The organism is Flaviflagellibacter deserti, from assembly GCF_042652085.1.
In the GTDB taxonomy this organism is placed as follows: domain Bacteria; phylum Pseudomonadota; class Alphaproteobacteria; order Rhizobiales; family Methylopilaceae; genus Flaviflagellibacter; species Flaviflagellibacter deserti.
The window spans coordinates 787885-844273 of sequence record NZ_JBHSJF010000006.1 but is presented as its reverse complement, the minus strand read 5'-3'; the positions used below and the strand labels follow the sequence as shown (position 1 = coordinate 844273).

At 64.7% G+C, this 56389-nt stretch carries 53 protein-coding genes and 1 tRNA gene (1 of these 54 cut by a window edge); 34 read left to right on the top strand and 20 right to left on the bottom strand.

The window, feature by feature from the left end; translation table 11 throughout:
- Window positions 1–230, top strand: partial view of an RNA polymerase factor sigma-32 gene (locus tag ACFPFW_RS11090; protein ID WP_114957956.1) — the final stretch only. 634 nt of this gene lie to the left of the window's left edge; only the last 230 of its 864 coding nucleotides appear in the window; its start codon lies off the left edge, out of view; its stop codon occupies window positions 228–230.
- A gap of 163 nt (window positions 231–393) precedes the next feature.
- On the opposite strand, the gene ACFPFW_RS11085 is transcribed toward ACFPFW_RS11090, so the two are convergent.
- Window positions 394–1854, bottom strand: a complete 1461-nt coding sequence (locus ACFPFW_RS11085; protein ID WP_114957957.1) for a M48 family metalloprotease — start codon at window positions 1852–1854, stop codon at window positions 394–396.
- A complete protein-coding gene (locus ACFPFW_RS11080; protein WP_114957958.1) occupies window positions 1854–2600 on the bottom strand; it encodes a thermonuclease family protein in 747 nt (248 codons plus the stop codon). Before ACFPFW_RS11080 ends, ACFPFW_RS11085 begins: the two co-directional genes overlap by 1 nt.
- Window positions 2601–2678: 78 nt before the next feature.
- On the opposite strand from ACFPFW_RS11080, the gene ACFPFW_RS11075 reads away from it, so the two are divergent.
- Window positions 2679–2755 (top strand) — tRNA-Arg (locus ACFPFW_RS11075).
- Window positions 2756–3014: 259 nt separating this feature from the next.
- Here ACFPFW_RS11075 and ACFPFW_RS11070 read toward each other — a convergent pair.
- A complete protein-coding gene (locus ACFPFW_RS11070; protein WP_114957959.1) occupies window positions 3015–3875 on the bottom strand; it encodes a LysR family transcriptional regulator in 861 nt (286 codons plus the stop codon).
- 145 nt (window positions 3876–4020) lie between these two features.
- Here ACFPFW_RS11070 and ACFPFW_RS11065 point away from each other — a divergent pair, with 145 nt between their 5' ends.
- Window positions 4021–4320, top strand: coding sequence for an EthD family reductase (locus ACFPFW_RS11065; RefSeq protein ID WP_114957960.1), 300 nt, complete (start codon window positions 4021–4023; stop codon window positions 4318–4320).
- A 72-nt stretch (window positions 4321–4392) separates the two neighbouring features.
- Window positions 4393–5871: an MFS transporter gene (locus ACFPFW_RS11060; protein WP_379770717.1), complete on the top strand. Its 1479-nt coding sequence runs from the start codon at window positions 4393–4395 to the stop codon at window positions 5869–5871.
- 255 nt (window positions 5872–6126) lie between these two features.
- Here ACFPFW_RS11060 and ACFPFW_RS11055 read toward each other — a convergent pair whose 3' ends face one another.
- Window positions 6127–8619 (bottom strand): heavy metal translocating P-type ATPase, encoded by a 2493-nt coding sequence (locus ACFPFW_RS11055; RefSeq protein ID WP_114957962.1) that lies wholly within the window; start codon window positions 8617–8619, stop codon window positions 6127–6129.
- 135 nt (window positions 8620–8754) lie between these two features.
- Between ACFPFW_RS11055 and ACFPFW_RS11050 the strand changes: the two genes are divergently transcribed.
- A complete protein-coding gene (locus ACFPFW_RS11050; RefSeq protein ID WP_114957963.1) occupies window positions 8755–8955 on the top strand; it encodes a heavy-metal-associated domain-containing protein in 201 nt (66 codons plus the stop codon).
- Between the two features lie 108 nt (window positions 8956–9063).
- Here the strand turns inward: ACFPFW_RS11050 and ACFPFW_RS11045 are convergent, their stop codons facing one another.
- Window positions 9064–9486, bottom strand: coding sequence for a four-helix bundle copper-binding protein (locus ACFPFW_RS11045; protein WP_114957964.1), 423 nt, complete (start codon window positions 9484–9486; stop codon window positions 9064–9066).
- A 151-nt stretch (window positions 9487–9637) separates the two neighbouring features.
- Window positions 9638–9982, bottom strand: coding sequence for a CopM family metallochaperone (gene copM / locus ACFPFW_RS11040; RefSeq protein WP_379770713.1), 345 nt, complete (start codon window positions 9980–9982; stop codon window positions 9638–9640).
- 499 nt (window positions 9983–10481) lie between these two features.
- Between copM and cueR the strand changes: the two genes are divergently transcribed.
- On the top strand, window positions 10482–10919 hold the full coding sequence (cueR, locus tag ACFPFW_RS11035; RefSeq protein ID WP_114957965.1) for a Cu(I)-responsive transcriptional regulator: 438 nt from the start codon (window positions 10482–10484) through the stop codon (window positions 10917–10919).
- 70 nt (window positions 10920–10989) lie between these two features.
- Here cueR and ACFPFW_RS11030 read toward each other — a convergent pair whose 3' ends face one another.
- From ACFPFW_RS11030 to ACFPFW_RS10995, 8 genes are all read right to left on the bottom strand, one after another.
- Complete coding sequence (locus tag ACFPFW_RS11030; protein WP_114957966.1) at window positions 10990–11193, bottom strand: hypothetical protein; 204 nt, start codon at window positions 11191–11193, stop codon at window positions 10990–10992.
- A gap of 100 nt (window positions 11194–11293) precedes the next feature.
- Entirely contained in the window at window positions 11294–11884 is a 591-nt protein-coding gene (locus tag ACFPFW_RS11025; RefSeq protein WP_114957967.1) for a GAF domain-containing protein, read from the bottom strand.
- 20 nt (window positions 11885–11904) lie between these two features.
- Window positions 11905–13404, bottom strand: a complete 1500-nt coding sequence (locus tag ACFPFW_RS11020; RefSeq protein ID WP_114957968.1) for an amidohydrolase family protein — start codon at window positions 13402–13404, stop codon at window positions 11905–11907.
- A complete protein-coding gene (locus tag ACFPFW_RS11015; RefSeq protein WP_114957969.1) occupies window positions 13401–14498 on the bottom strand; it encodes an ABC transporter ATP-binding protein in 1098 nt (365 codons plus the stop codon). The genes ACFPFW_RS11020 and ACFPFW_RS11015 overlap by 4 nt, the downstream gene beginning before the upstream one ends.
- Window positions 14450–15439: an ABC transporter ATP-binding protein gene (locus ACFPFW_RS11010; protein ID WP_114957970.1), complete on the bottom strand. Its 990-nt coding sequence runs from the start codon at window positions 15437–15439 to the stop codon at window positions 14450–14452. The genes ACFPFW_RS11015 and ACFPFW_RS11010 overlap by 49 nt, the downstream gene beginning before the upstream one ends.
- Window positions 15436–16374: an ABC transporter permease gene (locus ACFPFW_RS11005; RefSeq protein ID WP_379770707.1), complete on the bottom strand. Its 939-nt coding sequence runs from the start codon at window positions 16372–16374 to the stop codon at window positions 15436–15438. Before ACFPFW_RS11005 ends, ACFPFW_RS11010 begins: the two co-directional genes overlap by 4 nt.
- Window positions 16371–17354, bottom strand: a complete 984-nt coding sequence (locus ACFPFW_RS11000) for an ABC transporter permease (protein ID WP_114957971.1) — start codon at window positions 17352–17354, stop codon at window positions 16371–16373. The genes ACFPFW_RS11005 and ACFPFW_RS11000 overlap by 4 nt, the downstream gene beginning before the upstream one ends.
- 20 nt (window positions 17355–17374) lie before the next feature.
- Window positions 17375–18967: an ABC transporter substrate-binding protein gene (locus ACFPFW_RS10995; RefSeq protein ID WP_114957972.1), complete on the bottom strand. Its 1593-nt coding sequence runs from the start codon at window positions 18965–18967 to the stop codon at window positions 17375–17377.
- 312 nt (window positions 18968–19279) lie between these two features.
- Between ACFPFW_RS10995 and ACFPFW_RS10990 the strand changes: the two genes are divergently transcribed.
- The 17 genes from ACFPFW_RS10990 to ACFPFW_RS10910 all read left to right on the top strand — a co-directional run bounded on the left by ACFPFW_RS10990 (window position 19280) and on the right by ACFPFW_RS10910 (window position 37801).
- Complete coding sequence (locus tag ACFPFW_RS10990) at window positions 19280–20062, top strand: maleate cis-trans isomerase family protein (protein WP_114957973.1); 783 nt, start codon at window positions 19280–19282, stop codon at window positions 20060–20062.
- Between the two features lie 3 nt (window positions 20063–20065).
- Window positions 20066–20773: a GntR family transcriptional regulator gene (locus tag ACFPFW_RS10985; RefSeq protein WP_114957974.1), complete on the top strand. Its 708-nt coding sequence runs from the start codon at window positions 20066–20068 to the stop codon at window positions 20771–20773.
- Between the two features lie 262 nt (window positions 20774–21035).
- On the top strand, window positions 21036–22130 hold the full coding sequence (locus tag ACFPFW_RS10980) for an extracellular solute-binding protein (RefSeq protein ID WP_114957975.1): 1095 nt from the start codon (window positions 21036–21038) through the stop codon (window positions 22128–22130).
- Between the two features lie 72 nt (window positions 22131–22202).
- Complete coding sequence (locus ACFPFW_RS10975) at window positions 22203–23060, top strand: ABC transporter permease (protein ID WP_162799745.1); 858 nt, start codon at window positions 22203–22205, stop codon at window positions 23058–23060.
- The gene (locus tag ACFPFW_RS10970) at window positions 23057–23881 is read left to right on the top strand and encodes an ABC transporter permease (RefSeq protein WP_114957977.1); all 825 of its coding nucleotides are present in this window, start codon (window positions 23057–23059) and stop codon (window positions 23879–23881) included. Before ACFPFW_RS10975 ends, ACFPFW_RS10970 begins: the two co-directional genes overlap by 4 nt.
- 3 nt (window positions 23882–23884) lie before the next feature.
- A complete protein-coding gene (locus tag ACFPFW_RS10965; protein WP_114957978.1) occupies window positions 23885–24964 on the top strand; it encodes an ABC transporter ATP-binding protein in 1080 nt (359 codons plus the stop codon).
- A complete protein-coding gene (locus tag ACFPFW_RS10960) occupies window positions 24961–26466 on the top strand; it encodes an amidohydrolase family protein (protein WP_114957979.1) in 1506 nt (501 codons plus the stop codon). The genes ACFPFW_RS10965 and ACFPFW_RS10960 overlap by 4 nt, the downstream gene beginning before the upstream one ends.
- Window positions 26459–26935, top strand: coding sequence for a GAF domain-containing protein (locus tag ACFPFW_RS10955; protein ID WP_114957980.1), 477 nt, complete (start codon window positions 26459–26461; stop codon window positions 26933–26935). The genes ACFPFW_RS10960 and ACFPFW_RS10955 overlap by 8 nt, the downstream gene beginning before the upstream one ends.
- Entirely contained in the window at window positions 26936–28291 is a 1356-nt protein-coding gene (locus ACFPFW_RS10950; protein ID WP_114957981.1) for an amidohydrolase family protein, read from the top strand.
- 21 nt (window positions 28292–28312) lie between these two features.
- Window positions 28313–29542 (top strand): amidohydrolase family protein, encoded by a 1230-nt coding sequence (locus tag ACFPFW_RS10945; RefSeq protein WP_114957982.1) that lies wholly within the window; start codon window positions 28313–28315, stop codon window positions 29540–29542.
- A 3-nt stretch (window positions 29543–29545) separates the two neighbouring features.
- Window positions 29546–30781 carry an amidase gene (locus ACFPFW_RS10940; RefSeq protein ID WP_114957983.1) on the top strand — a complete coding sequence of 412 codons (1236 nt, stop codon included), beginning with the start codon at window positions 29546–29548 and terminating at the stop codon, window positions 30779–30781.
- Window positions 30782–30841: 60 nt separating this feature from the next.
- Window positions 30842–31552, top strand: a complete 711-nt coding sequence (locus ACFPFW_RS10935; protein ID WP_379770696.1) for a TetR/AcrR family transcriptional regulator — start codon at window positions 30842–30844, stop codon at window positions 31550–31552.
- Entirely contained in the window at window positions 31552–31935 is a 384-nt protein-coding gene (hpxZ, locus tag ACFPFW_RS10930; RefSeq protein ID WP_379770694.1) for an oxalurate catabolism protein HpxZ, read from the top strand. The genes ACFPFW_RS10935 and hpxZ overlap by 1 nt, the downstream gene beginning before the upstream one ends.
- 182 nt (window positions 31936–32117) lie before the next feature.
- On the top strand, window positions 32118–33041 hold the full coding sequence (locus ACFPFW_RS10925; RefSeq protein ID WP_379770691.1) for an alpha/beta hydrolase: 924 nt from the start codon (window positions 32118–32120) through the stop codon (window positions 33039–33041).
- A gap of 313 nt (window positions 33042–33354) precedes the next feature.
- Window positions 33355–34584, top strand: a complete 1230-nt coding sequence (locus ACFPFW_RS10920; protein WP_114957984.1) for a TackOD1 domain-containing metal-binding protein — start codon at window positions 33355–33357, stop codon at window positions 34582–34584.
- Window positions 34581–35867, top strand: coding sequence for a glycosyltransferase family 2 protein (locus tag ACFPFW_RS10915; RefSeq protein ID WP_379770686.1), 1287 nt, complete (start codon window positions 34581–34583; stop codon window positions 35865–35867). Before ACFPFW_RS10920 ends, ACFPFW_RS10915 begins: the two co-directional genes overlap by 4 nt.
- 20 nt (window positions 35868–35887) lie before the next feature.
- A complete protein-coding gene (locus ACFPFW_RS10910; protein WP_114957985.1) occupies window positions 35888–37801 on the top strand; it encodes a family 16 glycosylhydrolase in 1914 nt (637 codons plus the stop codon).
- A 198-nt stretch (window positions 37802–37999) separates the two neighbouring features.
- Here the strand turns inward: ACFPFW_RS10910 and ACFPFW_RS10905 are convergent, their stop codons facing one another.
- The gene (locus ACFPFW_RS10905; protein ID WP_379770682.1) at window positions 38000–38530 is read right to left on the bottom strand and encodes a DUF3280 domain-containing protein; all 531 of its coding nucleotides are present in this window, start codon (window positions 38528–38530) and stop codon (window positions 38000–38002) included.
- A 107-nt stretch (window positions 38531–38637) separates the two neighbouring features.
- Between ACFPFW_RS10905 and msrB the strand changes: the two genes are divergently transcribed.
- Window positions 38638–39078, top strand: coding sequence for a peptide-methionine (R)-S-oxide reductase MsrB (gene msrB, locus ACFPFW_RS10900; protein WP_114957986.1), 441 nt, complete (start codon window positions 38638–38640; stop codon window positions 39076–39078).
- A gap of 12 nt (window positions 39079–39090) precedes the next feature.
- Here msrB and ACFPFW_RS10895 read toward each other — a convergent pair whose 3' ends face one another.
- Together ACFPFW_RS10895 and ACFPFW_RS10890 are read right to left on the bottom strand one after the other, a co-directional pair.
- Window positions 39091–40395 carry an HlyD family type I secretion periplasmic adaptor subunit gene (locus ACFPFW_RS10895; RefSeq protein ID WP_114957987.1) on the bottom strand — a complete coding sequence of 435 codons (1305 nt, stop codon included), beginning with the start codon at window positions 40393–40395 and terminating at the stop codon, window positions 39091–39093.
- Window positions 40392–42146 (bottom strand): type I secretion system permease/ATPase, encoded by a 1755-nt coding sequence (locus tag ACFPFW_RS10890; RefSeq protein WP_114957988.1) that lies wholly within the window; start codon window positions 42144–42146, stop codon window positions 40392–40394. The genes ACFPFW_RS10895 and ACFPFW_RS10890 overlap by 4 nt, the downstream gene beginning before the upstream one ends.
- Before the next feature lie 711 nt (window positions 42147–42857).
- Between ACFPFW_RS10890 and kdpF the strand changes: the two genes are divergently transcribed.
- The 8 genes from kdpF (at window position 42858) to ACFPFW_RS10850 (ending at window position 51747) form a co-directional block, all read left to right on the top strand.
- Window positions 42858–42947, top strand: a complete 90-nt coding sequence (kdpF, locus tag ACFPFW_RS10885; protein WP_114957990.1) for a K(+)-transporting ATPase subunit F — start codon at window positions 42858–42860, stop codon at window positions 42945–42947.
- A gap of 10 nt (window positions 42948–42957) precedes the next feature.
- Entirely contained in the window at window positions 42958–44667 is a 1710-nt protein-coding gene (gene kdpA, locus ACFPFW_RS10880) for a potassium-transporting ATPase subunit KdpA (RefSeq protein WP_114957991.1), read from the top strand.
- A gap of 12 nt (window positions 44668–44679) precedes the next feature.
- On the top strand, window positions 44680–46731 hold the full coding sequence (gene kdpB / locus ACFPFW_RS10875; RefSeq protein WP_114957992.1) for a potassium-transporting ATPase subunit KdpB: 2052 nt from the start codon (window positions 44680–44682) through the stop codon (window positions 46729–46731).
- Window positions 46732–46739: 8 nt separating this feature from the next.
- On the top strand, window positions 46740–47309 hold the full coding sequence (kdpC, locus tag ACFPFW_RS10870) for a potassium-transporting ATPase subunit KdpC (RefSeq protein ID WP_114957993.1): 570 nt from the start codon (window positions 46740–46742) through the stop codon (window positions 47307–47309).
- Window positions 47309–47803: a hypothetical protein gene (locus ACFPFW_RS10865; protein ID WP_114957994.1), complete on the top strand. Its 495-nt coding sequence runs from the start codon at window positions 47309–47311 to the stop codon at window positions 47801–47803. The genes kdpC and ACFPFW_RS10865 overlap by 1 nt, the downstream gene beginning before the upstream one ends.
- The gene (locus tag ACFPFW_RS10860; RefSeq protein WP_114957995.1) at window positions 47800–50490 is read left to right on the top strand and encodes an ATP-binding protein; all 2691 of its coding nucleotides are present in this window, start codon (window positions 47800–47802) and stop codon (window positions 50488–50490) included. Before ACFPFW_RS10865 ends, ACFPFW_RS10860 begins: the two co-directional genes overlap by 4 nt.
- Entirely contained in the window at window positions 50487–51170 is a 684-nt protein-coding gene (locus ACFPFW_RS10855) for a response regulator (protein WP_114957996.1), read from the top strand. Before ACFPFW_RS10860 ends, ACFPFW_RS10855 begins: the two co-directional genes overlap by 4 nt.
- A 91-nt stretch (window positions 51171–51261) precedes the next feature.
- On the top strand, window positions 51262–51747 hold the full coding sequence (locus tag ACFPFW_RS10850) for a GAF domain-containing protein (protein ID WP_114957997.1): 486 nt from the start codon (window positions 51262–51264) through the stop codon (window positions 51745–51747).
- Here the strand turns inward: ACFPFW_RS10850 and ACFPFW_RS10845 are convergent.
- Window positions 51744–52088, bottom strand: coding sequence for a winged helix-turn-helix domain-containing protein (locus ACFPFW_RS10845; RefSeq protein WP_114957998.1), 345 nt, complete (start codon window positions 52086–52088; stop codon window positions 51744–51746). The genes ACFPFW_RS10850 and ACFPFW_RS10845 overlap by 4 nt on opposite strands.
- A gap of 65 nt (window positions 52089–52153) precedes the next feature.
- A complete protein-coding gene (locus ACFPFW_RS10840) occupies window positions 52154–52633 on the bottom strand; it encodes an Lrp/AsnC family transcriptional regulator (RefSeq protein ID WP_114957999.1) in 480 nt (159 codons plus the stop codon).
- A 142-nt stretch (window positions 52634–52775) separates the two neighbouring features.
- Between ACFPFW_RS10840 and ACFPFW_RS10835 the strand changes: the two genes are divergently transcribed.
- Window positions 52776–53771, top strand: coding sequence for a DMT family transporter (locus ACFPFW_RS10835; RefSeq protein ID WP_379770671.1), 996 nt, complete (start codon window positions 52776–52778; stop codon window positions 53769–53771).
- A 3-nt stretch (window positions 53772–53774) separates the two neighbouring features.
- On the opposite strand, the gene ACFPFW_RS10830 is transcribed toward ACFPFW_RS10835, so the two are convergent.
- Window positions 53775–56045 carry an ATP-binding protein gene (locus ACFPFW_RS10830; RefSeq protein ID WP_162799746.1) on the bottom strand — a complete coding sequence of 757 codons (2271 nt, stop codon included), beginning with the start codon at window positions 56043–56045 and terminating at the stop codon, window positions 53775–53777.
- Between the two features lie 131 nt (window positions 56046–56176).
- On the opposite strand from ACFPFW_RS10830, the gene ACFPFW_RS10825 reads away from it, so the two are divergent.
- The coding region (locus tag ACFPFW_RS10825) for a dihydrodipicolinate synthase family protein (protein WP_379770667.1) at window positions 56177–56389 on the top strand (213 nt) is incomplete at its 3' end.

The following is a 56389-nucleotide window of genomic DNA, read 5'->3' as shown; positions in this document are numbered from 1 at the left end:
TGATCGACGAGGAACGGCGGACGATGTGGCTCCGGAAGGCGCTCGGCGTCCTTTCCGAGCGCGAGCTGAAGATCATCCGGGCCAGGAAGCTCGACGATAACGCCGTGACGCTCGAGGCGCTGGGCGAACTGCTCGGAATCTCCAAGGAGCGCGTCCGGCAGATCGAGAACCGGGCGCTTGAGAAGCTGAAGAGGGCGCTCGAAGCGGAACCGGCCGCGGCCTTCGCTTGAATTCGTCATCCTCCGGCTTGACCGGAGGATCCACCCCAAGTGGCACCGTCATATGGGTCCTCCGGTCGAGCCGGAGGACGACGGCCATGAGCATCGTGCTGGCTCTCACCCGGTCGCCTGACGGCAACTCGACCCTCTCCCGCTTCGCAGGAGAGGGGGACCATCACTCCACGATCAGCTTGTAACGCCCGCCAGGGACGATCTGCGCTTCGGGCGCCAGTTCGTTCAGCACCTGGAAACGCTCGATCTGGCGGTCCGCGGTTGCCATGCGCGCGGCGAGGCTTTGCATCGTGTCGCCGGCCTTCGCCTTGACGATGGCGAGCCGCTGCGGACGAACGGATGTGCCTTCGCTTGAGGTGAGGCGACGGAAGCTCTGGATCGAGGCACGGAACTGGGCGTCGATCTCCGGCGTCAGCTGGCGGGCGGCGTAGACGATGCGATAGACGTCCGAGCCGAAGCGTATGCCGGCGAGGCGGAAATTCCAGTCGCGGCCGCGGGCGACGGCCAGCGCAGCCGGGAAACCGTTCACCGTGACCTCCTCCACCCCGCTGACCTCGACACCCGTCATCAGGTCGGTCGCGAGATGTTGGCCGATGGGCTGGCCGCTCGGAACCTTGACGCTGTCGAAGCGAAGCGCGGTCTCGTTTTGTCCGATACCGACGATGGATTCCGACGCGTTCTCGAGATTGAAGCCCGGCGGGGCCTCGAAGACGAAGCCGATCACCGGGTGGATGAAGCGATTGCCACGGACGAAACCTTGTGCCGGGTCGTCGCCATAGACCATGCCCTCGATCGCGGTCAGGAAACGGTCGCGGTCGCGTTCGGGCTTCGAGGTCGCCTGCGCGTCCTTGGCGGCGGTGGTCGCGCGTTCGACGCGCTCGGGCGTAGCCGGGTGGCTCGACATGAAGTCGACCTTCTCCCCTTCTCCACCGCCGAAACTCGCCGCGCGAAGAGCGGCATTCCTGCCCATGGCGGCAAGGAAGCGGGAAGCGCCGTACGGGTCGTAGCCGGCCTTGGCAAGCGTGCGCACACCGATGCGGTCGGCCTCCAGTTCCTGCTCGCGCGAGAACCGGGCGAGTTCGAGGCGGCTCTTCGCCAGCGAGGTCGCACCGGCCTCGGGATCGTTCAGCACGTCCGAGACGACACGGCTGACAAGCACGGCCTCGCGCTCCTTGTCGGCGCGGTCGAAGGCGTGACGGGCCGAGACATGGCCCATTTCGTGGGCGATGACGGCGGCGATCTCCGACGTGTCGCTGGCCAGAGCGAGGAGGCCCCGGGTGACGTAGAGGTCTCCCGTCGGCAGCGCGAAGGCGTTGATCGATGGCGAATTCAGCACCGTGATGCGGTAGGCGATGTCCGGCCGGTCGGACGCGGTGGAAACCTTCGCCGAGACCTCCGACAGCAGCAGATCGAGCGCGGGATCCTGATAGGCACCGCCATAGGCCGCGAGAATCCGGCTGTGCTCGCGACGGGTGGGCGTGTCGGCACCGACGACGCGGGGAGCGACCGTGGGAACGAGGCCGGCGCTCGTCGTGGAGGATTCGAGGCCCGCGCAAGCGGCCAGGCCGGCGAGGAGCACGGCCAGCACACCGAAACGCAATACGGACCCGACCCGCCGCACCATCACCTGCTCACCTGCCCAACCACCACCGGTTCTATCGGCTCGCGTGGGTCCGCCAGGATCACCGGCCCGCCACGCCATTCCAACCGGCCGCGCACCCGCACGACCTTGCCGGAGAGCGCTTCGGCTGGGCGGCCATCCGCCATCGCGGACCAATCCTTCTCGGCGACGATCAGGCTCAGCCCGCGACGCCAATATTTCGCAAAATTCAGATAGACGCGATCCCGAACCTTACGGGTCGAGATCACCTGCCCCTCCGCGACGACATGCTCGCCCAGTCTCGCGACCAAGGCATCGCCATCCGCCGCCCTGATCACATAGCCGGAGCCGCGCCAGACTCCAAGCCGCGCGGCGCGCGCTTTCGCTTCCATTTGCAGGAGGGTTTCGAGGCAGGCCGGACGCGACAGCGCGGCGGCATGGCCAAGCCCTTCGGCAAGCAGGGTTTCCTCAATCAGCACACCGCCGGTCTCCGGATGAACCGGGAAACGGCCCCAGCGATCGGCCGGGCCGGCAGGACGCAGGATCACCGGCCGGTAGGCTGTCAGCCTCCCCAGGCGATCGCGTCCCGACGTATCGAGGATCATACCGGCAAGGGTGAAGACACGGCCGTCCGGGGAGCGGAGCCCGTCTTCGACGAGCTGGAGACCCGCGATCGTCTCGATGGGAGCGGGCGGGCATTCGGCGAATGCGGGCCGCCCTTCGCCCAGAACGAGCGCAACGAGCAGGATTGGACCCGTGAGGAGCCGCATATTTTGCAGTCTAGGCTGAGGACGAGGTGCGATGACAGGCTGCAAATCGGCGCGCGGTTATGATACCCAGACCGCGGCGGTCCCGTAGCTCAGCTGGACAGAGCGGCGGTTTCCTAAACCGTAGGTCGGAGGTTCGAGCCCTCCCGGGATCACCACAGAAAATGACCGGCGCTGTCGTCTACGGAATAGTCCGGCGGCCATCACCATGCAGGCCTCGCAGACCTGCGTCGCATAACTTGCGATACGGAACGACTGAGACCGCAGGGGTGAATGTACGCCAAAATCGGTCGTTTATCGGACGTGCATGCCAATCGTGTGTGTGGCGTCAATTGCTCGCAGGTCAGTCAAGGGCGCCGGGCCGCCCCGTGATCCTCAGGCTGAGGCAGGAGGTGTCGATCGGGCGCATATTTTCTTTCAGGATTGTACGTTCGCGATGTGATTGGTCACCGTAGTGATGAAGGCCCGCAGACGTTCAAGACGCCTTATGTCACGGTGGTAGCCCATCCAGATATCGCGTCCGGGCGGTTCCGCCGGCAGGTTTAACCGGCGGAGGCCGGGCATCTGATTGCCGACGACCTGCGGCAGAACTGCGATACCGATGCCGATGCGGCACATGCGCCCCTGAACGTTCCGATTGTTCGACCGCAGAACGGTTCTGGCATTTGGGAAGCTCTCCTTAAGCCAACCGATATCTGGGAACTGGCCCGTCGACGTATCGTGGGTAATCAGCCGAAACCCGGCTCCATCGCCGTATGCCGGTTCGGGCGATTCCGTCGCGACGTAGGCACCATAGGACAACCGGACTAGCCGTCGCTGCACGACGTCGGGCGTGTCGAAGGGAACGATGCGGAAGGCGATGTCGGCCTCGCGCTGCGCGAGGCTGAACAAGCGGGTGCCCGTCAGGATCTCGACATCGACGTTGGGATAGGCGCTCGCATAGTCGGCGATGATCGGGGGCAGGACGTAGGCGCCGAACCAGTCGGCAGACGAGACGCGCAAGCTGCCGCGAAGGTTTTGCTCCTGCCCGGCGAGCCGCCGCTGCATCGCCAAGGCGCCTTCCTCCATCTGCTCCGCCAGGGCGATGATGGAATGGCCTTCTTCCGTCGGAACGAGGCCGTCGGCCGTCCTCTGAAACAACGTATTGCCGGTTGCCTGTTCGAGAGCCCGCAGCCGGCGCCCGACAGTCGGATGGCTCAGATGAAGCGCACGGGCAGCGCCGCCCAGCGTGCCGGAACGGACGATCGCCAGGAAAATTCGGACGTCACTCCACTCCATTGCGCCTGACCTACAAAACTGAACGCCATGCGTACAGCAATGTCAGTTATCGAACAAATCTGATGGCCTAGATGATGCCGGGGCCACAAAGCGCCCGGCGCGACATCTCCATAGCCGCCGATTTCAACATTCTGAGAGGACCGCCATGATCACCATGTACGTGACCTATGCCGGGAACGGCAACACGCCGTTCAACCGCGAACATTGGATCAACGTCCATTTCCCGCTCGTGCTCGAATGCTGGGGGCCCTACGGGCTCGAACGCCTCGCCGGCTTCTTCCCGCAGGGAGACGGCGCCGGCCTGATCGCGATCGCGACCTGCGTGTTCCGGGACGAGGCGGCCATGAGAGCGGCGTTGAACTCATCCGAAACGGCGCGGGTGATGGCCGACGTGGATCTCGTCACGGCCGTCAAGCCGCAGCGCAGCCTGGCGACACCTCTCTGAGCCGCAACCATGCCGACCAATCCAGGACCTGTCGGCATCAGCGAAATTCACAATCAAGAACGGAAGACAGCCGTGAGTGTCAGTGTCATATCTCAGGCGGGAACATTGCCGGCCGCCACGCCCCAGGCCGATGCGGTCCCGCTCGACCCGCGCCGATGGGCGATGTTCGTGGTTCTGCTGGCTGGCGCATTCCTGCCGCCGCTCGATTTCTTCATCGTCAATGTCGCGCTTCCCTCGATCCGCGAGGGATTGGGCGCATCGCCCTCCGCCGAGCAACTCGTCATTTCCTCATACGCCGGGCTCTATGCCGTGACGCTGATCACCGGCGGGCGACTGGGCGACCTGTTCGGACGCGGCCGTGTGTTCATCCTCGGGCTGATCGGCTTTGCGGCAGCGTCGCTGCTGTGCGGTTTCGCTTGGTCGCCTTGGTCGCTGATCGCGGGGCGCGCCTTGCAGGGCGTGACGGCGGCAGTCATGGCGCCGCAGGCACTGGCTTCGGTGCAGGCGATGTTCCCTGAAAAGGAAAAACCGCTGGCGCTCAGCCTCTATGGCGCGGTCTTCGGTCTGGCCTCCGTCGTCGGCCAGGCACTGGGCGGAGTCTTGATTTCACTCGATCTGATGGGCCTGGGGTGGCGGGCGATCTTCCTCGTCAACCTCCCGGTCGCGATCGTGGTCGTGCTGTTCGGCATCTCTATCCTGAAGGAAACGCGTGCGCAGGACGCGCGCAGGCTGGACCTCGGCGGCACGGCTTTGTCGATGGTGACGCTCGGTGCGCTGATCCTGCCATTGATCGAGGGGCGCGAAGCGGGCTGGCCCTTATGGTCCTTGCTGTCGCTGGCAGCGGTGCCGGTGCTGGCGCGGTTTTTCTGGCGGTATGAATCCCGGCTGGCTCGCTCCGGCGGCACCCCTTTGCTCGATCCGGCCGCCTTGCAGGCACCGGGGCTTGGCCGCGCGCTGCTGGTCGCGCTGTCGTTCTATTCGATCGGCGCCTTCTTCCTGCTGTTCTCAATCTATCTGCAAGGCGCGCTGCACGTGTCCGCGCTCAGCGCTGGCTTCGTCTTCCTTCCGTTCGGTGCAGGGTTCCTTCTGGGGCCGCTGTCTACATCTGCCGGCAGGCAGATCTTCGGCGCGTATGTCAATCCGATCGGCTTAGGTCTGGAAACCATCGGCCTTCTTGGCCTGGTCTGGCTCATCATGGCGACTCCGACCGGGGCACCGCCTGCACCCGTGCCGCTTGGGGTCATCCTGTTCGTGATCGGCTTCGGCCAGGGGCTCGGACTGCCGACCTTGATGCGGATGGTGACGGGCCGCGTCGCGCCGGCGTTCTCCGGCATGATCGCCGGCATCGTCAGTTCGACCCTGCAAGTCAGCACCGCGCTCAGCGTCGCGGTGATCGGCGGGATTTTCTACACAGTCCTTGACGCGCGCACCGATCCGGCAGCCATCACTCAGGCGTTCATCGTCGCCGTCCTCTGCATCGCTGTCTGCCTCGCTGGCGGCGCCTGGCTGGGTATCACTTTGGCCAAAGCGACCTTTCCCGGGCCAACATAGCGATGGACTGCCATCACGGATCGGAAGCGTGAGGCGCGCCCGGGACGAACAGTGAGGACGATCGAGAGGAATCAGCGGCAGGAACCAGCTGGGGGCGCTGCTGGCGGCTCCAATGAGCCGCGCAGGATGAGCAGGCGAAACTGCTGGCAGTCGCATAAGTTTTCTTCTGGAACTCGAAGACCCCGCCTTTGCGAGCTTGCCTTGAAAACGTTTGCTTTCGCGGGGTCTGCCATTTCGTTTCTCCGACATGTGCAACTACCTCATGGAGAGATTGCTCAAGCGCGGTTTCATGCCCCGGAGGCGCAAGGCGTTCGTGACCACGAACACGCTCGATAGCGCCATCGCCCCGGCCGCGAAGATCGGCGACAGCAGCACGCCGTAGAGCGGGAACAACGCCCCGGCCGCGACCGGGATCAGAGCCACGTTGTAGGCGAACGCCCAAAACAGGTTTTGCTGGATGTTCTTCAGGGTCGCCCTGGAGACGGCGATGGCATTGGCGACATTGCGCAGGTCACCGGACATCAGCACCACGTCGGCGGTCTCGACCGCGATGTCGGTTCCGGTGCCGATGGCGATGCCGACGCCCGCCTCCGCCAGAGCCGGAGCATCGTTGATGCCGTCGCCGACAAAGACGACGCCGGCGGAACCGGAAGACAACTCCCTTAGCGCCGCGACCTTGCCTGCAGGCAGCACCTCGGCGACGACCGTGTCCACGCCGACCTGGCGGGCCACGGCCTCGGCGGTCCTGCGGTTGTCGCCCGTGATCATCGCGACCTTCACCCCGAGGGCGTGCAGCGCCGCGATGCCCGCGGGCGTCGTCGCGCGGATCGGATCCGACACCGCGAGAACCGCCTGGAGGCGTCCGTCGACGGCGACGTACAGCGGCGACTTGCCCTCGTTCCCGAGACGGCCCGCGACGTCGGCGAACTGATCGACCGACAATCCCGCCGCGGCCATCATCCGATCGGCGCCGATCTCGACGCGACGGCCGTCCACTGTTCCGCGCGCCCCGTGCCCGGGCACTGCCTCGAAGTCCTCGACGGCGGCGTCGCCGATATCGAGGGTCTTCGCCGCGTCGACGATGGCGGCAGCGATCGGATGTTCCGAGCGTGCTTCCACGGCGGCTGACAGCCGCAATATCTCCTCCTCGTCAATCTCGCCGATCACCTCCAGGTCGGTGAGCCGCGGACGTCCTTCGGTCATCGTGCCCGTCTTGTCGAACGCAACGATCGTTGCCGAGCGCAGTGTTTGCAGGGCGTCGCCGCGCCGGAAGAGGATGCCCATCTCGGCAGCCCGACCCGTGCCGACCATGATCGACGTCGGGGTCGCCAGCCCCATCGCGCACGGACAGGCGATGATCAGCACGGCAACGGCGTTGACCAGCGCGAACGACAGCGCCGGATCGGGGCCGAAGATCAGCCACACGACGAACGTCAGCAGCGCGGCGGTCATGACGGCCGGGACGAACCATGCCGTGACCCGGTCGACCATCGCCTGGATCGGCAGCTTCGCGCCCTGGGCCTGCTCGACCATGCGGATGATCTGGGCGAGCACCGTGTCGGCGCCGACCTTGGTTGCCCGGAAGGTGAAGCTGCCCGTCTTGTTGATCGTGCCGCCGACGACTTCGTCTCCGGCGCCCTTCGACACCGGGACGGGCTCTCCGGTGATCATGGATTCGTCGACATAGGACGAGCCGTCGATCACGTCGCCGTCGACCGGGATGCGGTCGCCGGGCCGGACCACGACGACATCTCCGGCGACAACGTCGCCGACGGCGACCTCGACGGTCTCGTTCCCGCGCAGGATTTGGGCCGTTCTGGGCTGGAGGCCGACGAGGCGCTTGATGGCCTCGCCCGTCCGGCCCTTGGCGCGCGCCTCGAGGAACCGCCCCAGCAAAATGAGGGCGACAATCACCGCCGCCGCCTCGAAGTAGACGTTGCGGGTGCCTTCGGGCATCAGCGCAGGCAAAAACGTCGTCACTGTGGAGTAAGCCCAGGCAGCCGCCGTCCCCACCGCGACGAGCGAATTCATGTCCGGGCCGCCGCGCAGGAGCGCAGGAACGCCCTTCGTAAAGAAGCGGCGCCCAGGCCCGACCAGGATAACCGTGGTCAGCACGAACTGGACGACCCGGCTGGTCTGCTCGCCAAGCATGTTCATGACCCAGTCGTGCAGCGCCGGGACCAGGTGCGTACCCATTTCGAGCACGACGACGGGGAGCGCCAGAACCACCGCGAGGATCAGATTCCGGCGCAGACGGTCGAACTCCTCGGCCTTGTCGCCGTGGTCGTGGACGTGAACGGCCTGGACGACCTCCTTCGCCTGATAGCCAGCCTTCTCGACGGCGGCGACGAGATCCTTAACGGAGGCCGAGGGTTGGTGGCGGACGGTCGCGCGCTCGGTTGCGAGGTTCACCGCGGCCGACGCGACGCCTGGAACCGCGAGAAGCGATTTCTCGACCCGCCGGACGCAGGACGCGCAGGTCATGCCTTCGATTGCGAGGTCTGTCTGCTCTGGGGCGATCTCGTATCCGGCGGAGAACACCGCCTGCTCTAGATCGGACGCGACGACTGAGCGCGCGGCGTCGACGCTGGCGCGCCCGGTCGCGAGATTGACTGAAGCCCGGGAGACGCCGGGGACACGCTCCAGCGCCTTCTCGACCCGGCGCACGCATGAGGCGCAGGTCATTCCCTGGATCGCGAGATCGAATTTCTCCGTCCGCTCGGGGGACGGCGCAGTTGTCGTGGACATGGCCACTCCTTTCACTGCGCTGTCAGATGGGGCTTCCCGTCATGGGAAGGTCAAGGGCACAGCCACAAAAACCGGTCTTGACCTTCCCACCGCTGGAACCTCCACCTTCGCTCCGACTCGCGAAAGGAGATCACGTTGACGAAGTTTGAGGTTCAAGAGATGTCCTGCGGCCACTGCGTCAAGGCTGTGACCGAAGCCGTAAAGGGCGTCGACCCGGCCGCTTCGGTGGACGTGGACTTGAAGAGCAAGACCGTGTCCGTCGAGAGCGACGCCCTTGTCGAGACCCTGTTCAGGGCCATCAACGACGCCGGATATGAAGTGAAGACGGTGAATTGACTGCCCCCGAAGGAGTGTCGTCATCAGCGGACCCCGCTACAGTACGTCTCACACCGCATCAAGCCCGAGTCGCCGGGCGGCGGAAGGATTTCGCCGCCCGGCGGTCAATCAATGTTGAGCGGAGCGTCCGGGGCTGATGCTCGCCGCGGCCTCGCGGCAGGCCTGCTCGCACTGGCGGCAGGTGTCAGCGCAAATCCGGCAGTGCTCGTGATGGTCGGCGTGGCGGGCGCACTCCTCTCCGCAGACGCGGCATGCCTCGGAGCACACTTCGAGCATGCTCTTGATCAGCGCCTCGTTTGAGCCCGTGCGCCGGGTCGCGACCGAGGCCGTCGTGGCGCAGACGTCGGCGCAATCGAGGTCGAGGCGGATGCACTGGGTCAGCTCGGCCGCCATCGGCTCGCCAAGGCAGGCGTCGGCGCACGAGGTGCAGATCAGCGCGCAGTCCGCAGCGATGTCGATCGCCCGGATCAGGGCGTCGTTCGTGCTGCCCTGAACGTGCGGATGGGTGGCTATCATCTGTTGGGTGTGCATGGTCTTGCTCCATGGAATGCTTGGCTCGACGGCCGAAATTCGGCCGCATGAAGGTTCGCGACGTCTTCCGCCGCGGACCAAGGAGCGCCTTCCGGCGCCTTGCCAGCCCCTGGGCATGCGGGGGCGCCTAGGCGCCCCCGCCGCCCAGTCCTTACTTGTTGGCAGACTGCCACTTCTTCATCTCGCCGATCTCCTTCTTCTGGTCGGCGATGATTTTCTCGGCCATCTTCTTGAGCTCGGGATCCCTGCCGTACTTGAGCTCGACCTCGGCCATGTCGATCGCGCCCTGATGGTGCGGGATCATCATCATGACGAAATCCTTGTCGGCATCCCCCGTCGGCTTCATGCCATTCATGGTGTCCATCATCTTCTGATGGGCCTCCATGTTGGCCTTGGCCGCGGGCGTATCGTGCGCGGCGCCGTGACTCGTCTGCGCGGCAGCCGGGAGCGCGCTCATCATCGCGGCGATCACGGACGCGCCAATAATACTTTTCATCGTGTTCTTCATGTTCGTCTCCATGCTCCCAGCAGGGAGCGACGTGATGTGATTTCGCTTCGCTGGAGACGTCACACCTTGGGCGGCGGCCGTGGCGGGCGAACGACGGAACCTGACATGGCGGCTGCAAACGGTTCCGGAACCCCGCTCTCGACCGCCGGTGCGGCGGCGGGCTGCGGGGCAGGCAGAACGGTTCCCAGGCACATGCCGAGGCAGCAGCACGCGGTATTCTGCTTCTGGTTGCCGTGGTGGTCCCCATGCGACGACTGACCGGGACAGCCCATCGCGGCACCGTGCCTCGAGCCGTGCGCATGCGCCGCTGGTCCGTAGGTGCCCAGCACCGTGCACAGGAAGAAGGCGATCAGAAAGGCTCTCATGCGGCGGGCTCCCGGTGGGGCAATCCAGCGATCGCGGAAGAGTTCCCGCGAACCGGGACGGGGACTTGAAATGAGGAGTGCACCTTCCCATCATGGTAAGGTCAACCACAAGGAGAAGGGTCATGAACATTGGCGAGGCCGCGAAGGCTTCCGGCGTTTCCGCCAAGATGATCCGGTACTACGAATCCATCGACCTTCTGCCTCTGCCGGAGCGCCGCGACAGCGGTTACCGCGACTACGGCGAGAATGACCTGCATCGCCTCAGGTTCGTCCGGCGCGCCCGCGACCTTGGCTTTTCGATGGCGAGCATCAAGGAATTGCTGGCGCTGTGGGGCGACAGCGACCGCAGTACCGCCGACGTGCGCGCAGTCGCCCGCAGGCACATCGCCGAACTCGAGCGGCAGGCGCTCAAGATTCAGGAGATGGCCAGGACGCTGCGTGACCTTGTCGGCCAGTGTGAGAAGGGGGACCGACCGCACTGTCCAATCATCGTGGAGCTCGGAGGCGGCGTCGAAACCGCTCCAGCCGTACCGAAGATCAACCGGAATAGCCGTCACTGACCGCTCCGTAGGCTTGCGGCCGCTTCGCAGCAAGGCGCACCCAGGCGGAAGTTGAAGCGGACGACGGCGCTCATTCGAATTTGCCCAGGACGCTCTTGCCGTCCGGCGTCGAGATCTCGACCGCGCCCTTGGGAGACGCGAGCGGCGCGGCCGACGTGCCGCTCAGCTTGTTCCCTCCGGCGGGGGTCAGGACGATACGCTGCGGCTTGCCGTCGACGACGAAGATGGCGGTGCTCTTGAAGCCGTCGGCGGCGACAGTCCTGGAAAGAGTCATTTTACGACATAAGGCTTACGGTGATCTCCAGCATCCGCCTATTCCTCCATCGAGGTGGCGTAACCGGCGGAACTGGGCTGGGCATCTCAGCCGCGCGGGATCAGCCCGACCATGGTCCCAGGCTTTTCGCGACATCCGCCACGAGGGCCGGGCCGCCGAGGCCCATCCAGACGCCGGCAGCGAGCGCGGCGAAAATCTTCTGAACGCGCATATCGGTTTCGTCGAACATATAGCGGGCCTGGGCGGCGGTGTTGAACATACCGATGACCTCGCCATTCCACATGACCGGTACATAGATCGAACAACCGACACGACCGGAACTCAGGATTTGGCGAAAGATCGTGTCGTTGTCGGTGTTCTGCACGACGGCGGCCTTCTTCGTTTGCACGGTGTGCCCCGGCCTGCTGTCCGTGACGCTGATCCGCGCATGCCGTTGCTGGAAGTTGTCGGCGAAGAGGATCATGTGATCACGTGTCGGCGCGATGAAGAAGACGCCAGACACGACGAATTGCTTTTCTCCGGGCTTGAGGGCGCCGAGCTTTTTAGGCGCATCCGGATCGCCGAGCAGTTCGCGGGTCGTCCGCGTGAAATGACTGACGGCCTGTTCCGGATCGGTCTCGCGCCAGGCCGCCTCGTTCGCATCATGGAGCGCATTCGTGGCGCGTTCGTAGAAGTCTGCTGGTCGTGTCATCGGCGTTCCTTGCGACGGGTTCAGTGACTGAAGCGAGCGGGATAGGTGTCGGCCGCGATGTCCATGCACTGGCAGCGGCGGTAGATGCGCTCATAGTGCGGCACCATCCGCTCGACATCGGCTTCCGAGGCCGACAATTGTGGCTCGATCCGGGCATGCGCCTCGCGGATTTCGTCGATGATCGCCGCCTCGTCGATGCGGGTCAGCTTTCCGTCGCGCTCGATCACCTCGCCGTCGACCAGAACAAGATCGACCTCGGCGCGGCCGGCGGCGTAGACGAGCTGCTGAACCGGGTTGTTGAGCGGCGCGAACGGGATCGTGTCGAGGCGGTAGCCAACGAGATCGGCGATGCGGCCGGTCTCGACCGCGCCCAGTTCCTTGTCGCGCCCGAGCGCGCGGGCGCCGCCCATGGTAGCGGCATAGAGAGCTTCCGTCGCGCCGACCCAGCCGGTGTGGTCGCCGCGCAGCTTCTGCAGAAGCCCGGTCAGATAGAGCGCGTTCTGCATGTCGGTGCCCTCGATCGAGCCGCAGCCGTCGGTGCCCATGCTGACATTGACGCCGGCATCGAGAAGCGCGCGGATCGGGGCGAGGCCGGAGCCAACCTTCAGGTTCGATGGCGGATTGTGTTGGATGCTGACACCGGTGCGGGCGAGAATCTCGATCTCGCGCGGGTTGAGCCAGATGCCGTGGATGAACGCGGTCTTCGGCTTCATGAAGCCAATGCGCTCAAGATATTCGACCATGGTCGAGCCATAGAAGAGCTGCCCGGTCACGACTTGCATCCGCGTCTCCTGGACGTGGATCATCAGCGGCAGGTCGAACTCGTCGGCCATCCGCCGCACGTCGCGCAGGAATTTCTCGGTGCAGCGCTGGGGAGCGGACGGCGCGGCCATGTAGGCGACGCGGTGGTCCGCCGGATTGCGCGTCTTCGCCAGCCCGCGTGCGAAGGACAGGAGTTCGTCGCCGGAATACATCCGGGTGCTGTCGAATTCCGCCAGCAGATCCGGCGGAAACTCCTCGTCGACGAAGGGAACGGCGCGGAAGAATGGCCGGTCGAACAGGGTGATGCCGACATTGGCGCGGATGCCGATGTCCTCATAGGCCTGGAACACCTGCTCGACATGCTCCGGTCGTATGCGCGGACTCTGATTGGTGTCGTCGCAGAGCGTGGTGGTGCCGCTGCGGACGGCCTCGATCGCGCCGATCATGGTGCGCAGATAGACGTCGCGCGGGGTCAGCTCGATCGGCTTCAGCGGCCGCACATAGTTCATCCAGAGTTCGAGCGGCAGGTTGTCCTTGCGGCCCTTGTAGAAGCCCTCATGGCTGTGGTGGTGGCCGTTGATGAGGCCAGCCGCGACGAGATGGTCTTGAGCGGGGATCACCTCGCCCTCAGGCTGTTTCGCGCCGCGCGGGCGGATGTCCGTGATGAGCCGGCCGTCGATCTCGATATCCACGGGGCCATCAGAGGGGCGGGCGTCCTCGCCGATCAGAGCAAGGCAACCGATGATCGTCTTCTTCACGCGGCGTCTCCGGTGTTGTTCAGGGGGTCGAGCATATTTGGCAGGGACGGCGGAAGGCGCGCTTCTTCGACCGCGTGGCAGGACACCCATGCCTTTCTGACCCGGACGGGACGGGGGATCTCGTGCGAGCAGCGCTCGTTGGCAACCGGGCATCGCGGATGGAAGGCGCAGCCCGTTGGCGGGGAGAGGGGGCTCGGCACTTCCCCGGCGAGCCGTGTGCGCGAGCGGTTCGGCGCGTGCGGATCGGGGACGGTGTCGAGCAGAAGGCGGGTATAGGGATGCTGCGGGTCGTCGAGGAGCTGGCCGGCGTCGCCTTGCTCGACAATCCGGCCGAGATACATCACGCCCAGACTGTCGGCCATGTGGGCAACGACTGCGAGATTGTGCGAGATCAGGAGATAGGTCAGACCGAGTTCCTGCTGCAGCTTTCGCATCAGGTTGAGGATCTGGGCCTGGACCGAGACGTCGAGCGCCGATGTCGGCTCGTCGCAGACGATGAAGGCGGGGTTGGACGCCAAGGCGCGCGCGATCGAGATGCGCTGGCGCTGGCCGCCGGAAAACTGATGCGGGAATTTGCGGGCGTCGGAGGGCGAGAGCCCCACGGTCGACAGCAGTTCCTCGATGCGGAGATCGAGCTCGCGCCCGCGCTTCAGCAGGCCGTGGGTGACGATCGGCTCGGCAATGATACGTCCCACGCGCCAGCGCGGATTGAGGCTGGCATAGGGGTCCTGGAAGATCATCTGCAGGTCGCGCCGATAGCGCATGGAGGCCCGCCGCGTCCGGAAGGCCGCGATGTCGACGCCCATGAACGAGACGCCGCCGCCCGTCGGCCGCTGCACGCCGGCGATGGTGCGGGCGATGGTGGACTTGCCGCAGCCGGATTCCCCGACAAGCGCAAAGGTGCTGCCGCGCGCGATCTGAAGATCGACGAGCTCGACCGCATGGACGGTGCGCCGCCCGGTGCGCGTGACGAGGCGGGTGAGGAGTGGCTGGGAGGCGTCGAAGCGGACGGTGAGGCCGTCGACGGAGAGGATGGTGTCCGGCGTCACGGGCGCGGCCTCGCGGCGGGCGCGCCATGTTCGGCCAGCCAGCATGCGGCCAGGGACGCGCCGGAGACGAAGCTCGACGGTCGTTCGGAACGGCAGCGGTCCATGACGTGCGAGCAGCGCGGATGGAACGCGCATCCCGGGACCGGCGCGTCCGGCCGCGGCATCGAGCCGGGAATCTGCAGCAGATCGCCGCCGCGACGCCGCATGGTCGGAATCGAGGCCATCAGGCCCTGCGTGTAGGGATGGGCGGCGGCGCGCAGGATTTCGGAGGTCGGGCCTATCTCGACGAGCCGCCCGGCATACATCACCGCCACGCGATCGGCTGCCTCGGCGATGACGCCCATGTCGTGCGTCACCAGCATCACCGCCGTGCCGCGCTCGCGGCACATGCGCTTCAGGAGGTCGAGCACCTGCGCCTGGATCGAGACGTCGAGCGCGGTGGTCGGCTCGTCGGCGATGATGAGTTTCGGCTCGCAGCAGAAGGCGAGGGCCAGCACGACGCGCTGCCGCATCCCGCCGGAGAGTTCGTGCGGGTAGCTCTGCAGCCGTTCGCGAGGCGCGGGGATACCGACCTCCGCCAGCAGGCGATGGGCGCGCGTCCATGCTTCCTGCCGGTCGATCGGGAGGTGGGTCAACATGGTCTCGACGAGCTGCGCGCCGATCGTCATCAGCGGGTCGAGGCTGGTCAGCGGGTCCTGGAACACGGCGGCGATCTCGCGGCCGCGCAGCGCGCGCATCGCCTCGCCGTCGAGATTGTCGATGCGGTTGCCGCGGAAGACGATGCGTCCGCCGGCTTGGTAGGCCGGGCGTTCGAGCAGGCCGAGAATGGCGGTGCCGGTGACCGACTTGCCGGCCCCGGACTCGCCGACGACGCCGAGGACTTCGCCTTCGGGAATGGAGAACGAGACGTCGTCGATTGCGACCAGCCGGCGTGCCCGCGCGGCGATCTCGACCCGGAGGTTCTCGACTTCGAGGAGCGCGCTCATGCGTTGAGCTTTGGATTCAGCGCGTCGCGCAGCCAATCGCCGAACAGATTGACCGAGAGCGACAGGATGACGAGCAGGGCACCGGGACAAGCGCTGATCCACCAGTCGCCCGAGAAGATGAACTCGTTGCCGATCCGGACCAGCGAGCCGAGCGAGGGCTGGGTCGACGGGATGCCGACACCGAGGAAGGACAGGGTCGCCTCGGTGAGGATCGCCAGCGCCAGGTTGATGGTGGCGATGACGAGGACCGGACCAAGGACGTTCGGCAGGATGTGGGAGGCGAGGATACGCGTCGTGCTGACCCCGGTTACCTTCGCCGCGAGGACATATTCCCGGCCGCGCTCGGTCAGGACCAGGCTGCGGACGGTGCGAGCGTATTGCACCCAGAACGAGGCGGCGATGGCGGCGATGAGGATCGGCACCGCCAAGCGCTCATGCGTCTCGCGGGACAGGGCCGTGCGGGTGACGCCGTCGATCAGAAGCGCGATCAGGATGGCCGGGAAACTGAGCTGGACGTCGGCGATCCGCATGATCAGTGCGTCGAGCATGCCGCCGAAATAGCCGGCGAGCAGGCCGAGCAGGACGCCTACGAAGGCCGCCAGCGCGATGCTGGACAGGCCGACGACCAGCGATGTCTGCAGCCCGTAGATCATTGCCGACAGCATGTCGCGCCCCTGCGGGTCGGTGCCGAGCAGGTAGATGTCGCCATAGATGCCCTCGCTGCCCGGCGGCAGGCGCGCGTCGATGACGTTCGCGGTGGCCGGATCGAACGCATCGAACGGGGCGATGACGTCGGCGCCGATCGCCGCGGCGATGAGGGCGATGGTGACGATCCCGGAAACGACCGCGACCGGTGAGCGGCGGAAGCGATAGAGGATGTCGCTGTCCCACCAGCGCGACGGAATCATGCCGTTCGATCGATCGGTCGTGCTCATGCCGCGCTCCGCCCCATGCCGGCGGCCCGGACGCGCGGGTCGATCCAGGCGTAGAGCACGTCGACGGCGAGGTTGATCACCGCGAAGCAGAACGCGATCAGGACGAGATAGGCGGCCAGCAGCGGCACGTCGGCGAACTGGATGGCCTGGATGATCAGGAGACCCAGACCCGGCCACTGGAACACGGTCTCGACGATGATCGAGAACGCGAAGACGTTGCCAAACTGCAGCCCGACAATGGTGACCACCGGCACGAGCGTGTTGCGCAGCGCGTGGCCGTATTCAATCGTGCGGCGGCGCAGGCCGCGCGCCTTGGCGAAGCGGATGAAATCCGAGCGCATGATCTCCAGCATTTCGGCGCGCGCCAGCCGCATGATCAGGGTGAGCTGGAATACGCCGAGCGTGATGCTTGGCAGGATCAGCGCCTTGATGCCGGTCCATGTCAGGAGGCCCGTGGTCCAGCCCCCGATGGACACGACCTCGCCGCGACCGAACGAGGGCAGCCAGCCGAGCCAGACGGAGAAGACCAGGATCAGCACGATGCCGATGAGGAAGGTCGGCAATGCGACGCCGATCAGGGATAGGGTGAGGAGGGCCTGGGCGATCCAGCTGCCGCGATGGAGTGCGGTCCAGACACCGAGCGGAATGCCGAGCCCGGTCGCGATGATCATCGCGACGATCGAGAGTTCCAGAGTGGCGGGGAAGCGTTCCGCGAGGAGCTGGGCGACCGGCTGGCCGAACCGGTAGGAGATGCCGAAATCTCCCTGCACCGCCTGGCCGACGAAGCGGCCGAACTGCAGGAGGGTCGGATCGTCAAGGCCCAGGGCCTGCCTCATGGCCTCGCGATCCGCGAGGCTCGCCGCCTGTCCCACCATGTTGTTGACCGGGTCGCCGACATAGCGGAACAGGGCGAAGCTGACGAAGGCGGCCACGAACAGGACAAGAATAGTCTGTCCCAGTCTGCTGATGAGAAAGCCCATGGCCGGCCCCTGTTATGGCGTCAGTCGAGCTTGACCCATTTCAGCTCGAGGCTGTCGTCGGACCGCAGCACGACGCTGACGCCCTTCTTCACGCCCCATGCCAGTCCCGCCTGATGGACCGGGATGTGGCCGAAATCATCCTTGTCGAGCGTCATCGCCTCGGCGATCAGCGCCGAACGCTTGGCCGGATCGATCTCGGTCTCGATCTCCATCGTCAGCTTATCGATCGCGTGGTTCGAGTAATTGCCGACATTGTAGGTGCCGACCTTGTCGACCGGCGTGTTCATCGTATCCTGCAGGGTCGAGTGCGCGTCATAGCTGAGCGGCTGCCAGCCGAGCATCGCGAACGAGGTGTCGCGGGCCAGCACCTTCTCGAAGAACTTGGTGCGGGTCTGCGCATTCAACGTCACCTTGAGGCCGACGCGGGCCAGCATGCCGACGATGGCCTGGCAGATGCGCTCGTCGTTCACGTAGCGGTCGTTCGAGCAGTCCATGCCGAACGAGAAGCCGTTCGGATAACCGGCATCGGCGAGAAGCTTCTTCGCGGCGTCCGCATCATAGGGGATCCGGGTGTCGAGCTTGGCGTCATAGCCATTTATGCCGGGCGCGATCATGGTTCCGGCAACGCGTGACGTGCCACCCATGACCCGGTCGCGGATCGCATTGACGTCGATGGCCTGGTAGATCGCCTGGCGGACACGGCGGTCCTTGAACGGGTTCTTGCCCTTGACGTCGGAGTTCAGAAGCTCGTCGCGCTTCTGGTCCATGTTGAGGAACATCGTGCGCAGTTCGGCGCCCTTGAGGACCTGGTAGGTGCCGGTCCCGTCGATACGCGCGGCGTCCTGCTGCGGCACCGGATAGATCATGTCGACCTCGCCGGAGAGCAGGGCCGCGACACGGGTTGTGTCGGCCTGGATTGGCGTAAAGACCACCTGATCGACATTGGTTTCCTTCTCGCCCCACCATTCCTTGTTCGGGACGAGGATGGTGCGCACGCCGGCCTGGCGGGATTCGATCTTGAACGGGCCGGTGCCGTTGGCGTTGTTCGACGCGAAGTTCTCGACCTTTGCCTTGACGCTCGCCGGCGCGGTGGCGCCGTTTTTCTCCGCCCAGGCCTTGCTCATGATGTAGGTCGAGGTGGTCTGGACCGGCAGGATCGGGTTCGGCTTGGCCATCACCAGATCGACGGTGAAGTCGTCAACCTTCTTGATCTCGGTGACCGAGGCGACGGTGTAGGCCATGTCCGAGCCGTCCTTTTTCACGCGTTGCAGCGAGAAGACCACGTCGTCGGCGGTGAACGGTGAGCCGTCGGCGAACTTGACGCCCGTGCGCAGGTGGAAGCGCCAGACATTCGGTTCGGGCTGCTCCCATTTGGTGGCGAGTGCCGGGACGAGTTCGAGGTTTTTCCCGCGCCCGACCAACGGCTCATAGACCTGGCCGAGCCATGACAGGGTGAAGGTCTCGGCCAGCGCGTGCGGATCGAGCGAGGCGGGATCGACACGATAGGCGTAGCGGAAGACCTTGCCGCCGCCTGCAGGCGCCTGAGCCGTGCTCGGGGAGGAGGCCAGCAGGACTGCGGAAAGGACCGAGGTGAGCAGGATCGGGAAGCGCATTGGCGGAACTCCAGGACGGACTTCTGAATTCAATTGCGCGGCAATCGTGCGACAATTAAGTGTTTACTTAAATATCAAAATCTAGGCATTCCTCTCCCAGAGACGCGACGCCCGGGTTTTGCCGAATACGGCATCACGGCGCGCCTCATCGTTGTGCAATTTTTCAAGTGCATGCAATTGATTATGCGGGCACTTAGGCCGTACGTACGGCATACGAAATGAGTGCTTCCGATCGTGGCGTTACCGCCGTATAGGTCGGGAAAATCGTGACCGACCGAGTCGATCCGGAGCGCCAAGAAAGGCGAGTATTGAATGCAAAATGAGTCCAGTCTCGCCGTCTCGACGCGGTTGATCGGGATGCTGACGCCCTCTTCCAACACCGTGCTCGAGCCCTATACGTCGTTGTTGCTGCAGCCGCTTTTCCCGGACGTGACCGCACATTTCGGGCGCTTCAGGGTGACGCGGATCGCGCTCGACGAGGATGCGAACGAGCAGTTCAAGCAGGAGCCGATCCTGTCCGCGGCCGACCTTCTGGCCGATGCGCGGCCGGACGTGCTGGCCTGGAACGGGACCTCGGCCAGTTGGCTGGGTTTCGATACCGATCAGAGGCTCTGCGACGCGATCGAGAGCCGTACCGGCGTTCCGGCGACGAGCGCCATCCTCAGCCTGAACCGGCTGCTCGCGGAGCGCGGCGTCGAGCGCATCGCCCTCGTCACGCCCTACACGGCGGATGTCGAGGAGAAGATCGCCGGCAATTATGCCCGGATCGGCATCTCAACGGTCGCGCGCCGCCACAGCGGGCTGTCCGACAATTTCTCGTTCGCGGAGGTCTCCGAGCAGACCATCGAGGCGATGTGCGAGGACGTGGCGACAGCGAAGCCGGATGCGATCGCCATCGTGTGCACCAATATGCGCGGCGCGATCGTCGGAGCCGAGGTCGAGCGCCGGACCGGTGTGCCGGTGTTCGATTCCGTTTCGTTCACGCTCTGGGGTTGCCTTCGCGCGCTCGGCGTCTCGATGGCGCCGCTGGCGCGCTTCGGCACGATGTTCGCCGATGACGGGCGCATCTCAGCGCGCTCCCCGGCGGAAGCTTGACCCATGTTGCATGACGATCCTTCCGACGCCGAGATCGCGCTCGAGGAAGGCGCCAGCACCCTGCACGGCCAGGTCGTCGGCAAATTGCGCGGGCTTCTGCTCAGCGGCGAACTGCCGAGCGGTGCGCGCATCTCCGAGGCCGATCTCTGCCGCCGATTCAGCGTGTCGCGAACGCCGCTGCGCGAGGCGCTCAAGGTACTCGCCGCGGAAGGGTTCATCGAGCTGCGCCCCAATCGCGGATCCGTCGTCGCGCCGATCGATCCCGTCGAGATCGCGCATGTGTTCGAGTTCAAGGGCGCGATCGAGCGTCAGATCGGATTGCTGTCGGTGGTACGCTCCCGGGCCGAGGATCGCGCCCGGTTGGAGCGCGTCCACGCCGATCTCGGCGCCGCCGAAACCCACCGCAACCCGGTCGCCTATACGGGGCTGAACCAGGAGTTTCATCACTGCCTTGCAAAGGCGGCGGGAAACCCGGTGCTGCTGCAGACCTACGACAATCTGCAGAAGCGGATCCTGAGGCTCCGGTTCGCGGTCAACCAGAATCTCGACCGGCTCGACCAATCCTTCATCGAGCACGAGGGCATCATGGTGGCGTTTCGTGCGGGCGCGAGACTCGATTTGGCCGAGCGGCTGGAAGAGCATAATCGCCTGACGGGCGAGGCGGTGCTGAAGGCGCTGCGCGACCAGGATGCGGGCCGTTCGGGCGTCTAGCGGCTAGCTGCATTCGGCTCGGTTCGGGTGTGCAGAATTATTGTGCAGGCATGCTGCACAATCCCGATGCGGGCTGCTGTTCTGTCAATAGAACCCATTTAGAAACAACGCTTTGACGTTGATGGCGATGATCGTTTTATCGTCTTTACGCGAGCCTTGCCGGCCCACAAACTAAATAAACACTTGCTTAGAAAGCGAGCCGCCGACAATCATAGGGCGGGCCCGCGAGATCGAGTGCGAACCGACTTTTCGAGGGGCTGTCATGTCATCGATCACCCGCAGAACTTTCACGCAAGGCGCCCTCGCGGGTTCCGGCCTCGCAATGGGCGGCCTGATGGCGCCCGGCATGATCCGCCCGGCGGTGGCCGCGGATCGGCTCATGGTCGTCCAGTGGGGCGCCCAGTGGATCGACGTCTCCAAGCAGCTTCTCACCAAGTACCAGCAGACCAGTGACACGCAGGTCGCCTGGGAACTGCATTCGGGCGGTGCGGCGGCGGTGGTCGCCAAGATCAAGGCGACGTGGCCGAACACCCAGTACAACGTGCTGTCGGTGTGGGACCCGGTGTTCCGTTCGCTGATGGCGGAGGATTGGCTGGTTCCGGTCGACGAGAACATCGTCACCAACCTCAAGACGATCCCGGACCAGTTCATCCAGAAGAACGCGGCCGGCCAGAAGATGACGATCCCGCTCAGCACGGCGGGTGCCTTCTGGGGCTATCGCGAGGACCTGCTGCCGGGCGGTTTCGAGTCGATCGAGGACCTGCTGAAGCCGGAGTTCAAGGGCAAGCTCTGCGTGCCGTATCCGATCAACCTGACGGGCCTGTTCATCGTCAGCTGCGCCATCCAGCGCGGGGGCGACGAGAAGAATGCGGAGCCGGGCTGGGAGTTCGTGAAGGAACTCGCCAAGGCCGGTCAGATCGGCGAAATCTGCACCAGCAATTCCGAGTACATCAATGCGATGGCGACCGGCCAGTACTCGGTCGGCTTCTGGAACAATGGCGGCTGGTTCGCGACCGCGAAGAACTTCCCGGTGAAGATCATGAACCGGATGCCGGACAACAAGGGCTTCCTCTACAATGAAGGCTTTTGCGTCCTGAAGGGCGCGCCCGAGAAGGCGGCGTTCGAGTTCGCGAACTTTTTCGCCGATCCCGCGAATAACGAAATCTACAACATGAATCTTGGCTCGGGACCGACCCAGCCGACCGCCAAGACCAACCCGAAGCTCGATGGCTGGTATTACGCGCCGGACGAGCTCGGCAAGCACGCCTACTTCGCCGATTTCGCCTATCTCGGGAAGGTGATGAACGAGTGGAATGCCCGGTGGGAGAAGGAAATCGTCCCGCTGGTGCGCGGCTGACACTCAAGGTGACGGCTGCGGCTGGCGCCTCCCATCCTTCTGGTTTGAGACATCCCGGTTGAGGCGCGCTCGATGAAGCGACCAGGCCTGACTGCATCCATGCTGTGGCCGGCATTGATCGTCATATTGCCGCTGCTGTTCGGTCCGTTGCTCGTGCTCCTGCACGAGAGCCTGAAGCCGCACATCGCCGGCCGTGTAGGCGGCGATGCGACGAGCGCGCTGACGCTTGAGAACTACGCGCTCCTCGCCGGACCGGAATACGCGCAGTACTTCCTCGACACATTCCGGATCGGCCTGATCAGCACCGTGCTGGCGCTGATGCTGGGCTATCCCATGGCGCATTTTATCGTACGCCGCGCGTCGCCGATCATGCGCCGCATCCTGATCGCCTCGCTGATTGGCACGCTGTTCCTGAGCCTGATCGTCCGCATCTACGCGATCTCGATGACGTTCGGCTCGCTTGGTCCGCTGGCCGGGTTCAGCCGCCTGCTGGGCATTGCGCCGACGAGCCCGAGCGTGGCGGAGCTGATGGTCGTGCTCGGCCTGCTGAACACCACGATGCCGCTCGTCGCGCTGACGCTGATCGGCACGATCCAGAACATCAATCCGAGGCTCGAAGACGCCGCACTGTCTCTCGGCGCGCCGCACTGGAAGACGTTTGTCCAGATCACGCTGGCGATGAGCGTTCCGGGCATCCTGTCGGCGGGCATTATCGGCTACGCGTTCTGCATCAGCAATCTCGTCGTGCCGATGCTGGTTGGGCGCGGCTTCGTGCTGTTCGTCTCGAACCTGATCTATTTCCGGTTTTCGGAGGTGGCGAATTTCCCGAGCGGGGCCGCTCTGTCGATCGTCATGATGGTGATCTCGCTCGGCATCTTCTACGGCCTGCTGCATCTTGTACGTACGCAGTGGCAGGAGGCGGGCAAATGACCAAGCGCCTCGCGGACGCGCTGTTCGGCTCCGTCTACTACCTCTTCCTCGCGAGCTTCATCGGCTTCTCGGCGATCCCGGTGGTCGTGGCGATCGTCCTCTCGTTTGATGCGCGAAGTTTCATCGGGCCGTTTCCACCGACGGCCTTTTCGCTGCAATGGTACGAGAAGTTCCTCGCCGACGACTACTATTACCAGGGGCTTGCCACGAGCCTTTTGGTGTCCGCAATCGCGACGGTCGCCTCGACCGTTCTCGGTGCACTGGCTGCACTCGGGCTCGACCGGGCCGGCTTCCGGGGGCGTAAGGTGCTGCAGGCCATCCTGCTGTCGCCGCTGGTCGTTCCGAACGTCGTCCTCGGCTTCGGCATCCTGATGTTCGCGAGCCGGCTCGGCATCATCGACGGCATGCCGCGGCTGATCATGGGGCACGTCCTGATCACGTTCCCCTATGTGATGCGGACCACGGCGGCATCGCTGGTCGGCATTCGCTCCAGCTATTACGAGGCGGCTCTGAGTCTAGGCGCGCGTCCGTGGAAGGCGCTGCTGCAGATCACCCTGCCACTGGCGCGCACCGGTATCGTCGCGGGCGCGATCTTCGCCTTCGTCACCTCGTTCGACGATGTCGGCATCAGCCTGTTCCTGTCGGACGCGTTCACCTTCACGCTGCCGGTGGCGATCCTGGCGCAGATGCGGGCGAACCTCGACCTGACCATCGCCGCACTGTCCGTCATCTTCATCCTTGCCACCATCCTCATCATCGTCCTGCTCGACCGGCTTGCGGGACTGGACGCCGCCGTCGGGCGCGGCGTTTACGGGCGCTGACACATGGCAGTTCTGGACCTTCAGCACATCAGGAAGAGCTTCGGCTCGTTCACCGCCGTGGACGACGTGACCTTCGAGGTGAACAAGGGCGAAATCGTCGCGCTACTGGGCCCGAGCGGCTGCGGCAAGACGACGACGTTGCGCATGATCGCGGGCTTCGAGCGGCCCGACAGCGGCCGGATCTTCATCGGCGGCGCGGACATGGAGCTTCGGCCGCCCTACGAGCGCAATGTCGGCCTCGTGTTCCAGGACTATGCCCTGTTTCCGCACATGACTGTGGCCGAGAATATTGCCTTCGGCATGAAGAACAGGGGGACGCCGAAAAACGAGATCGCTCCCCGCACGCTGGAGGTCCTGCAGCAGGTCCAGTTGCCCGGCGTCGAAAACCGCAGGCCACACGCATTGAGTGGCGGGCAGCAGCAGCGGGTGGCGCTGGCGCGGGCGCTCGTCACGCGGCCCGACATCATGCTGCTGGACGAGCCGCTGTCGAACCTCGACGCCAAGCTTCGGCTTCAGCTGCGGCGCGAGATCCGCACCATTTTGGCCTCTTTCGAGTGCACGTCGATCATCGTCACGCACGACCAAGAGGAAGCGATGGGGCTGGCCGACCGCATCGTCCTGATGAACCGGGGCCGCATCGAGCAGATCGATACGCCGGCGCGGCTCTATCAATCGCCGAAGACTTTGTTCGCCGCCGATTTCATCGGCCATGCGAACTGGATTCACGGGACGCTCTCGAAAGCGGCCGGCGATGCCGGGATCGTCGCGACGCCGGTTGGCGATGTTCGTGTGACGATGCGCCAAGGCTCGCCCGAGCAGGGACCGGTGACGCTCTGCATACGGCCGGAACGGCTGGCGATCACGGATGGCACAGTGGAGCCCGCGACCCGGATGCAGGCGATTGCCGAGAGCGTCGATATCGTCGGCGCGGATGTCCGCCTCTGGTCGCGCCTGAAGGACGGGACGCTCGTGCAATCGCTCGACAAGAATATCGGTCGCGCGATGCCGCAGCCGGGCAGCGAGGTCATGCTTGGGTTCGGCCCGGACGATTGCGTCGTCCTGCCCGCGAGTGACGCGGCGTGAGCAGGCATCAGCCGTTCGTCATCCGCGGCGGTCTCGTCGCCACTCCCGGCGACGAGGCGGTGCGGCACGCCGATATTCTCGTGATGGACGGGGTGATTGCCGAGATCGGCGCGCCGGGCTTTGAGGTTTCCGACGGCGTCGCGGAAATGGACGCCTCGGACCGGCTGATTATCCCCGGCCTCGTCAATGCGCATACACACAGCCATCTCGCCATAGCCAAGGGCGTGTCGCGCTCGTGGACGCTCGAACTGCACCTGCACAACGGGCCGTGGACCGGCGGCGGGCAGCGGTTTGAGGATCGCTATCTGCTGGCGCAGGCCTCGGCGGCAGAGATGCTGCTGAAGGGCTGCACCGCCTGCTACGACCTCGTCCTCGAACTTCCGGCGCCGACGCCCGAGGGCATGTTCGCGACGGCCGCGGGCTTCGCCGATGCTGGGATGCGGGCGGTAATTGCGCCGATGATGGCCGACCGCACCTTCTGGCGGGCGATCCCGGGCCTCCGCAATGCGCTGCCGAAAGAGCTGCGCGCTACCGTGGACAGCATCACGCTCGCGACAAAAGACGTATCATTAGCGGCGTGCGAACGGATGCTGGAGGACTGGCCGTTCGACCGCTCGGTCGTCCGGCCGGCGCTGGCGCCGACGATCCCGCTTCATTGCTCGGACGATTTCTGGACCGGCTGCCGCGACCTTGCCGAGAAGCATGGCGTCGGCATGCAGGCGCATCTGGCCGAGTCGAAGGTGCAGGCGGTCGCGGGTGCGGCGAGCTACGGACGCAGCCTGACGGCGCATCTCGATTCACTCGGCGTGCTAGGCAGCCATTTCACGGCGGCGCACGGGGTCTGGCTGGATAGGCACGACCTGGACATCCTCGCCCGGCGCGGGGCCTGCGTCGCGCACAATCCGTCCAGCAATTTCCGGCTTGGTAGCGGCATCGCCGATGTTCCGGCAATGCGATCCGCCGGGATCTGCGTCGGCATCGGCAGCGATGCGTGCAGTTGCTCGGACCACCAGAACCTGTTCGAGACGATGCGGCTTGCCTCATACCTGTCGCGCACCGCCTCGCATGAGCCAAACGATTGGCTGACGCCCCGCGACGTGTTCGGGATGGCGACGCGCGGTAGCGCGCGGGCGCTAGGGCTGCAGGATGTGACCGGAGACATCCGCCCCGGCCTTGCCGCGGATCTGGTGCTTCTCGATCTGGCATCGGTCAATTTCACGCCGCTGAACGACGCGCTTTACCAGCTCGTCTTCGCGGAAGAGGGGCGCAGCGTCGACCGCGTCATGGTTGGCGGCCGTGTCGTCGTCGAGGGCGGTGAACTCGTCACGATCGACTACCCGGAGCTTCGACGGAAACTCAACAACCGCGCCAAGGCGATCTTCGAGGCGAACGCGCCGCGCAAGGCTGCCCTCGCGGCGCTCGAACCCTTCGTGAAGCAGTATTGCATCGGCCTCGCGCAGGGGCACCGGCAGGTGGATATCGGGGGGCTCGGCGATGAATGACAATCGCTTCCCAATCGTCCCGGAGCTGGAGGCGATCCTGCGCACGCTGATGGCCGAGACTGGGGCAATGCGCTGCACGGTTCGCGTCGATCATCCGGCCGCGGCCCTGAGCGTCAACGTGCCGTGCGCCGAGGTCCTGGCGCCTGGCGGCGTGTCGATGATGGGCAATTTCTCGGCCGATCACCGCAGGGCGCTGACGGTCCGTCGGGTCGAGGCGACCCGAACGACGCTGATCCAGGGCGATGTCTTCGCCGACCCCGCGCTGGCACCGCCGCCGGCCCTGGTCCAGGAGTTCGGCACGAAGGCGCAGATGGTGGCCCCGCTGATCGGCGATGACGATTACCTTTTCGGCTGGGTGTCGGCGCATTTCGCGGAGGGGCCGCGCGTGTTCTCGGACGCCGACATTGCCGCGATGGAGCGCGCGCGGCAGGCCGTGCTCGGCTTATCCGGCCTTCCGGTGGAGCGCTGAATGTCGGACGCCCGGCGGCCATCACACGTCGACATCCTGATCGAGGACGCCCACATTCTGACGGGCGACCTGATGCGGCCGTCCATCCCGCATGGGCGGATCGGCACGTCAGGCAACCGGCTCGTCCTGGTCGAGGCCGTCGAGGATGGGCCGCCGCCCATCGCCGCGCAGACGATCGGCGGGCGCGGAATGCTCGCGATCCCGGGCCTGATGAACGTCCATACCCATTCCGTCCTGTCGCTGATGCGCGGAACGGCCGAGGACATGGGATTTGCGCCGGCCTATACGAAGGGCGTTCCGCAGGGCCATGTCATTTCGGCGGCGGAGGCGGTCGCGCTGGCCCGGCTCGGCGCGCTCGAATCCCTGAAATTCGGCTCGACGCTCATCAACGATATGTATGTCCATGTCGAGGAGACGCTGCCGGCGATGGCTGAACTCGGGCTTCGCGTAGTGGCGAGCGACCGCATCCATGACGTGGACTTCTCGCGCGTCTCGCAAGGCTTATGGGTCTATGACGCCGCTATCGGCCGCCGTTCACTCGATCGCTGCCTTGCACTTGCCGACCGTTATCAGGGCTCGTTCGATGGCCGGGTGAATGTCGTAATCGGGGCGCATGCGCCGGATACGTGTTCCCGCGACTTCCTGATGGAGATCCGGGCCGCCAGCGAGCGGCACGGTCTGCGCGTGTCCACGCATCTGTCCCAAAGCAAACTCGAAGTCGATTTCATCCAAGAGCGGGAAGGCTGCACGCCGACCGAACTCCTGGACGATATCGGCCTTCTCAACGACCGCCTGATCGCCGCGCACTGCATCGTGCTGAACGACAGCGATATCGCACGTGCCGGTGCGGCCGGCATCAACGTCGCGCATGTGCCGAAGGGCAATGCCGGCGGCGGGATGATAGCGCCGACGCGCAGGCTGCGCGCCGCCGGTGCCAATCTCGCGCTCGCGACCGATAATCTGCTCGGCGACATGGTGGAGGCGATGCGCTGGGCGCTGTGCATCGGACGCCTGCAGGCCGGCACGGTGGAACCCGACTGGCAGCCGGAAGACGTGTTCGCGATGGCGACGATGAATGGTGCCCGCGCGCTCGGCCTCGACGGCGAGCTTGGATCATTGGTGCCGGGCAGGAAGGCCGATGTCGTGCTGATGCACATCGACCGGCCGAGCTTCGTGCCGCTGATCGATCCGCTCGGAAATCTCGTTCACTGCGGGCAGGGCAGCAATGTCCGCGATGTCATCGTCGATGGCGTGATCCGTGTGCGCGACGAAGCAGCGGTCGGCGTCGACGAGGCGGCCATCATGGCCGATGCGCAGAAGGCCAGCGAAAACCTGTGGCGGCGAGCAGCCGCCTGATCGTTCGAGGAGCTAGGACGAATGGATCTCATTGTCAGGAATGCCCGTCTTCCGAACGAGCCCGCGTCAACCGTGGATATCGGCATCGATGGCGGGCGCATCGTGGCAATTGAGCATTTCCTCGCCGCCGACGGAGAGGTGCTCGATGTCGGCGGCCGGCTGGTGGCGCCGGGATTCATCGAGACGCATATCCATCTCGACAAATCGTGCATTCTCGAACGCTGCAACGCCCAGCGCGGCGACCTCAGCGAAGCGATCTCCGAAGTCGCCAAGGCCAAGGCAGGCTTCTCCGCCGAGGACGTCTACGAGCGCGGCCGCCGTACGCTGGAAAAATGCATCCTCAACGGCACGACGCGGATGCGAACGCAGTTGGAGGTCGATCCCGGAATCGGGCTGCGCGGGCTCGAAGGCGTGCTGTCGCTGATCGAGGATTATCGCTGGGCGATCGACGTCGAGATCTGCGTGTTTCCGCAAGAAGGGCTGCTCAACAATCCCGGCACCGACGAGCTGATGGTCGAGGCGCTTAGGCGCGGAGGTCGCGTCGTCGGCGCAGCGCCCTATACAGACAGCGATCCGCACGGGCAGATTGACCGGGTGTTCGAAATGGCCCGGGAATTCGATGTCGATATCGACATGCATCTCGATTTCGGCCCGACCGCCGACACACTCGATCTCGACTATGTCTGCGAACTGGCGGACCGTTTCGGCTGGGGCGGCCGGACGACGATCGGCCATGTCACCAAGCTCGCTGCCGCGAGCCCCGAACGCTTCGCGGCCGCGGCGCGCCGGATGAGCGATTCAGGCGTGGCGCTGACGGCGCTGCCTTCGACTGACCTGTTTCTGATGGGACGCGACCACGACTGCAACCAGACGCGCGGCGTGACCCACACGCACAAGCTTCTCCATCATGGCGTAAACTGCTCGTTGTCGACGAACAACGTGCTCAACCCGTTCACGCCGTTCGGCGATTGCTCGCTGATCCGGATGGCCAATCTGAACGCCAATATCTGCCACATCGGCGCGACCAGCGACATTCGCGAGTGCTTCAGCATGATCACCGACCGGTCGGCGAGGCTGATCAATGCGAAGGACTACGGCATAGAAATCGGCAAGACGGCGGACTTCGTCGTCATCGACTGCTCGACTCCCGAGGAGGCGGTGGCCGAACTGGCGCCCGTGCTTTTCGCCTACAAACGGGGAAAAAGGACGATGACACGCCCTGCCGCGACCCTGCATCGGCCGCAGGTCTAGCCCGTGCCTCGATCGAAAGTCTCAGCCGTCAGGCCGCCGGACGATCCGTTCGGGGCGTTTTGCCAAGACAACCATGTTGTCCACGCCGGGGCGGATGACGGACCGCTTCGCGGCCTGACCTTCGCCGCGAAGGACGTCTTCGACATCAAGGGAAGCCGCACCGGGTTTGGCCATCCCGCCTGGCTAGATTCGCACCCTCCGGCAACTGAAACGGCGACGGCAGTGACGCGTCTCCTCGATGCCGGAGCGACGCTCGCCGGCCGGGCGATCAGCGACGAGCTCTGCTATTCGTTGTCGGGAGACAATTTCCATTACGGCACCCCGACCAATCCCCGCGCCCCGGGGCGGCTCCCCGGCGGATCGTCGAGCGGGTCCGCGGTTGCGGTTGCCGGCGGTCTCGTGGACTTTGCGATCGGGACCGATTGCGGCGGCTCTGTGCGCGTTCCCGCGAGCTATTGCGGCTTGTTCGGCATGCGCCCGACCCATGGGCGGATTCCGCTGCACGGAGTGTCGCGTTTTGCGCCGCGCTTCGACACCGTCGGCTGGTTCGCGCGCGATGCGAATACGTTGCAGACTGTCGGGCAGATTTTGCTTGGCGCGGGCGGGCGGGTCGCGCCGTTCCGGCGCCTGCTGATTGCCGAGGATGCCTTCGAACGGGCCGATCCCGACGTTCGCCAAGCGCTGGAGCCGGGCATTGCCGCGCTCAGGAGCCAGTTTCCGGTTCATGCCGGGGCCGTGCTGAGCGCCGACGGCCTGGGCAAATGGCTCGAGACGTTCCTGATCGTCCAGGCCGGAGAGATCTGGGCGTCGCTCGGTGGCTGGGTCAGGAGCCAGAGGCCGGTTTTCGGAGAGGGCGTGCGCGAGCGGTTTGACCTCGCGTCGCAGATCGAGGCGGACGAGCTGAAGGTGGCGCGCGATCGAGCCGCCGATATTGCCTCGTCGCTCGCGGAGACGATCGGTGAGGGCGACCTGATCGCCCTGCCGACTACTCCGTGTCCTGCTCCGTGGCGGGACATGGCATTGGAGGACATCCAGGTCGAATACCGGCAAAAGGCGATGGCGCTCCTGTGCTCGTCGGGACTCGGCGGGCTGCCGCAGCTGACAATTCCCGTCGGCACTGTGGATGGCGCGCCCGTTGGCCTATCGATCATGGGACGGCGCGGTGCCGACTCGGCTTTGCTTCAACTAGCGGTTGATGTGTTCGGAGACATATCGGCTGACCGGCCGCCACGCGCGTAAAATGGGCGCTCAGGATATGGCAGTAGTAGGATCCGGCGTCAGGACGCCGGGAAACAGGGCATGATGAAAACGACCACGCCGGATTCTCTCGCGACCGACGCGCCCGCCAAGGCGCGCGGTTCGGCCCGGAAAGCGGACAGCAATCGCCCGAAACGCAATGGAGCCGTGACGCGGCAGCGGATTCTCGATGTCGCGATGTCGGAATTCGCGGACCACGGATATAGCGGCAGCCGTATCGACCGCATCTCGGCGAGCGCCGGCGTCAATGTCGGGATGATCTATCATTACTTCAGCAACAAGGACGACCTGTACCTTGCCGCGCTGGAGGCATGCTACAAGGTCATCCGTGACCGCGAGCGGACGCTCGACGTCAATGAGGGCGATCCCATCTCGGCGATGCGCCAGCTCATCGAGCTGACCTTCGACTTCCTGAGCACCGACCCATATTTCGTTCGCCTCATCATGAGCGAGAACCTGATGATGGGCCGCATCGCCCAGCGCTCGGCGACGATCCCTGTGATGACGCAGCCGCTGCTCGACTCGCTCAGGACGATCCTGAAGCGCGGTCAGGCGGAGCGCCTGTTCCACAAGGATATCGACGCCGAGAATTTCTACGTTTCTATCCTCGGCCTGTGCTTCGTGCACGTTTCAAACCGCTACACGCTGAGCAGCATGTTCCAGCACGATTTCGCCGATCCGGAATGGCTGAAGCAGCGCAAGGGCGTCGTGACCGATATCCTGATCAGCTATCTGAGGGGCTCGGAGGTCTGATGGCTTTCGCGATCAACATTCCCGACATTGTCGAGGAGGTACAGGCCGCGTTCCGGCGCTACGAACGCGCACTTGTCGGCAACGACATCGCGGTGCTCGACGAGCTGTTCTGGAACAGCGGCCTCACGATCCGCTACGGAGCCGGCGAGACGCTCTACGGCTATGAGGCGATCGCGGAATTCCGGCGGGCGAGGCCGAGCGCCAAATTGGACCGGACATTGACGAGGACGGTGATCACGACCTTCGGAACGGACTTCGCCACGGCGGACACCGAATTCACGCGCGAGGCTTCTACGGCGATCGGCAGGCAGAGCCAGACATGGGTCCGCTTTCCGGAGGGCTGGCGGGTGGTGTCGGCGCATGTCTCGACCATGGCCGGTTAGCCTTCTCGGCCGGCATTCTGGCATGGCCACGCGGCTGTCCGCCGCAGGGGATGACGCGTCCATTGTGGACTCAGGCTCGTCGCCTGCTATCAATGTCGGGATTCGGCTAGGGCCGCGTGGTCAGATGCTGGCACGCCGAAAGCGCGATGGAAGGTGCCGGCCACGTAAACAATAGGGCTGACATGCGGTTCGCGTTTTCATGGGGCGGTATCGGCAGCGCCGTTCTCGTCTTGACCGGTGTGCTGGCCAGCGCTGGTCAGACGCAGGCGCAGGCGCAGGCGCAGGCGCAGGCGCAGGCGCTGAAGCCTTTCAAGGACGACCTGTTCGCCTATCCCGCGATCCTTTCGAGTGAGGGTGGCGATCGTCACCGCGTGGTCGACTATAGCGAAGCGCGTGACATCGATCAGCGCGATGAGGTGCCGGAGCGCCGTGCGCGCCGGCAATTTGTCTCTACGGGCGTGCGCAAGGTGCAAGAGGACATCGCGTTAGAGACCGGAATCGGTACGATCCGCCATTTCGCGGTCGGGAAGCCGGACGGCGCCGCGATCATCACCATGTACCTGCACGGCCAAGGCGGCAGTCGCAACCAGGGGGTAGACGACTTCACTTTTGGCGGCAATTTCAACCGCATCAAGAATTTGATGGTCGCCAATCGCGGGCTTTATCTCTCTCCTGATTTTTCCGATTTCGGCGATCGCGGCGCGGCGGAGATCACGGCTCTGCTACATCATTATGCCGGGCGCTCTCCTGAGGCGCCGATCATCGTGGCATGCGGTTCGATGGGTGGCGCGCTGTGCTGGAAGCTCGCCCGCGATCCCGTGATCGGACCCCGGCTCGGTGGCCTCCTGCTGCTGGGGTCACTATCGGACAAGAATTTTTCCACGAGCGCGGCGTTCCACGCGAGAGTGCCTGTGGTCTTCGGACATGGCGGGAGCGACAAAGTGTTCCCGGTAGACGGCCAGGAACGCTTCTTCCGTTCGATAACGGCAAAGGCACCCGACTATCCGACGCGCTTCGTCCGATTCCAGACGGGCACGCATGGCACGCCGATCCGGATGACCGACTGGCGGGCTGAGATCAACTGGATGCTCGCACAGTCGCGATAAGAAGCAGAGCCCTTGATTGCGCAATCGATTGCTGAGGGGTAACGGCGGCGTGCGGGGATGGACGCCGCCTTCGTATCCCTTGTGGACGCGAAATCAATGGCTTGGTGCGATGAAAATGTCGGCGTAGGCGACGACATTTTCCGACACCATAAGTAATTGCTCGCTTCGCTTCCTTATTTGTCAAGATATAAACATCATTGTGGCGGCATCACAGCCTTCAGTTGTTGTCAGCGACGATAGATTTTTCTTTGGAACAGAAGCATTCTAACTCGGATCTCTAGGAACTTTCGCGCAGTGACAGAGTTAGCGGCTCATGAATACAACGGCGGCAAACTTAGTCACTCCTCGCGTAGGAGATGCAGTATTCGGTGACAGCATCATCGTCCGGGATGCGAGCGATGTGGAGCGCGCCAGCTATCTCGTGACCTGTCGCGAGGGACATCTGCTGCCGGTCACCGATCTGACCGCTACGCTTGGGAGTGACGCGGACTTAAGTTGCCCGCCCGGACAAGACTGGCGCGATCTTAGCCGATCGGTGAGGGACCGATTCCACCAGCGTCGGGAAGAGCTGGCGCCCTGGTTGCGCACGTCGTCCCGCCCGGATCTCCGGCTCCTCGCCTTTTTGCACGTGCACGAGAAAGAACTCACCGCGCGGTACGCCCCGAATACCAGGGAAGGATTCACATATGGTGGCCTCGTTCCGGTGTTGGAGGTCCGGGCAGTTGCCGAGCGTCTGGCCGCTGCGGGTTATCTGACCGCACGCCTTTTCGATTGCTTTCATGCCTGCCCGCACTGCGGATCCGCACGGCTCAATGTGCGGGAGGAGTGCCCCTCTTGCCGAAGCCCCGAGATCGCCGATGTCAGGCTTATCCACCATCTGCGCTGCGCGTATCTCGGGCCGGAGCCCGATTTCGAAACGTCGGACCGACGTCTCGCATGTCCGAAATGCTCGCGCGAACTTCGGCACTACGGAAGCGACCATGAGGCCGCGGGAACGGCCCTGAAGTGCGGGGCGTGCGGTTTCAGCGGTTCAGAGCCTTTGGTCGGCTTTGTGTGCATGGACTGCTCAAGCCATTTTGACGGAGAACGTGCCCAGAAGGTGCGCGCCTTCCACTATGCGATCTCTGAAGCGGGCTCCCAATTCCTCCTCGCCGCAGGTTTGAAATCGAGCGCTGTTAGCCCGGTGCTCGTGCTGACGCTTCCGCTGGACCTGATCCGTCTCCTCAACGCTGCGTGCGCCAGGGACGAGATGTTCAGCCTCGCCGAGTTGGCCTACGCGAATGAGATGAAGATCGTGGCCTCCAAGGGAGCCGAGGTCTTCGACGCCAGCCGGAAGCAACTTGTCGCCGATCTGATCGGTCGCCTCGGAGCACAAGGCAGGGTCGTACAGGGGGCGAGGTCGGATTACGTCTTCTTGGCCAGCGAGGATGCGGCCAGCACACAGGAGCGTTTGAACAAACTCCTCAGCGGCTGTGTGGCTCGCCTGCGAGCCAATCTGGGGGTGGACCTTCGTGTCTTTGAAAAAGCGGATTTTCTGCCGTGAGCGCCGGACATGACCTGACAAGCGCATACGACCTGCTGACGGAACAGGGCACCATCGGCTTCATCGCGATGTTTTGGTACGTCCTGATCTTCGAGATTCCTCGCTACGGGCTGTCGATCGTAGCCTATGCCGCTGGCCGCAGCAGGAAATGGCGCCATCAGCGCAACGACGCGCATCCGACTCCCCAACATCCCAAAATCAGCGTTCTCGTCGTTGGCCACAATGAAGAATCCGCGATCACGAGATGCGTGCTCTCCCTTCGCGCGCAGTCGCTGCGCGCCTTCGAGCTCATTCTCATTTCCGACGGCTCGAGCGACCGTATGAGCAAGGTCGCGGCTAGCCTTGTAGCAAAGGGCCTCGCCGACAAGGCGTTCTCAACCGACCTCCGATGCGGCAAGTCCGCAGGGGTCAATCTCGCCATCCGGATGGCGTCCGGCGACATATTGGTCAATGTGGACTGCGACTGCTCATACGATCGATTTGCCATCGAGAGCATCGCGGCACCATTCGCGGATCCCAAGGTGGGTGCCGTCAGCGGGGATATTCTTCCGCGCAACGGCAACCGGAGTCTAATCGCCGGCTTTCAGGTCATCGAATACCTGGTGACGATATCGCTCGGCAAGCGCATCGCAGAGATGTTCGGGCTGGTGGTCTGTGCGTCCGGGGCATTCGCTGCGTTCCGGCGTTCTGCGCTGACCTCCGTCGGCGGCATCGACGTCGGTGGCGGCGAGGATCTCGACATTACGCTTCGGCTTCGAGCCAAGGGTTGGAAGATCGATTTCGCGCCGGGCGCCCTTTGCTACACCGACGTTCCCGAGACAGCCTGGGGGCTTCTCCGTCAACGCCTGCGGTGGGAACGCGACGCTGTCCGACTGCGGTATCGCAAGCATCGACGTCTGTCGAACCCGCTGAGCCGAAGTTTCAACCTCGTCGAAGCGACCCACCAGGTGGATTTTCTATTCTTCCACATAATATTGGCGGTCGCCTTTCCGCTATACTTACTGCACCTCTACGTGCAGATCGGCGAGGCTGCCATCCCGTTTCTGATTGCCGTTCAGCTCGGGTTGATGTGCTTGGACGCAGTGATATTCGTCGCCGCATTGGAAGCTACAAATCGCTGGGTTTATGCCCCCTATCTTCTGCTCATTCCCGGCTACGGGGTGTTTAGCGGGCTTTTCATGCGGCTCGTTCGCGTGTTGGCCTACGTTCAGGAATGGTGCTTCGACGCCTCTCGAACCGATAATTATGTGCCGCAACGGGTCCGCTTCAGCCGACGCTGGTGAGCGCGGGAAAGGATCGCGAAATGATCACGCGTCTGCGCCAAAGGGAGCGGCTGGATACGCTCGGTAACGACACCCGCGTCGCGAATTTTCGCTGGGGTCGTTACGTCTATTTCGCACTGTTGATCGCGTTCTTCCTCGGTCTCGCAAATTACCTCGTTGGCTCGTGGATCTTCCTTCGGGCCGATGGGCTCGTACTTCAGGAAATGTTCGCCGTCGCGCCGTCTTACGAGGGCAAGATCGTGTCCGTTCACGTCAAACCGGGCCAGAAAGTGGAAAAGGGCGAACTTCTGGTGCGGCTCGAGTCCTCGACGCTCGTGCGGGCTCTCGCCGAACTGTCTTTCCGCGAGGCGGAAATCACCTCGCGTCTTGAGCAGCTCAAATCCAAGCTGGCCATCTCCGAAACAATGTTGCCGCTGGCTCAGTCGCAGCTTGCTGAGATGGACAAGGGGGTGGCCAGCCTGGGTCAGCTCAAGCGCCGCCAGCTGACGAACCAGCAGCGGGTCGAGGAACTCGTCATTTCGCACTACTCCGCCAGTTCGCAACTCGCGGAACTCGAGGTGCAAAAAAATTCCCTGGGGCGCGAGATCGCCGCCAACGAAGCCGCACGGGCGGAAGCGGTGGCGGCGTCTGACGATCTAAAGCGTCTCTATAACAATGGAGCGCTTACGGCGCCGACGGCAGGGACGGTCGGCCCTGTTGTCGCCTCATCAGGTGAGGTGCTGGTCCCCGGGGACAGAGCGCTGGAAGTGTTTTCAGGCGCCCCCTATGTGCTTGCCTATCTTCCCGAGACCTACCTTTTCGACGTGCGGTCGAACCAGAGAGTGAGCGCGTCCAGCGGGCGACAGCAGGCAATTGGTCGAATCGTCGAGATCCTCCCAGTCGCAGCCAATCTGCCAGCGGAGTTCCAGAACACCTTCCGTCCTCGAGAGCGGAGCCAGCTCATTCGTGTCGAGTTGGATCGAGGTGCTGGCTTCCCGTCGGGGCAGAAGGTCCGGTTGACCCGGTGTCTGTTTGAAAATTGCGAAAGCGTGTTGTCCATGGCGGGCCGCGTGGGAGCGTGGGTAAGCCGGGAAGCGCGCAATCGCCTGCGCGCAATCGCGCCTGCGCAGAGTTCTCCGAGTTCGATCGCTGAGCCGGATTTTTCCGATGACTTCAACGGCCAACGACTGGACAGGTCCAAATGGCTCGTCGGCAAGCGTAATTGGGGCGGAAAAGATGGCGAGGGGCACGACTACAATGGTGGGGTCAGCCCGCAAAATGTAGGTCTTCAGGAGGGGGCGCTTGTCCTGAAAGCGCTGGGCGATAGCTATCGAGGTCCTGTTCGGGGAGTGAACCGCGATGGCACGCCGCGCGAGGACGGCACGCGCGTCGGCGCGATGATCGCCACGCGGAATTATCTCGGGTCGGGGCGGTATGAAGCTCGCCTAAAGGTCGCTCCGGTCCTCGGCGTGGCGACCGCCATGTGGGCCTTCCACTACCGAGAGGAAGGCAACCACATTGGCAACCACGAGATCGATATCGAATTTCCGGGACGTCCTGGGCCGCCTCACGAGGGAGTGTCCTTTAATCGCATGCTCGCGAACACTTGGATCGGAGAGCGCGAGGGCGAATCCACGACTCAATACGTGCATCTCCCAGCGACCATTGCCGACGGTCAATTTCACATCGTCCGGTTCGACTGGCGAGCGGGCTCTGCGACATCAGCACCAAGCGTGGTGTTTTTTGTAGACGGCCGAGAGGTCGCCTCGATTGACACGACAGTGCCGACGCGCCGAAGCAGACTGTATCTCGGTGCCTGGTTTCCAAAAGGCTGGGCCGGCCAGCCCACATTCGCTGAGGCGGAAGTGGTGGTCGATTGGGTGCGGTATTGGCGCTTTGACGGCCAGGATGATCGTGACGTGGAAGAAAGCTTTGCCTCCGTTGGCTGGGAGTAGTTCCAGGCACCTGCTCGGTGCCGTCGGGGGCAACTGCTCCGTATACGGATGCCGACAGCATTGCCGCGCCGAGACCTGCCGCAAGCTTCAGTCCATGTCGCCGACTAACGCTGCACGTTGCGGCCGAGCCGTCTGAATCCGGTCTTCCATCGACTTTCACTCTTTCAGGATATCCTCACTCCGGACGCCACGTGAGCGTTACGGGGTGGCGGCTATCTCGGCCAGAGCTGCCAGCAACCGGTTGCGGACGAGATAGGACACACCGCGCGACCAGGATTCATCGGTGTTGCCGCGGATGTCGACGCTGGTCCGGTAGCGTTCCTTTCCGGTCTCCGTGTCCCATACGGAGACGTTGATGTTGAGGATCAGGTTGCTCACTTTCTGCACCGTGCCGGTGAGCGCAAAACGGGCGCCCAACGGTCTGGCGATGGCCGCCGCGCAGCCATTGCAGCGATCGAGTGGCCCCGACTTCGCGATCGCGTCGGTGGCCGGCGCGAGATCGATGATCGTGTACCCGCCTCGGTCGATCAGCAGTCGCGGCAGTTGATCGCTGATCATGGCGAGCCGCTGCTGCTCGTCGGAGCGTGCGCCCGACATCTCGCCTTCGAGGCTGGTATCGATCGGTTCGAAACCGAAGACGGCGAGGCGAGGTGCTTCGGCTCCGGCCGGCCACGGCAATAGCAGGATTACAGACAGGATCGTTGCCTGCAGGTTGCCAGACAGGCGCAAAGCGGTTCTCCCCTGTTGAGGCCCGATCCCTATTGTAGGACGCAGGGTGTCTAGGGAAATCGGCGGCAGGCTCCTATTTATAGGAGACCAAACCGAGGGAGCTATTCTTGAGCGCCTATCACAAATCGAACGACGCGATCGCTCAGCTGACGCCCGAGCAGTACCACGTCACCCAGCAGAACGGCACGGAGCGTCCGGGAACCGGCGAATACCTCTACAACAAGGAGCCGGGGATCTATGTCGACGTGGTGTCGGGCGAACCCTTGTTCGCTTCGGCAGACAAGTATGAGTCCGGGTGCGGCTGGCCCAGCTTCACCAAGCCGATCGATCCGACGCACATCAACGAGCTAAGGGATGTGTCGCACGGAATGGTGCGGACCGAGGTCCGTTCGCTGCATGGCGACAGCCACCTCGGCCATGTCTTCCCGGACGGTCCGGCGGACCGGGGCGGGCTGCGTTATTGCATCAATTCGGCATCGCTCCGCTTCATCCATCGCGACGACATGGAGAAGGAAGGCTACGGCGCCTATCTCGATCAGGTCGAGTGAGGTGCCGGCCGGTCAGTCGTAGCGGAAGGCGCGCGCCAGCTGGTCGTTGATCGGCTTCGTCAGATAGGCGAACGCCGTCCGCGCCCCGGTATCGATGAAGGTCTCGACCGGCATGCCGGGAACGAGCGTCTTGCCTTGGAACTTGCGGAGTTCCTCGCCCTTGATGGCGATCCTCGCCGTGTAGAACATCGCGCCCGACTGCTCGTCGCGGCTGACGTCGGCGGATATTCGCGCGAGCGTGCCGAACACGTCAGGCATGGTCGCGGAATTGAAGGCCGAGAACTTCATCGTCACCGGCTGACCGATTTTCAGGCGGTCGATCAGCTGCGGCTCGATCCGGACGTCGACAACCAGGCCTTCGGCTTCCGGCACGATCAGCATCAGCTGCTCGCCGGGGCTGATGACGCCACCTTTGGTGTAGATCGTCTTCTGGTGGACGATGCCGTCCTGAGGCGCGCGGATGTCGACGCGGTTCAACTGGTCGAGCGCGGCCGTGTATCGCTCCCGCAGTTCGGCGATCTTGGATTCGGTGTCGCGCAGTTCGGAAGCGATCTCCTTCTGGAGATCCTGGTCGAGCTGGAGGATCTGCATCTCGGTCTCCGCCACCCGGCCTTTGGCGCGAGCGATGTCGGCGATGTGCTGGCCTTCCTCGCCGAGCAGCCGGGCCGCTTCGCGCTCCAGCGCGGTGACGCGGCTGAGCGGAACGAGATTGTCCTTGTAGAGCGAGCGCACGCCTTCGAGCTCGGTCTGGATGAAGCCGGTCTGCTGGCGTTTCGAGGCGACCTGGGCTTCCAGGCCCTTAACTTCTTCCCGCGTCTGGGAAATGCGTTCGCGCAATTGCGACGTCTGACCCTGTTTCGCGGTCTGCCGCGAGGTGAAAACCGTGCGCTCGCCGGCAAGGATCTTCCGTATCGAAGCCTGGTCGGCTCTGACGGTCAGTTCCTCCGGCAGCGAGAAGTCCGACAAGGCGTCCCGTTCGGCCGAAAGCCGCGCTTCCCTGACCAGCAATTGATTGAGCTGATTGTCGATCACCGCGAGATTGGCGCGGGTCACCGTATCGTCGAGGCGAGCGAGCACGTCGCCGGCTTTGACATGATCGCCGTTGTCGACGCGGATTTCCGCGACCACGCCACCGGTCGGATGCTGCACCTTCCTGACATTGCTCTCGACGACGACCTGACCCGGCGCGATCACCGCGGAGGCGATCGGCGCCGTCGAGCCCCAGCCGCCCGCAGCGACGAGGAGAAGTGCAGCTGCGGACAGGCTGAACAGGCTGACCGACCTGATGTCGCGGAGAGGCGTGCGGGCTTCAGTCACGAGCGTGCCCCCTGCGCTGCGACGGCCTTGAGTGCCGGAGCTTCCTGCGGAACCACCGCCGCCGGCGCGAGCACCTTTTTCAGCACCTCGTCCTTGGGCCCGAAGGCGACCTGCTGGCCGGCATTGAGCGCCAGAGCGAGATCGGCCTTGGCGAGGGCGGAGCGGCGATGGGCGATGACGACGGCGATGCCGCCGCGCAGGCGGATGGTCTCGACGGCCTTTTCGAGGGCGAGCTCGCCTTCGGAATCGAGATTGGAATTGGGCTCGTCGAGCACGACCAGGAACGGGTCCTTGTAGAGCGCCCTTGCGAGCGCGATGCGCTGGCGCTGGCCGCCGGACAAAGTGCTGCCGGCCTCGCCGATCTGGGTCTCGTAGCCGTTGGCAAGCCGCAAGATCATCTCGTTCGCGCCGGCGGCTTCCGCCGCCGCCTGGATGTCGGCCGAGGTCGCCTTCGGGTCGAAGCGGCAGATATTGTCCGCGATCGTGCCGTCGAACAGTTCGATATCCTGTGGAAGGTAGCCGATCATCCCTCCACGGACCTCGGCGGGCCATTGATCCAAGGTCGCGCCGTCGAGGCGGATCTCGCCCCGGTTGGCCTGCCAGACGCCGACAAGCGCGCGGGCCAGGGTCGATTTTCCGGAGGCCGAGGGTCCGATCACACCAAGCGCCTGACCGGCTTCGAGCGAGAGGTTGATGCCCTTCAGGATCGGCGCGGCGGAGCCGGGCGCGGCGACATAGATATCTTCCACGGTCAGCTTCTGGCTTGCCGGCTTGGGCGCGACCTCCGGTTCCTTTTTCGCGGTCGCCTTCAGCGCCTCGTTGAGCCTCGTCCACGATCCGCGTGCGGAGAGGAACGGCTTCCATTGCCCGATCGCCAGCTCGACCGGAGCGAGCGCGCGGCTGGTCAGGATGGACGATGCGATCATCACGCCGCCCGATGCTTCGCCCTGTACGACGAGCCAGGCTCCGAGACCCAGATTGGTGGATTGCAGCACGAAGCGAAGGGTCTTCGAGATCGACCCGATGCTGAGAGAGACGTCGCTGGCGCGCTGCTGCGCCAGGCCATGGCGGGCATTGTGCTGCTTGATGCGATCGACGACCCGCTGTTCCATTCCGAGCGCGGCCACGAGTTCCGCATTACGACGGGCGGCTTCGAGCGCGAAGGATTTCTGCGCGCCGGCGGTCGCCGCATCCTTTGCCGGAGCGCGGCCGGCGAATTCCGACCACAGCGTCAACAGGACCAGCAGGACCGCGCCGGCGACGAGCGTCCAGCCGAGCAGCGGGTGGAGGAGGAAGCACAGGCCGGCGTAGAGCGGAATCCACGGCAGATCGAACAGCGCCGTCGGACCCATGCTGGAGAGGAAGCCCCGAACCGTGTCGAGATCGCGGGCGGGCTGGGAGCCGGCGCTCTTGCTCTTCGGCGTGATGCGCAGGATCGAGGCGACGACGGGACCGGACAGGCTCTCGTCCAGCGCGGCGCCGATGCGCGACAGGATGCGCTGGCGCGCCCAGTCGAAGACGCCGAGGAATATGTAGACGATCAAGACCGCGATCGACAGCGCGACGAGCGTCGGGATGCTGCGCGAGGGCAGCACCCGGTCGTAGACCTGCAGCATGTAGACGGAGCCGGTCAGCATCAGGACGTTGACCACGGCGGTCAGCAGGCCGACGGCGATGAAGCCGGCGCGGCATCGCGCTACGGCCTCGCGCAGCGGCGAGGTTTCCGGCGAATTTGGTCGTTCTCGTTGCATCGATCTGCCCGTCCCCACCGTCGATGCGGCCGGGATCTGGCCACGAAGACGGCAGGTGTCTTTACGGGCGGAGTGCTTCAGTCGTGTGACCGCAAAATCCGGCTTTCACCGTTGCTCGGGACGCTATCGAGATGGGGCAGCCGACAGGCTCGACGGTAGCCTGCCGGCTCGATTGTCAGTGCCGTTCAAGCCTCGATGTCAGAGTCGACGAACTGATCACCACCGAGTTCCGGTGGGCGCGGCATTCGTCCATCGCGAATTTAAGCGCGGCGCGCTGTGAGAAAAACAGACCTTCGAGGAGGCCACTCGTTTCCTGAACGAGCCAGCGGCCCTTACGGGTCGGGCCGACGAGAAAAACGGTCTTCAGTTGATCCTGTACGCGAGATCGCGGACGCATTTCAGCACCAAGGGGCGACATGCCCGAGGCCCGGATTCTATGACCCTCCGCATCAAGGCGCGATTGGCCAGGCGGGGCGTCGGCATAGCCAAGGCATAGGGATCGGAGTCTCGAAACCCCTATAGGATTCCTATGCACGGGCGGAGCGCGCCAACTCGCCCGCCTATGCCCTTCCGACGACATTCCCGGTTGTAAAGCGCGGACCTCCCGCGCCGGGAAATCATATCCATGTTCGACATTCTGATGCTTGGGCTTGGCGTGGCGCTGTTTGCGCTCGCGATCGCCTACGCCAATGCGGCGGAGGGGATCTGATCATGCTCCTCGACTACATCCTGGGCGCGGCCGTGACCGCGTTCCTGTTCGTTTATCTCGTCTACGCCCTCGTGCGGCCGGAACGGTTCTGAGGAGGGCACGATGACTTTCAACGGCTGGCTGCAAATCCTTATTTTCTGCGCGCTCGTGCTCGTGTGCGTCAGGCCGCTCGGCGGCTTCATGGCGCGCCTGTTCTCGGGCGAGCGCACTTTCCTTACGCCGGTCTTCGGGCCGGTGGAGCGCGTCTTCTATTCTCTCTCCGGCGTGAGGCCCAATGCCGAGCAGCACTGGAGCGTCTATGCGATCGCGATGCTCGCCTTCAACTTGGCGGGCTTCCTGCTGCTTTACCTTCTGCAGCGTCTCCAAGGCGGGCTGCCGCTGAACCCGCAGGGCTTCGGCGCGGTGCCGACCGATCTGTCGTTCAACACCGCGATCAGCTTCGTCACCAACACCAACTGGCAGAACTACGGCGGCGAGACGACGATGTCGTACCTCGTCCAGATGACTGGGCTGACGGTGCAGAACTTCGTGTCCTCCGCGACCGGCATCGCGCTCGCGGTCGTCCTGATCCGTGGCTTCGCCCGCAAGTCGATGCGCACGGTCGGCAATTTCTGGACCGACATGACGCGCGCGACGCTCTACGTCCTGCTGCCGATCGCCTTCATCATGGCGCTCGTCTTCGTCTGGCAGGGCACGCCGCAGAACTTCGACGCTTATGCGACCGCGACTACGCTCGAAGGCGTCCAGCAGACCATCGCGCAGGGCCCGATCGCCTCTCAGGAAGCGATCAAGATGCTCGGCACGAACGGCGGCGGTCCGCTGAACGTCAACTCGGCGCATCCGTACGAAAACCCGACGCCGTTGACCAATCTGATCCAGATGATCTCGATCTTCGCGATCGGTGCCGCGCTGACGAACGTGTTCGGCCGGATGGTCGGGGATGAGCGTCAGGGCTGGGCGATCCTCGGCGCGATGGGCGTGCTGTTCATCGCCGGCGTGGCGTTCTGCTACTGGGCCGAGGCCTACGGCAATCCTCTGCTGACCCAGCTCGGCGTCGATCCGACCGCCGGCAATATGGAAGGCAAGGAAGTCCGCTTCGGCGTCGCCCTATCGGCGCTCTTCGCCGTGATCACGACCGCCGCCTCGTGCGGCGCCGTCATCGCGATGCATGACGCCCTGACGCCGCTCGGCGGCATGATCCCGCTCATCAACATGCAACTCGGCGAGGTCATCATCGGCGGCGTCGGCGCGGGTCTCTACGGCATGCTGCTGATGGCGATCATCGCGGTCTTCGTGGCGGGCCTCATGGTCGGCCGCACGCCGGAATATCTCGGCAAGAAGATCGAGGCGCGCGAAGTGAAGATGACGATGCTGGCGGTGCTCTGCTCGCCTTTCGCCATCCTGCTCTTCACCGCGATCGCGACCGTGCTGCCCTCGGCCGTGGCGAGCATCGCCAATCCGGGCCCGCACGGCTTCTCGGAGATCCTCTACGCCTACACCTCGGCGGCGGCGAACAATGGTTCGGCGTTCGGCGGCCTGACGGGCAACACGCCCTTCTACAACCTGACGCTCGGCATCGCGATGTTCATCGGCCGGTTCTTCCTGATCGTGCCCATGCTCGCGGTCGCGGGTTCGCTCGCGGCGAAGACGACGCTGCCGCCCTCGGCCGGCACGTTCCCGACCAACAACGGCCTCTTCGTTGGCCTCCTCGTCGGCGTCGTCCTCATCGTCGGCGGCCTGACCTTCCTGCCGTCCCTCGCACTCGGACCCGTGGTCGAACATTTCGCCATGCTGTCCGGCACCACCTTTTGATCGGTGATCGCAATGAGCGCCCGTAAACAATCAAGTACCTTCAACAGCGCCATCCTCGTGCCGGCGATCCGGGGGAGCTTCGCCAAGCTCAACCCGGCGCACATGATCCGCAATCCGGTCATGTTCGTCGTTGAGGTCGTCGCGGCGCTGACGACCGTCCTGCTCGTACGCGACCTCGCGACCGGCGTGACGGCCGAGCTCGGCTTCCAGTTCCAGATCGTGCTCTGGCTCTGGTTCACCGTCCTGTTCGCGAACTTCGCGGAGGCGGTAGCCGAGGGCCGCGGCAAGGCTCAGGCCGCAAGCCTGCGCCGGACCCGCAGCGAGGTCGTGGCCAAGCTCTACGTCGATGAGGCGAAGGGCACCTGGATCCCCACTCCCGCGCTCGAACTCGAGCCCGGCCAGGTCGTTCTCGTCGAGGCGGGGGACATCATTCCCTCCGACGGCGAGGTGATCGAGGGCGTGGCCTCCGTCAACGAGGCAGCCATCACCGGCGAGTCCGCGCCCGTGATCCGTGAATCAGGCGGCGACCGCTCTGCGGTGACTGGCGGGACGCTCGTCATCTCCGACCAGATCAAGGTCCGCATCACGGCGGCCCAGGGCTCGACCTTTCTCGATCGCATGATTGCGCTCGTCGAAGGCGCCGAGCGGCAGAAGACGCCGAACGAGATCGCGCTGAACATCCTGCTCGCGGGCATGACGATCATCTTCATCTTCGCCGTCGCCTCGATCCCGAGCTTCGCCTCCTATGCGGGCGGCGCGGTTCCGATCGTGATCCTGGTCGCGCTGTTCGTGACCTTGATCCCGACCACGATCGGCGCGCTGCTCTCGTCCATCGGCATCGCCGGCATGGACCGTCTGGTGCGCTTCAACGTGCTCGCGATGTCCGGCCGCGCGGTGGAAGCGGCGGGCGATGTCGACACGCTGCTTCTCGACAAGACCGGCACGATCACCCTTGGCAACCGCGTCGCGACGGAGTTCGTGCCGGCTCCTGGCGTCACGGAACGTGACCTTGCCGATGCGGCGCAGCTCGCTTCGCTCGCCGACGAGACGCCGGAGGGCCGCTCGATCGTCGTGCTGGCCAAGGACAAGTATGGCATTCGCGGCCGCGACATGGCCGGGCTGAAGGCCGAGTTCATTCCGTTCACCGCGCAGACGCGGATGTCCGGCGTCGACATTGACGGCCGCCAGATCCGCAAGGGCGCGGAGGACGCGGTGCGTGCCTATGTGCGCACCCTCGGCAACAACGACGTGCCGGCGGAGGTCACCAAGGCTGTGCAGTCGATCGCAAAGTCGGGCGGTACGCCGCTCGTCGTCGCGGAGGGCTCGAAGCTCCTCGGCGTCGTCCACCTCAAGGACGTCGTCAAGGGTGGCATCAAGGAGCGCTTCGCCGACCTGCGCGCCATGGGCATCCGCACGGTGATGATCACCGGCGACAATGCGCTCACGGCGGCCGCAATCGCGGCGGAAGCGGGTGTCGACGACTTCCTGGCCCAGGCGACGCCGGAGGCGAAGCTCAAGCTCATCCGCGACGAGCAGGCCAAGGGCAAGCTGGTGGCGATGTGCGGCGACGGCACGAACGATGCTCCCGCGCTCGCGCAGGCCGATGTCGGCGTGGCGATGAACACCGGCACGATGGCGGCCCGCGAAGCCGGCAACATGGTCGATCTCGACAGTGATCCGACCAAGCTGATCGAGATCGTCTCGATCGGCAAACAGCTGCTGATGACGCGCGGCGCGCTGACCACCTTCTCGATCGCCAACGACGTCGCGAAGTATTTCGCGATCATCCCGGCGATGTTCCTCGCGCTGTACCCGCAGCTCGGCGCGCTGAACGTGATGGGGCTGGCAACGCCGCAGAGCGCGATCCTGTCGGCGATCATCTTCAACGCGCTCATCATCGTCGCGCTGATCCCGCTCGCGCTTAGGGGGGTGTCCTATCGCGCGGTCGGCGCAGCCGCGCTGCTCCGGCGCAATCTCGTCATCTACGGCCTTGGCGGCCTCGTCGTCCCGTTCGTCGGCATCAAGCTGATCGACATGGTCGTCTCCGCCATCGGGCTTGCTTGAGGTCCATCATGTTGAACCAGATCCGTCCCGCCCTCGTCATGATCGTCCTGATGACGGTCGTCACCGGGCTACTCTACCCGCTCGCCGTGACCGGCGTCGCTCAGGTCGCGTTTCCACATCAGGCGCATGGCAGCCTGATCGAGAAGAACGGAACCGTCGTCGGTTCCGAGCTGATCGGCCAGAACTTCGCCGGCGAGAAGTACTTCCACGGCCGCCCCTCGGCTGCGGGCGCCAATGGCTACGATGCCGGCGCGTCGAGCGGCGCGAACCTCGGCCCGACAAATGCCAAGCTGATCGACCGCGTGAAGGGCGATGTCGAGAAGCTGCGCGGCGACGTGCCGGCCGGCCCGGTTCCGGCCGATCTCGTCACGACCTCGGCTTCGGGCCTCGATCCTGACATCTCGCCGGCGGCGGCGGACGTGCAGGTCTCCCGAGTCGCCCAGGCACGCGGCATGGACGTCAACGCGGTCCGCGATCTCGTCGCCCGGCACACCACGGACCGGCAGCTCGGCATTCTTGGTGAACCGCGGGTCAACGTGCTCGCGCTGAACCTCGCTCTGGACGACGCGAAGCCGTAATGACGGTCGCGGTTCGGTCTCCCGGTCTCATGGTGGAGTCGAAACATGTGCTGTTCGGGATCGAGGTCGTTCATCGTGACCATGCTCTTGGACTGCTTTCGGCGCGACTCGGGCAGATCACGGCGCTGAACCGCGCGAAGCTCCAGAGCACGTTCCGCCTGAAGACTCCCGTGGGATGGGCGTCCAAGGGCGTCGCGCTCGCCATGGCCACTCCGCCGGATTTCGGCGGCGTGAGCTGGGCCGCCGCCCGGCTGATCCAGCCGGTGACGTTCGAGAGGGGTAGGCTGCCAGCCGATCTGGTCTTCGCCGTCGTGGGGCCGATGGGAGATGATCTGGCCGGCCGCCGGGCGGTCCGGATATTCGAAAAGCTTGCGCAGGACGCGCCGATGCTGGCGGCGCTCAGGGCGGCGACATCGTCGTCATGGTTCTGCGCGGAGCTGACCTTCGCATTCGAACGTCTTGGAAATCCGTTGGGTGTTATGATGAGGGAATGAGCCCGGTCATCGGCGACGACATGGAGATCATGGATGTGGAGGCGACCGCCAGGCGCGGCCGCCTCAAGGTCGTGCTCGGCGCCGCGCCTGGTGTTGGCAAGACCTATGAGATGCTGCTCGCCGGCAAGAGGCGGCAGAAGGACGGCGTCGACGTCGTCGTCGGCGTGGTCGAGACGCATGGGCGCGCCGAGACGGCTGCCCTGGTCGATGGCCTTGAGATCGTGCCGCGCCGCAAGGTCGGTCATGCCGGGCACGAACTCGACGAGATGGATCTCGACGCGATCCTTGCCCGCAGGCCGCAGCTCGTCCTCGTCGATGAGCTCGCCCACACCAATGCGCCCGGCAGCCGGCATCCGAAGCGCTGGCTCGACGTCGAGGAATTGCTGAAGGCCGGGATCGACGTCTTCACGACGGTCAATATCCAGCATGTCGAGAGCTTGAACGACGTCGTCGCCCGCATCACCCGGGTGCGGGTGCGCGAAACCGTGCCGGACGCCGTGCTCGATCGCGCCGACGATATCGAGATCGTCGACATCTCGCCGGACGACCTGATCGAGCGGCTGAGGGAGGGCAAGGTCTATGTGCCGGCGCAGGCGCAGCGGGCGCTGAACCATTATTTCTCGCCGGGCAACCTGACGGCGCTTCGCGAACTCGCGCTGCGTCGGACCGCGCAGCGGGTCGACGAACAGCTTCTCGACCATATGCGCTCGCATGCGATCCGTGGCCCATGGGCGGCCGGGGAGCGGGTGCTGGTCTGCGTCTCCGAGGACCCGCGCTGCCCGAGCCTGATCCGCTATACGAAGCGGCTCGCCGATCAGCTCCATGCGCCCTGGACCGCGCTCTATGTCGAGACCGCGCGCAGCCATTCGCTTTCTGAGGATGAACGAGACCGCATCGCCGATTGCCTGCGGCTCGCGGGCGAACTCGGCGGAGAACAGGCGACCGTTCCGGGCCGCGGTGTCGTCGATGAGGTGCTGTCGTTCAGCACGGCGAACAACGTCACCCAGATCGTCATCGGCAAGTCCGACCGGCCGCGCTGGTTCGAGGTCATGCACGGCTCGGTGGTCCACGATCTGGTCCGGCGGGCCGGGCCGATCAGCGTCCATGTCGTGGCGGGCGAGGAGACGGGGCAGAAGCAGAAGCCGGTGAAGGCCGCGGCTCCCGTCCGCCCGGATCCGATCCGGACTTATGCCGGCGTCACCCTGGCCGTCGGCATCGCGCTCGGCGCCGGCAAACTGATCGAGCCGGTGGTAGGGCTGGAGACGATCGACCTCGTCTTCCTGATGGCGGTCGTCTCGGTGGCGGTCACGTTCGGCCTCGTTCCGTCGCTGGTCGCGAGCCTTGCCGCCTCGCTCTGCTATAATTTCTTCTTCCTGCCGCCGCTCTACACCTTCACGATCGCCGCGCCCGCCAATATCGCGGCCTTCGGTTTCTTCCTCGTCATCGCGCTCGTCGTTTCCAATCTCGCCGCGAAAGTCCGGTCGGAGGTCCTGATCGCCCGCAACCGCGCGCGGACGACCGAGGCGCTCTATTCGTTCAGCCGCAAGGTCTCGGCTGCTGGCACGCTCGACGATCTCCTCTGGGCGACGGCGTACCAGATGGCTTCCATGCTGAAGCTTGATGTCGTCGTGCTCCTGGACGAAGGCGGCGGGCTCCAGCTGAAGTCTAGCTATCCTCCCGAGGACGAACTCGACGAAGCCGATCTCGGCGCCGCGAAATGGGCGTTCGAGGCGCGGACCCCGGCGGGACGCGGCGCGGATACTTTGCCGGGCGCCAAGCGGCTGTTCCTGCCGCTGCGGACTGGCGACAAGGTTCCGGGCGTGGTCGGCCTTACGCGAACGAAGCCGGGACCGCTGCTGACGCCCGACGGACGGCGCCTGCTGGAGGCGCTGATGGACCAGGCGGCGATCGCGGTCGAGCGCTTTGGTCTGGCGCACGACATGGACGCGGCTCGTCTGGCGGCCGAGACGGAGCGGTTGCGCTCTTCGCTGCTAGCCTCGCTGTCGCACGACCTCAAGACGCCGCTCGCCTCGATCCTCGGCGCGGTCACCTCGCTCCGACAGTACAACGACCTGTTCGACTCGAAGGCGCGCGACGAGCTCGCCGCGACGATCGAGGAGGAGACCGAGCGGTTGTCGCGCTTCGTCGCCAACCTGCTCGACATGACGCGGCTCGATTCGGGAGCGATCGTGGTCGAGCGTGCGCCTGTGGACGTCGGCGAGGTGATCGCGAGCGCGCTTCGCCGGACGGAGCGTGTACTGGCAGGACATCGCACCCAGATCGACATTCAGGATGGCCTGCCGTTCCTGTCTGCCGACGCAGTCATGCTGGAACAGGTGCTTGTAAATCTCCTCGACAACGCGGCGAAATACACGCCGGCCGGTACTTTGATCGCCATCCAGGCGAAGCATGACGATGCGGGAATGGCGTTGCGTGTGATCGACGAGGGGCCGGGCATCCCGGACGGGGAAGCGGAGAAGATCTTCGAGAAGTTTCACCGCTTCCAGGAACGCGATCACCGGCTTGCCGGAACGGGCCTCGGCCTTGCGATCTGTCGCGGCTTCGTCGAGACGCTCGGCGGGACGATCAATGTCGAGAACCGCGCCGACCGTTCGGGCGCGATCTTCACGGTCCGCTTCCCGGCGAGCCTGTTCCTGCCATCGGTGCGCGGCGAGGCCGCCGAATGAGCGATGGTGTCCCGATCCTCATCGTCGATGACGAGCCGCCGATCCGGCGGCTCCTGCGCACGAGCCTCGGGCCGAACGGCTTCCATGTCATCGAGGCCGAGAACGGCGAGATCGCGCTGAAACTCGCCGTTCATGAGAAACCCGACGTGATGCTGCTTGATCTCGGCCTGCCGGACATGGACGGCGGCGAGGTGATCCGGCGCCTGCGCGCCTCCGGCTCGAAACTGCCGATCATCGTGCTGTCGAGCCGGGGCGACGAGAAGGGCAAGGTCGAGGCGCTCGATCTCGGCGCGGACGATTACGTGACCAAGCCGTTCGGCATGGCCGAGCTGATCGCCCGCATTCGGGCGGCTCTCCGCCACAGAGTCCAGGATGATGGCGGCACTCCGGTTTTCCAGACCGGCGATGTCTCGGTCGACCTGACGCGCCGCAAGGTCACGCGGGCCGGAGAGCCGGTGAAGCTCTCGCCGAAGGAATACGACATCCTGCGAATGCTGGTTGTCCATGCCGGAAAGGTGCTGACCCACCGGATGCTGATGCAGGAAGTCTGGGGTGCCGCGGGCGACGTCCAGTATCTGCGCATCTATATCCGCCAGCTCCGCCAGAAGCTGGAGCAGGACCCTGAGCGGCCGGAGATCATCCTCACCGAGACCGGGGTCGGATACCGGCTCGCGGACTAGCGGGCGGCCCAGGCCGCGTAAGCCGCCCCTCGTGACGAGGGGCGCCGTCGCATCTATATCCCGAGCGGATCCATCACCGCTCGGGATAGAAATGTTCGAACTCAAAGTGGCCGACGCGGCTGACAAGGCCACGTTCTATGACGACCTGACCAGCCAATTGACGGGCCTGCTCGAAGGCGAGCGGGATCCCATCGCCAATGCCGCGAACACCTCGGCTCTGCTGTTCCAGTTGATGCCCCGGCTGAACTGGGCCGGCTTCTATTTCATGCGGGACGGTGAGCTGGTGCTTGGACCGTTCCAGGGAAGGCCAGCCTGCGTACGCATCGCGGTCGGTCGGGGCGTTTGTGGAACTGCGGTTGAGCGGCGGCAGAGCATGCTCGTCGAGGACGTCCACGCCTTTCCCGGGCACATCGCCTGCGATGCCGCGTCCCGGTCGGAACTCGTCGTGCCGTTGATCAGGAATGGGAAGGTGATCGGCGTGATCGATCTCGACAGCCCGGACCTTGCGCGCTTCGACGAAGACGACCGCGCCGGCATAGAGCGTTTCGCCGCGATCTATCTCTCCGCGAGTGACTAGGTTTTCTGCTTCCGCATCTCTTCGAGGCTCGATATGTGCGAGCCGGCGGCTTGCTGCGATGCCGCCTCCACTGCACGGAAATGGGCGACCACGTCACGCCCGAGTGGGGTCAGTTCCGCGCCACCGCCGCTCTTGCCACCCGGCTGCGCGGCGATAACGGGCGATCCGAAGATGCGGTTCATCTCCGCGACGAGGTCCCAGGCGCGCTTGTAGGACATGTCCATCGCCCGGCCCGCCGCCGAGATCGAACCGTGCTCGGCAATGGCCTCTAACAGTGCCACCTTGCCGGGGCCGATCCAGCTGTTGTCGTCGAAATAGAGCCTGACCTGGAGTTTGGACATAAAGTCGCTCGCCGATGAATTGTTCACGCCATGCAGTTCTAGCAAAAGCCTTCGCCTCCTCGCACTCAGACCAGGTGGGCGGTCGGCAGTGCGGTGGTGTATTTCACCCGGCTCAGCGCAAAGCTCGAACGGATGCTGGAGACGACCGGGATCTGGGTCAGGACGTCGATCACGAATTCCTGGTACTTCGACAGATCCTCGGCGACGACGCGCAGCAGATAGTCGGAATCGCCGCTCATCAGATAGCACTCCATGACTTCGGGCCGCTTGGCGATCGCGCGCTCGAAGATCGAGAGCGATTCCTTGTTCTGCTTCTCCAGCGAGACGTGGACGAAAACGTTGACCGTGAGGCCGAGCGCTGCCGGGTCGACGACCGCGACCGAGCGCTGGATGACCTCGTTCTTCTTCAATTCGCTGACGCGGCGCCAGCAGGGCGACTGGGACAGGCCGACGTCCTTCGCCAGATCGGCGAGGCTGATCTCGCTGTTGGTCTGAAGCGCATCGATGATGCGGATCGTGGCGGCGTCGAAATTCTGTTTCTGCATCGGAACAAAATCCCCAGATATTGGCAATAACCGGTTCAATATTCTCTATATGACGGATCTGTCCGCAAAATAGCACGAACTTTCCTGCAGATTGGGATCACTCTGTACGCGTTGCGTTCGTGCCTGTGCGGCAGAGGCATTCGTGAGCATCTCGACCACCTGCACCCAGGCTATTTCCACCCGTGACGCCGAGGCGCGTCAGACGGCGATCTGGCTCGGCCTGATGGTCGTGCTCTGGGGCCTGAGCTGGCCGGCGATGAAGGCCGCGCTCGGGTCCATCCCGCCGCTCTGGCTGGCGTCGTTCCGGTTCTCGACCGCCTGTGTCCTGCTGTTCGCGCTCTGCTGGATGCGCAGGCAGCTGCGGTTTCCGCCCCGTGCGGACTGGCCGATCCTGCTCAGCGTCGGCGGTCTGCAGATGATGGCTTTCACAGCTCTCAGCCTGACCGCGATGCAGTTCACCGATGCCGGCCGCGCGGCGGTGCTCGCCTATACGACCCCGCTCTGGGGCGTGATCGCCGCCTGCCTGTTCGTCAGCGAGCGGCCGACACGCTGGCAGCTCTTTTCCCTTGCCGTCGGCCTCTCCGGCATCGCGCTGATTTGCTCGCCTCTCGGCATGGACTGGACGCGGCCCGCGGTCCTGCTCGGCAATGCGCTTCTGCTCGCGGCCGCGATGTGCTGGGCTGTCGTGATCCTCCACGTCCGCAGGCATGTCTGGACCGCGAAGCCGATTGAGATCGCGCCCTGGCAGATGCTGTTCGCGACGATCCCACTGACGATAGCGGCGGTCTTTTTCGAAGGCTCGCCCACGCAGATCGAATGGACGCCACAACTCGTCGGCCTCGTCGCCTATATCGGCCCGGTCGCGACGGCGATCTGCTTCGTCGTCTCGTCGGAATATGGCCGCCGTGTCTCGACCTTCGCGATGTCGAACATCACCCTCGGCGTGCCGGTTCTCGGTCTCGTCTCCTCAGCCCTGATACTCGGCGAGGTCATGTCGGCAGGTTTGATCGGCGGTGTCGTGCTGGTCGTGATCGGTGTCGTGCTGTCGGCCGTCGCGATCCGCAGGAAGGCGCAGCAGAATGCGCTGACGGCCGAGCGTGCCAGGCGTCTCGCCAAGGCGGCGGGCACCGTCGGCTGACGATCAGGCCGGTATTGCCTTGTCGATCGCCTCGGCGAGAGCGGAAAGGGAAAACGGCTTGGCCAGGCGAGGTATGCCGTCGGCGGTACCCGGCGGCAGGTCGGCATAGCCCGATGCGAGGATGATCGGCAAATCGGGTTTGCTGGCGCGCAGCGCGGTCGCGAGTTGGGCGCCGGTCATTTCCGGCATTGCATGATCGGTGATGACGAGATCGAACGGCGCGCGCCCGATGCTGTCGAGCGCCTCCCGGCCGCAGCGGGCAAACGTCACACGGTGGCCAAGATCCTCTAGCAGCTCGCATGTGCTCATCAGCACCATGTCGTCGTCGTCGACGGCGAGAACCGAAAGCGTCCGTTGGCTGCCGCCGACCGTTTCCGCCGCCAATCCGTTATCATGGTAGGTGGGAACCTCGACCGACCGGGCCGGCAGCCAGATTTCCGCGGTTGTCCCTGCGCCCGGGGCGCTTTTCAGGATGAGAGTGCCGCCCGATTGTTCGGCAAAGCCATGCACCATCGAGAGACCGAGACCGGTACCCCGTCCCACCTCCTTGGTCGTGAAGAATGGATCGGTCGCCTTCTTCAGCGTCGCCTCGTCCATGCCATGGCCGGTATCGGTGACCGACAGGCAAATATAGCGACCCGGCTGGAGAGATGACGCCCGGCCCGTCGGCGTCATCTCACGCCCGGCGATCACGATGCGGCCTTCGCCATTCATCGCGTCGCGGGCGTTGACCGCGAGATTGAGGAGAGCGGATTCAAGCTGGTTCCGGTCGGTCTCGACCGACGGGAGATCGGGCGCGAGATCGATCTCGACCGCAATGATTGGGCCGAGCGAGCGCTCCATCAGCTCGCTCATGCCGCCGACGAGCTCGTTCAGGTCGACCGGCTCGAAGTTCAAATCCTGCTGCCGGGCGAAGGTCAGCATCCGCCGGGTGAGCGACGCGCCGCGCTGGGCGCCGTTCATCGCATTGTCGAGCAGGCGCACGATGCCCGGATCCTGCGGGAGGCGCTTGCGCAGAAGTTCTAGGCTGCCCAGCACCGCCATCAGAAGATTGTTGAAGTCGTGGGCGATGCCGCCGGTGAGGTTGCCCAGGGCTTCCATCTTCAGCACTTGGCCAAGCGCCTGCTCGGCCTGTCGCAAGGCCGCGGTGCGTTCCTCGACCTTCTCGGCGAGCTCGTCGCGGAATCTCTGCTCGCCGAGCCTGACCTCCGCCTCCGATCGTGCGCGCTCGATATGCGCCCATGAGCGCTCGGTGACTTCGGTGAGGAGCGCGATTTCGCTCGCCGTCCAGCGCCGCGCGACCTTGTCGTGGACGGCCATCAATGCGGTCAGCTGTCCTTCCTTCACCAACGGCATGCAGATCGTCGCCGTAATGCCGATGGCCTGAAAGGTCGCGGCCTCGTGCGGCAGGATTTCGGTCAGGTTGTCGTTGATGATCAGCGGCAGGCCAGCGGACAGGTTCCTTACCGCGAGCCGGCCGAAATCACCCAGGTTGTAATGACCGACAATGCTGCGGGAGCCCGGAGCCGCCCAATCGCCGCGAATGGTGAACCCGTTTTCGTCGGGGTCCATGTCGGCATAGGCGCAGGACGATACGCCGAGATATTCGCCGAGCATGCGGGTGCTGATCGCAAGGATCTCGTCGGCGTCGGTGCTTTTCGCGGTCTCCTTGCCGAGCCCGTCGAGGAAGCGGAGCCGGGCTTCCGCCTCGCGCAGCCGCCGCTCCACCCTGACGCGTTCCGTGGTCTCGACGACGATGGCGATGACGCCCGCCGGCTTTCCTTTTTCGTCGAGCACCGGCGAATAGTCGAGGTTCATCCAGACCTGTTCCGGCCGGCCGTGGCGATAGAGCGTCAGCTCCTGGTCCTGGTAGGCGAGTGTGCCTCCGGCGAGGCCGGTTCTCATGACGTGGTCGTTGAAGTCGGCGACCTCCGGCCAGCCCCTGCGAACTTCCGAGCCGAGGAGCTGCGGATGCCTTTGGCCGGCGAAGACCGAATAGGCATCGTTGTAGATCATGATACCCTCCTCGCCCCAGAGGAGGACGATCGGGACTGGGGACAGCAGCAGCATCCCCGTGACGGTCTTTAGGCTCTGCGGCCAGTGCTCGATCGGGCCGATGCTCGTCTGCGACCAGTCGAAGGCGCGGATCAGCGCACCGAGCTCGCCCCCGCCGGCGGGGAACGGCGAACTCCGGGTCGCAGCATTCAGTGTCTGATCTTCCGAATGCTGCTCCACGTCGTCCGGCCCCTCATGTGGTATTGCCGTGTGAAACATGCCGCGATTCAAAGCCGCTGGCGGTCGTTTGTTCCAATCCCCCGGCTCACATGTCGGGAGGTTCATGGCAAGTAAAGTATGGGTGTCCGGCCGCCCCTGTCGCGGCAAGGTGTTCTGTGTGAGGTTTGGGGATGACCTTCGGTCCCGCTGCATCCGGCGTTTATGCGATCGCCACGACGCCGTTTCATGCGAATGGCGCGCTCGACACGGTGTCGGTCGACCGGCTGACCGATTTCTACCAGGCGAGCGGCTGCAGCGGCCTGACCATCCTCGGGATCATGGGCGAGGCGCCGAAGCTCGAACCGGCCGAGTCGCGGGCGCTGGTGAAGCAAGTGGTCGGGCGC

Excerpts from the sequence above, each read along its gene's own strand:
- ACFPFW_RS11055 (WP_114957962.1), bottom strand. The coding sequence starts at position 8,619 with ATGTCCACGACAACTGCGCCGTCCCCCGAGCGGACGGAGAAATTCGAT.
- ACFPFW_RS10890 (WP_114957988.1), bottom strand. The coding sequence starts at position 42,146 with ATGCAACGAGAACGACCAAATTCGCCGGAAACCTCGCCGCTGCGCGAG.
- ACFPFW_RS10985 (WP_114957974.1), top strand. The coding sequence starts at position 20,066 with ATGTTGCATGACGATCCTTCCGACGCCGAGATCGCGCTCGAGGAAGGC.
- ACFPFW_RS11080 (WP_114957958.1), bottom strand. The coding sequence starts at position 2,600 with ATGCGGCTCCTCACGGGTCCAATCCTGCTCGTTGCGCTCGTTCTGGGC.
- kdpB (WP_114957992.1), top strand. The coding sequence starts at position 44,680 with ATGAGCGCCCGTAAACAATCAAGTACCTTCAACAGCGCCATCCTCGTG.
- ACFPFW_RS10965 (WP_114957978.1), top strand. The coding sequence starts at position 23,885 with ATGGCAGTTCTGGACCTTCAGCACATCAGGAAGAGCTTCGGCTCGTTC.
- ACFPFW_RS11065 (WP_114957960.1), top strand. The coding sequence starts at position 4,021 with ATGATCACCATGTACGTGACCTATGCCGGGAACGGCAACACGCCGTTC.
- ACFPFW_RS11085 (WP_114957957.1), bottom strand. The coding sequence starts at position 1,854 with ATGGTGCGGCGGGTCGGGTCCGTATTGCGTTTCGGTGTGCTGGCCGTG.
- ACFPFW_RS11030 (WP_114957966.1), bottom strand. The coding sequence starts at position 11,193 with ATGACTCTTTCCAGGACTGTCGCCGCCGACGGCTTCAAGAGCACCGCC.
- ACFPFW_RS10980 (WP_114957975.1), top strand. The coding sequence starts at position 21,036 with ATGTCATCGATCACCCGCAGAACTTTCACGCAAGGCGCCCTCGCGGGT.
- ACFPFW_RS11070 (WP_114957959.1), bottom strand. The coding sequence starts at position 3,875 with ATGGAGTGGAGTGACGTCCGAATTTTCCTGGCGATCGTCCGTTCCGGC.
- ACFPFW_RS10920 (WP_114957984.1), top strand. The coding sequence starts at position 33,355 with ATGAATACAACGGCGGCAAACTTAGTCACTCCTCGCGTAGGAGATGCA.
- kdpC (WP_114957993.1), top strand. The coding sequence starts at position 46,740 with ATGTTGAACCAGATCCGTCCCGCCCTCGTCATGATCGTCCTGATGACG.
- ACFPFW_RS10990 (WP_114957973.1), top strand. The coding sequence starts at position 19,280 with ATGCAAAATGAGTCCAGTCTCGCCGTCTCGACGCGGTTGATCGGGATG.
- ACFPFW_RS10830 (WP_162799746.1), bottom strand. The coding sequence starts at position 56,045 with ATGTTTCACACGGCAATACCACATGAGGGGCCGGACGACGTGGAGCAG.
- ACFPFW_RS10865 (WP_114957994.1), top strand. The coding sequence starts at position 47,309 with ATGACGGTCGCGGTTCGGTCTCCCGGTCTCATGGTGGAGTCGAAACAT.
- ACFPFW_RS10855 (WP_114957996.1), top strand. The coding sequence starts at position 50,487 with ATGAGCGATGGTGTCCCGATCCTCATCGTCGATGACGAGCCGCCGATC.
- kdpA (WP_114957991.1), top strand. The coding sequence starts at position 42,958 with ATGACTTTCAACGGCTGGCTGCAAATCCTTATTTTCTGCGCGCTCGTG.
- ACFPFW_RS10860 (WP_114957995.1), top strand. The coding sequence starts at position 47,800 with ATGAGCCCGGTCATCGGCGACGACATGGAGATCATGGATGTGGAGGCG.
- ACFPFW_RS10845 (WP_114957998.1), bottom strand. The coding sequence starts at position 52,088 with ATGTCCAAACTCCAGGTCAGGCTCTATTTCGACGACAACAGCTGGATC.
- ACFPFW_RS10945 (WP_114957982.1), top strand. The coding sequence starts at position 28,313 with ATGGATCTCATTGTCAGGAATGCCCGTCTTCCGAACGAGCCCGCGTCA.
- ACFPFW_RS10925 (WP_379770691.1), top strand. The coding sequence starts at position 32,118 with ATGCGGTTCGCGTTTTCATGGGGCGGTATCGGCAGCGCCGTTCTCGTC.
- ACFPFW_RS10955 (WP_114957980.1), top strand. The coding sequence starts at position 26,459 with ATGAATGACAATCGCTTCCCAATCGTCCCGGAGCTGGAGGCGATCCTG.
- kdpF (WP_114957990.1), top strand. The coding sequence starts at position 42,858 with ATGCTCCTCGACTACATCCTGGGCGCGGCCGTGACCGCGTTCCTGTTC.
- ACFPFW_RS10850 (WP_114957997.1), top strand. The coding sequence starts at position 51,262 with ATGTTCGAACTCAAAGTGGCCGACGCGGCTGACAAGGCCACGTTCTAT.
- ACFPFW_RS11005 (WP_379770707.1), bottom strand. The coding sequence starts at position 16,374 with ATGAGCACGACCGATCGATCGAACGGCATGATTCCGTCGCGCTGGTGG.
- ACFPFW_RS10995 (WP_114957972.1), bottom strand. The coding sequence starts at position 18,967 with ATGCGCTTCCCGATCCTGCTCACCTCGGTCCTTTCCGCAGTCCTGCTG.
- copM (WP_379770713.1), bottom strand. The coding sequence starts at position 9,982 with ATGAAAAGTATTATTGGCGCGTCCGTGATCGCCGCGATGATGAGCGCG.
- ACFPFW_RS11000 (WP_114957971.1), bottom strand. The coding sequence starts at position 17,354 with ATGGGCTTTCTCATCAGCAGACTGGGACAGACTATTCTTGTCCTGTTC.
- ACFPFW_RS10970 (WP_114957977.1), top strand. The coding sequence starts at position 23,057 with ATGACCAAGCGCCTCGCGGACGCGCTGTTCGGCTCCGTCTACTACCTC.
- ACFPFW_RS10840 (WP_114957999.1), bottom strand. The coding sequence starts at position 52,633 with ATGCAGAAACAGAATTTCGACGCCGCCACGATCCGCATCATCGATGCG.
- ACFPFW_RS10910 (WP_114957985.1), top strand. The coding sequence starts at position 35,888 with ATGATCACGCGTCTGCGCCAAAGGGAGCGGCTGGATACGCTCGGTAAC.
- hpxZ (WP_379770694.1), top strand. The coding sequence starts at position 31,552 with ATGGCTTTCGCGATCAACATTCCCGACATTGTCGAGGAGGTACAGGCC.
- ACFPFW_RS10950 (WP_114957981.1), top strand. The coding sequence starts at position 26,936 with ATGTCGGACGCCCGGCGGCCATCACACGTCGACATCCTGATCGAGGAC.
- ACFPFW_RS10935 (WP_379770696.1), top strand. The coding sequence starts at position 30,842 with ATGATGAAAACGACCACGCCGGATTCTCTCGCGACCGACGCGCCCGCC.
- ACFPFW_RS11025 (WP_114957967.1), bottom strand. The coding sequence starts at position 11,884 with ATGACACGACCAGCAGACTTCTACGAACGCGCCACGAATGCGCTCCAT.
- ACFPFW_RS10975 (WP_162799745.1), top strand. The coding sequence starts at position 22,203 with ATGAAGCGACCAGGCCTGACTGCATCCATGCTGTGGCCGGCATTGATC.
- ACFPFW_RS11015 (WP_114957969.1), bottom strand. The coding sequence starts at position 14,498 with ATGCTGGCTGGCCGAACATGGCGCGCCCGCCGCGAGGCCGCGCCCGTG.
- cueR (WP_114957965.1), top strand. The coding sequence starts at position 10,482 with ATGAACATTGGCGAGGCCGCGAAGGCTTCCGGCGTTTCCGCCAAGATG.
- ACFPFW_RS11045 (WP_114957964.1), bottom strand. The coding sequence starts at position 9,486 with ATGCACACCCAACAGATGATAGCCACCCATCCGCACGTTCAGGGCAGC.
- ACFPFW_RS11010 (WP_114957970.1), bottom strand. The coding sequence starts at position 15,439 with ATGAGCGCGCTCCTCGAAGTCGAGAACCTCCGGGTCGAGATCGCCGCG.